The sequence below is a fragment of the Chryseobacterium sp. IHB B 17019 genome (genome assembly GCF_001456155.1).
Lineage (GTDB): Bacteria > Bacteroidota > Bacteroidia > Flavobacteriales > Weeksellaceae > Chryseobacterium.
The window spans coordinates 1,208,132-1,265,802 of sequence record NZ_CP013293.1 but is presented as its reverse complement, the minus strand read 5'-3'; the positions used below and the strand labels follow the sequence as shown (position 1 = coordinate 1,265,802).

The following is a 57,671-nucleotide window of genomic DNA, read 5'->3' as shown; positions in this document are numbered from 1 at the left end:
TCCAAAAAAGGTGGCGGAAAATTGGTTGTTCCCCGCGGAATGTGGTTAACAGGGCCAATCGAGTTGAAAAGCAACATCAATCTCCACGTAGAAGAGGGTGCATTTATCATATTCAGCAAAGACAAAAACGATTATCCTTTGGTTGATGTGAGTTTTGAAGGATTAAATACAATCCGATGTCAATCCCCTATTTCTGCAAAAAATGCAAGCAATATTGCTATTACGGGTAAAGGGGTAATCGACGGAAGCGGTGATGCCTGGAGAGCCATTAAAAAAGGAAAAGTATCTGAGTCTGAATGGAAAGAGATTGTAAAATCCGGCGGAATTTTATCTTCAGACGGTAAAACCTGGTATCCTTCGGAAAGCTATAAAAAAGGATTTGAGAGCAGTTCGAGTTTCAACGTTCCTGATAAAATTTCTAGGGAAGAGCTAAAATCGGTTAAAGATTTTCTTCGTCCCGTAATGGTAAGTTTGGTGGGTTGTGACAAAGTTCTGTTAGACGGTCCTACTTTTCAGAATTCTCCCGCGTGGAATCTTCACCCGTTGATGTGTTCTAATGTCATTTTAAGAAATCTTACCGTTAGAAATCCTTGGTTTTCTCAAAACGGTGACGGTGTAGATTTGGAATCCTGTAAAAATGTCTTGATCTACGATAACACGTTTGACGTTGGCGACGACGCGATTTGCATTAAATCAGGGAAAGATAAAGATGGTAGAAAAAGAAATATGCCGACAGAAAATGTCATCATTAAAAACAATGTTGTGTATCATGGTCACGGAGGTTTTGTTATAGGAAGCGAAATGTCCGGTGGAGCGAGAAATATCCACGTTTCCGACTGTACTTTTATCGGAACAGACATCGGTTTACGTTTCAAAACTACCCGTGGAAGAGGTGGAATCGTTGAAAATATTTTCATCAAAAACATCGATATGATTAATATTCCTACTCAGGTAATTGGCTTTAATATGTTTTATGAAGGTGCTTCACCGGTATTGGAAGACGGACAGAAAAAAGAAGGAAACAAAGCACCGGAAAAGGTGTATCCCGTAACAGAGGAAACTCCGATTTTTAGAAATATTTTCTTTAAAAATATCAATGCGGTTAATTCTTATGAAGCGATCACCTTGTTCGGTTTAGCAGAAATGAACCTTAAAAATATTGTGATTGAAGATTCTCAGTTTGACACAAAAAAGGCTTTAACAATCGTAGATGCAGACGGAATTCAATTAAAAAATGTTACATTAAAATATTCTGAAGGAACTGGAGCAACGGTTTACAACAGCAAAAACATCAATCTTTCAACGGTAAAATTTGAATCTCAAAACAAACCGTTTGTTAAGGTTTTAGGAAATAAATCGGGACCCATATTGTTACCGAAAGAAGTTGCAGGGGATAAAGATGCATTTTATCTTGCAACGGAAGCAGCGAAAAATTCAGTTAAATAAATGTATCAATTATTTAAACCATTAAGATACATTAAGTGGTTAAGAATATTAAGTTGCTTTGCTTTAAAGATAAAATCAGAATGTTTTTCTTAATTAAGCTTACATACTTAAATAATCTTAATGGTTCAAAATTTAAAAAACTTGACAACATGATTTTTAACAAAAAGCATACTTATATTTCTATTTTTTTAATGGGAGGAACAATAGCATTCGGCCAGATTCAAAGGCCGAATGCAACTCCTTACACCAACGAAGCAACTTACGAGAAACTAAAGAAAAAACATACTTTTATTACTCCGATTGATCGACCGGTTCCGCAAAATATCGGAATTGATAAAGATGTGGAATATGCAAACATCAACGGGATTTCTCTGAAAGCAGACGTCTATTATCCTCTTGACAAATCCAAAAAGCACCCCGGAATTGCAATGGTTCATGGTGGTGGCTGGATTTCAGGAAGCAAGGAAAATGAAAAATTCATGGCTATGGAATTGGCTTCCAAAGGTTATGTCGCCATCGCAGTTGGTTATCGGTTGGCTGATGTTGCAAAATATCCCGCCGGAGTTGAAGATATTGAGAAAGCTATTAATTGGTTAAAGAAAAACAGAAAAAAATATTCTTTAGATCAAAATAAAATGGTGGTTTTAGGAGAATCTGCGGGTGCTCAGATCGCCACTTTGGTTGGTGTAAGGTCAAAGAATAAAATAAAGGCAATCATCAATATTGATGGAATTGTTTCGTTTATTCATCCTGAAGCTGAAGAAAGTACTTACGCTTCCTATTGGCTGGGTGGGGACAGAGATCTCAATTTAAAAAACTGGACAGAAGCTTCCCCCTTGGAATATGTGGATAAAAACACGCCTCCTACTCTTTTCATCAACAGTTCTCAGCCCCGTTTCCATGCAGGTCGGGACGATATGATGAAGAAATTGAAAAGCTATAATATTCCGGCTGAGTTTCATGAAATTAAAGATTCTCCGCATTCATTCTGGAGTGCAGAACCCTGGTTTACAGAAACATTGAATTATACTGTTGACTTTTTAAATAAAGTTTTGAAGTAAATTAAGGTTAAGGTTGAGATTAAGGCTGAGACCAACTTAAAGTAAATTTATGAAAAAATTATTCTTAATTCTATTCGTTTCGATTGCTAATTTTCTTTTAGCAGGAAATGATCCGTACATAAAAATTACCGTTGCCAAAGATGGAAGCGGAGATTTTACATCGATTCAGAAAGCGATCAATTCTATAAGAGATTTAGGGCCTGCCGAAGCTTTGGTTTTTATTAGAGCCGGCACCTATAACGAGAAAATCACAATCCCTTCTTCGAAACATAAAATCACGTTAGAAGGCGAAAATAAAGACAATACAATTATCACCAACAATGACTTTTCACGAAAACCGGATTCATTTAATGAAAAAATGACAACATTCAATTCTTACACTTTACTGGTAATGGGTGATGATATAAAAGTCAGCAATGTAACCATTCAAAATAGCTCATGCAACGAAGGACAGGCAGTTTCTCTTCATGTGGAGGGTGACCGTTTTGTGATTAAAAATTCGAATATTCTGGGTTGTCAGGACACGATTTATTCCGCAACCAATCACAGCAGACAGTATTTTGAAAATTGTTATATTGAAGGTACAACGGATTTTATTTTCGGACAGGCAACCGTTGTTTTTAAGAATTGTACTATTAAAAGTTTAGCCGATTCTTACATTACCGCAGCCGCTACGGAAGCCGACAGACAATACGGTTTTGTCTTTTTCGACTGTAAATTAATCGCCAGAGAAGGTATCACAAAAGTCTATTTGGGAAGACCCTGGAGACCATACGCAAAAACAGTTTTCATCAATACCGAAATGGGAAAACACATTCTTCCGGAAGGCTGGAATCCGTGGAAAGGCGATAAAATGTTTCCTGATAAAGAAAAAACCGCTTATTATGCAGAATTCGGAAGTAAAGGGGAAGGCATAAACACTTCAAAACGTGTAAGTTGGTCGCATCAATTGACAAAAAAAGATTTGAAAAATTATACAATTGAGAAAATTTTTAATGACTGGAACCCTGAACATTAGCAATAATTAATGATAACTACAGTAAATCGACATAGGAAAATGGAGCGTTAAGAAAATTAATTCTGTGAACGTTAAGAAAATTCTACTGTTTGAAGCGCGGGATAACTATTGAAATAAAACAAAAATATTCAATCCGCGCGAGTTTTAGAATTTTTAGAGAACAGAAATAATTTTTAGCGGAAGTTTCCAAGTCTTGAACTTTTGGTTCTTTTGTTTCAAGACAAAAGAATTTTAATTAAAAATTTATTTACAATGAATAAAAAACTTACTCTACTATTTTTATTTTTATCAATAATAATATTCGCACAAAAACCAACATTATTCTTAATCGGCGATTCCACAATGGCCAACAAAGACAATCCCGATAAAAACCCTGAACACGGTTGGGGACAGGTTTTGCCACAATTTTTAACGACAGGAATTGAAGTTCAGAATCATGCGATGAACGGAAGAAGCTCAAAAAGTTTCAGAACAGAAGGAAGATGGGATAAAGTGGAGAAACAGCTTAAAAAGGGAGATTTTGTGGTTATTCAATTCGGTCATAATGATCAGAAATTGAAGGATTCTACAAAATTCACAAATCCTTACACTCAATACAGAGCCAATTTGGAAAGATACGTCAATGAAACCAGAGCAAAAGGAGCTACTCCGATTCTGATGACTTCTATTGTGAGAAGAAATTTCACTGAAAACGGTGTTTTGGTTGATACTCATAAAGAATATCCTTTGGTGGTAAGAATGGTTGCTAATGATCTGAAGGTTCCGTTTGTGGATATGCAATTGCTAACAGAACAGATGGAAATTTCTTACGGCCCGGAAAAGTCTAAAAAGCTGCATCTTCATTTTGCGGAGGGTGAAAATCCATATTATCCAAAAGGAAAAGCGGATGATACGCATTTATCAAAATTGGGTGCGGAAACTGTTGCAAAACTGGCTTTGAAGGATTTGAAGAGTCTGAGAATTGGATTGGAGAAATATATTAAATGATCATTTCCCATTGATTACACGGACTTTCACAGATTTAAGAAAAAGATCTGCGTAATCTGTGAAATCTGCGGGAGAAAAAAAGAATTCCATTCATTAAATGAAATAAAAGAACAGAAAATATGAAATTTAAAAAAGAACCATTCTTCGACGGTAATTCCGAGTGGGAAGATTTAGGAGGCGGAGTTTCCAGACAATTTGTTGGGTACAATTCTCAAGTGATGATGGTGATCGTGAAGTTTGAAAAAAATGCTGTCGGAGCTTTGCATCAGCATTTTCATTCGCAGATCACGTATGTTGCTTCGGGAAAATTTGAAGTAACTGTTGATGGTGAAGTGAAAATTTTACAGGAAGGTGACGGTTTTTTTGCCCAGCCTACTATTTTTCATGGGGTAAAATGTTTGGAAGAAGGGCAGCTGATTGATGTTTTTACACCGTTTAGAGAGGATTTTCTTAAAGATTAATTTCTTTCTACTATTAAACTTAGTATTCAAACCTAACAGGTTTTTGAAACCTGTTAGGTTTAGCAAAATATACGTTAAAGCAACTAAAAAAATTAAAAAGCCATGAAAAAATTTGTTTTCATCTTAATAATTTTCCTTTTCGCTCAATTATCCGCACAGGAAAAAATTAACATCTGGCCAAAAGGTAAGATGCCAAATTCCAAAGGATTATCATTAAAAACCGAAGAAAAAGACGGAAGAATTGTACAGATAAAAGAAACTGAGCTTTTTGCTTTTTTACCTCCCAAAGAAGACAGAAAACAGATGGCTGTCATCATCATTCCCGGCGGTGGATATTACAAACTTACCTACGATCTGAATGGTTTTCAAATTGCAAAATGGTTTAATACATTGGGAATTTCTGCTTTCGTTTTAAATTACAGATTACCGATTTCTCCCGATGTCAGGCAAAGAGAACTCGCTCCGCTGCAGGATATCCAGGAGGCTATAAAATATCTTAGAAAAAATGCTGAACAATATGGTATTTCGCCAGATCAGGTTGGAGTTATAGGAACTTCTGCGGGGGGACATTTGGCTGCGATGGCAAGTAATATTTCTACAGATTATACAGAATTAAAAGGCGATTGGGAGAATATTCCTACTACCCCGAATTTTGCAATCCTGGTTTCTCCCGTCATTGATCTGGGCGAATTTGCAAATTTAGGAAGTCGTAACAGTCTGCTTGGTGAAAATGCCTCTCCGGAAAAAATCAGTGAATATTCTATGCAAAACCGGGTAACGGAAAAAACACCGCCTACACTGTTGATTCATGCGCAAAATGATAAAACAGTTCCCGTAACGAACAGCATGCTGTATTACCAGGCAATGATAAAAAATAAAGTGAAAGGCGCGTTGTTCATTTTTCCTGAAGGTGAACATAAAATCGGAATTATGAATAAAACTGAACTGACCGATAATTGGAAAAAGTTATGCTCAGACTGGCTTAAAACTATAGCTAATAAGTAATTGGTAATGAGTAATAAATTCACCTAACAAATAAAAAATGTTAAAAATCCTTCAACATAAAATCTTTTTACTAGCTTTGGGAACTTTGATTTCTATTTCTGTTCAGTCACAGCAGAATTTAAAGTTAACCTATAGCAAACCTGCAGAAAACTGGAACGAAGCACTTCCCATCGGAAACGGAAAATTGGGAGCAATGGTTTTTGGCGGAGTTTCGCAGGAACATCTTCAGCTGAACGAAGAAACAATCTGGGCGGGAGAACCCGGAAATAACGTTCCGAAAAACACGTTTGACAGTATTCAAAAAATAAGGAAACTGTTGAATGAGGGTCAATTTGAAAAAGCACAAAATCTATCCAACAAAACCTATCCGAGAAGTGCTCCAAAAGATCTGAACTACGGAATGCCTTATCAAACAATGGGCGATTTGTTTCTGGATTTCAAAGATCATGAAAAATTTCAACATTACAACCGGACTTTAGATATTGAAAAAGCCTTAAGCACAGTTTCTTATGAAGTGAATGGCGTGACTTTTAAGCGTGAAATTTTCACTTCTTTTGCTGATAATGTGGTTGTGATCAAATTATCATCCAGTAAAAAAGGAGGCTTGAATTTCTCTATTAACGCTTCTACTCCACATTTGAAAAAATCAATTTTTACAGAAAAGAATCAATTGGTTATTAAAGGAACAAGCGGTTCGGCCGACAATAAAATCGGGAAAATTAATTTCAAAACGGTGGCTTTTCCTGTTTTAAAAGGTGGGAAACTGACGTCAACTGAAAACCAATTGCATGTTTCCGGAGCAGATGAAGTGGTTATTTATGTTTCAATCGCTACCAATTTCAAAAAATACAATGACCTTTCAGGAAATCCGGATCAGAGAGTTTCGGAATACTTAAAATCAGCTTTAAGCAAAAAATATGATACTGAATTACAAGCTCACATTCAAAAATATCAGAAATATTTTAATCGGGTAAGCCTAAATTTAGGAACAACAGATCAGGCAAAAAAAACAACGGATGTCAGAATTAAAGTATTCGCCCATTCAAGAGATCCTGATCTGGTGGCTTTATATTTCCAGTTTGGCCGTTATCTTTTGATTTCATCATCCCAACCGGGAACTCAGCCCGCGAATTTACAGGGAATCTGGAATTATCAGTTAAATCCAGCTTGGGACAGCAAATACACGGTTAATATCAATACTGAAATGAACTATTGGCCTGCTGAAAACACGAATTTAAGTGAAATGCACGAACCGTTGTTTGACATGATTCAGGATTTGTCGGTAACGGGACAGGAATCTGCCAAAGAAATGTACCACGCAAGAGGCTGGAATATGCATCACAACACAGATTTATGGAGAATCACAGGTATAGTGGACGGTGGTTTTTACGGAATGTGGCCGATGGGCGGAGCCTGGCTTACACAACATCTCTGGAATCATTATTTATACTCTGGAGACAAAGATTTCTTGAAAAAATATTATCCTGCATTGAAAGGTTCGGCTTTGTTTTATCTGGATGTTTTGCAACAGGATCCTTCCAAAAAATACTTGGTTGTTTCGCCTTCCATGTCGCCGGAAAATACCTATATGAAAAGTGTCGGAATTAGTGCGGGAACAACAATGGATAATCAGTTGGTCTTTGATGTTTTTAATAATTTCATTAATGCTTCAAAAGTTCTTAATGAAGATAAAAATCTTTCAGATGAAGTACAATCAGCTTTACAAAAACTTCCGCCCATGCAGATCGGGCAACATGCCCAGTTGCAGGAATGGTTGAAAGATACGGACCGAACCGATGATAAACACAGGCATATTTCGCATTTGTACGGACTATTTCCTTCGGGGCAGATTTCGCCTTTCAGAAATCCAGATTTAACGGAAGCTGCTAAAAATTCAATGGTTTATCGTGGTGATAGATCTACAGGTTGGTCGATGGGCTGGAAAGTGAACTGGTGGGCAAGATTGCTGGATGGAAACCGCGCTTTTAAATTAATTTCAGATCAATTGTCTCCTGTTTCTAATGACGCAAAAGATCAGTCAGGAGGAACTTATCCGAATCTTCTGGATGCACATCCGCCGTTTCAGATCGATGGAAATTTTGGCTGTACTTCAGGAATAGCAGAAATGTTGCTCCAAAGTTATGACGGCTATCTTTATATTTTGCCGGCACTGCCTGATGCTCTTCCAAACGGTTCTGTAAAAGGGCTGAAAGCAATAGGAGGTTTTGAAGTTGATATAGAATGGAAAAATTCTAAGCTGACGAAATTAGTTATAAAATCTACTTTAGGAGGAAATGCGAGAATTAGAATTGCTAAAAATATTAATCTGAAATCTAAAATTAAGTTAAAAAATTCAACAGGTGAAAATCCGAATGAATATTATCAAATTAATACCATTAAAACTCCTTTGGTTTCTGATAAAGCTGAATTGAAAGGTTTTGCAGTTCCTGAAACACAGGTTTTTGATTTTGAGACGGAGAAAGGTGGGGTTTATATTTTTAAAGTGAAGTGATTTTATTTTCCCGCAGATTTCAAAGATTTACACAAATCTTTTCACCAATTTGTCATCCTGAAAGGATCTAGACATAGTTTTAAAAATACGCTGTTGAGATCCTTTCAGGATGACAAACTGTACGTCGATAAATATTTTCATTACAAATAAAAATCCTGACATTTACTACAGGATTTTATTTTTAAAATATAAATTATTCCGTAAGTTTATTTTTCTCCAGCCATTTTGGGAATTCCTTATTGATCAGCTTTTCAGGGCTGTCCCCAAACCAACTGTAGCCGTTTCTTCTTTCTTCGGAAACTTCATTGTAGTTGTATTTTACACTTCCGTCACGGTCGCCGAAAAGAGGTTTATTGGTGTTAATATCATAAAACCTTGCCCAGATCACCGAGTTTTTATCTTCTGCTAAAATACGCACGGTTTTACCGTCCTGTTTGGTGACATTATAGCTGTAGCCTGCGATTTTATTTTGTTTAAACCATTTTACGGCCGATTTTATTGACTTTTCAATTTCGGATGTTACGGGTTGCATCATTAAAAATTTCACAATTCCGACTGATTCTCCGGTTGCCAGAGAAATAGGTTCAAAAGCTCTGGCTTTGTCGGGTTGAAGGGTAATTTCATTGTATTGGTCTGCCCAGATTGACGGAATTCCTTTTTGTAAAACCTGGGTTTTCAGGATGCATTCGATTCCTTTTTGTACGGCTATTTTTGATTTTTCTTTTAATTTTGAATCAACCACATCAAAATCATTTTTTCCTTCCGCCACATTGTATAAAACCGTCAAAGCGTTAATCATCGCATTATCGTTGTAAGTGATTTGCTTCCGATAGATCGCGGAATTGGGGTAATATTGAGGAAAACCGCCGTTTTTATACTGCATTACAAGAAGATATTGAATACCTTTTTCGGCAGACTTTAAATATTCCGGGTTTTTTGTCGTTTTGTAGGATTTTATTAAGATATTAATTTCCTTTGAAGTGGCATTGTTATCAATCGTTGCGTGATCGTCACCGGTTGATTTTATTTTTTTTAATAAATTCTTGTCAATAGGCGCATCATAATTCACTACGGATTTGTCACTGAGCTGTTTACTCCAACCTCCGATTGGAAGTTGATACATCAGCATTTTTTCGGCTAAAGTATCTTTAACCTGAGCAGAAAAAACGGCCGCTGTTAAGGAAAAAACGGCTATTGAAATTTTTAATTTCATCATTATTTAACTTTAATAATTAAAGGGTTTGCAACAATCTGAGATTGCTTTTGCAATACAGTTTCCCAATCTTTTTGTGTCTGGATCTGCCCGCTTTTCTGCCATGCAAACCCTGCGTAATACGTCAGTTTATTTTGAGGTTTTGTCACAATTAACAAATTACTCTGATCCGGAGTTTCAGATTTATAAGCAATAGATTTTTCAACAATTTTAGGGTCTACAACCACTCCTTCCCCTACAAAAGCATCATCAATTTTTTCCCAGTGAAGGTAATATCCGTTTTTGTCGTTCAGTTTTGCTTCGCCTTCATTTTTGTGTAAAGTAATTCCGATTGTATAGTTTGGAACTGGTTTTTCAGCCTGAAAATTGGATTCAAACTTTGAAAAATTGGAACCTAAATCTAAAGAAATTCGTTTTGTTTCTTTCACTCCAAAATCACTCCACGGATTGTAGGTTAGTTCAAAAACCGTTCTCAAAGGACCTTCCGCAATGGTTTTGGAACTTACAAAATTTTGCGAAACCTGAAGCTTTTCATTCACCCAAATTCCGATTCCGCCCGTTCCGCGGCTGTTTCCGACGTGATAAGGATCGTACCCCTCGCCTCTCGTGTCTTTGTGATAGTACAACGGATCGGTTAGATAACCTTTGTACCATTTGTTGATCACGGGTTTGTCGGTTCTTTTTAGCCAAATATCGACACCGCTGGAAAGTGTGCTTCCTTTTACTCCTTCCAGAGCTTCTTTCTGACCTTTTGGGCCATACATACGAAATGCTATTTTATCATTTTCCCAGGCATAGTCGTCTACTCTTTCGGGAACCAATCTTGAATAGGTTGAAATTTCAGTTTCGGGAACTGGAGCTTTTGAATCTGAAATAATGGTATAGCTATTTACTTTTTTTGCTTCAATATTTGCCTGAAAAAGAAGTTCATCATTTTTTCCATCTCCCTCATAGTCGATCCATTGAATTGGCAGGATATTATTACTGTTATCCTTTATTCTAAGGTCAGCTTCCTTATTTACCTTTAAAAATGAAGCTAATTGAGAAACGGGTATCGAAACGATTTCATTTCTTGAAAAATTCAATGTATTTTTTACCTGAATAGAATTTTGTGCTTTCAGAAAAGAATTAGTGCAAACGATTGCACAAGTAAATCCGGAAATTAAAAATTTTGCTCTAAACATATTTATTCAATTGAGTTGTAAAATCAAAAATAATAATAACTTTCTTATGAACATAAAAAATATTCAATTTTTAAATCTAAAAGGTTGATTTAGAAAAATATTTGAATTAATTCTTTAATGATTTTACAGGGTTTAAAAATAACCTTTAACAAATCAAAATCAATCGATATTCCCCATCATTTTCTTCAGGCGCCCGATGAATACATGGTAAAACTTTCTGCTCTGGATGATCTACCGCTAACCTCCACAGATTGCCCTTTCCTAGGTTTGTAGGCTGGGCGTTGGGTTTGGGCAGATAATGCAGATCAAAATAATTGTCTATCAAAAATGTTTCAAATTCGTCATCGGGACCGTTGTGCAATTCTTTGAGCTTTTCCCGGATTTCAGGAATCACGATTTTTTGCATAGCCTGATCATTAGGCAAAATATCACTTGCAGCACCATGATAAGTACATAAAAAAGTATCTGTCCCGACCGGTGAACGATCTACATGATAGGAATAAACATCTGTTGAAATAAAATCGAATTCTTCATCCTTTTCGTAATTTTTCAATAAATTAAGTGAGGGTGATGCTCCGAAATCAGTTAATAATTTGAAGTCATTGACGATAATTTCCCTTGCGACAGTTCCTTTTTCGGATAAATTCAGTGCGAGAAGGTCCTCAATGGAAACTTCCGTAATATTTTCTTTTAATTGAAGCTTTAATACAATTTCCTTATAATCTCCATCTAAGTTTCTGTGCCAGCAAATTGCATTCACATTACCATGAAAATCGGTATTGATTAACTCCGAAAAAGAAGAAACTATTCCTACTTGATGGTTGTCAGATAATGTATTACTCATAATTTTAAGGATGATCAAGCTCGCTATTCTTTGCAAAAGTAAAACATTTACAATAAAAAGTCCTTTCAAATAATTTGAAAGGACTCCCTTTGAATATGAATGAAATTAAACTTTGATAATTTTTATTTAATAATAATTTTAAAGTTACTATTCAGATTTTCTCCTGAAACATTGAGTATATAAGTTCCTGAGGCTTTTCTGTCTGCGATATTTAATTTAAAGATTCCGTTTCCATCAGCATTAATTTTTTCTTTAACAACAATTTTTCCTGTCAGGTCAATAACTGTCGCTGTTAAAGTGGATTTTTTATATTCCGGAAGCTTAATGGAAATCTGGTCTTTTGCGGGATTTGGATATACAGATCCCATATTTTTGCTGATACTGAATTCATCATTACTCAACACAGTCTGATTGTACAAAGCATATATTTCCGTTGGTGATAATGCGTAATTGTACATCTTAAGTTCATCGAATGCGCCTTTGTAAGGAGCCGGAGCATTGGCAGTTGATAAAAACTCAAGCTCACCGATATTCCCGATGATCAGATCACTGGCTTCACCAATACCTGTAACGGCCGTCTCGTCTCCTTCTGTGCTTAAAGCACCATTCGTATAAATTCTCATTTTATGTGCAGCAATATCTCTCTGAATGACAACATGCACCCAGTTATTGGTGAAATAATTGGCAATAGGTGATGTGATTTCCTTTTTCGTAACATCATCATCAATCGCGTAACGAAGCTGCCCACCTTTAATTTCTACATTAAAACGTTTACCCGTGGCTCCTGTTGTTATATTTTTAGTGAAAGAACCTTTGCACAGTACATACAAACTTGTAGATGAAGACGTTGGAATCATGGTTGTTGGAGCTTTCATCCAAAAAGAAACGGTAAAAGAATGATTATCAAATAAAATATGATTCTGATGAGGAATACTGGCGATGTACATATTACCCGAAGTTGCCAGATCGAGGGCATTGTTTTCTTTTCCGGGTACTCTTACATTGGCATTATCATAAGCTGTATCCAATATTCCATGATTGGCAAAAGATGTTGCGTCTGTAATTTGCGCACCTGAGGACGGAGCTTCTGCAAATGGCCAGTTCCCGACAAGGCTTGGCGTCAATGCACGGAAAGTCCATACGTCTCCCGCTGTAAAACCAAGAGCGTTAGAAGCATCAATTCTCCAATAGTAATTGGTTGCCGAATTTAAATTACTAAGCTGATACGATGGTGTGGCAGAATAAGGTACGGTGGCAACATTACTTAAATTTAAAGGATCTGTTCCAAAATAAACGGAATATGTTGTTGTATTTGAGCTGCCACTCCATTTTAAGACCAGGTTTCCACTGTTCAAATCAACGTTATTATTGCCGGTTGCGGGAATTGGGTTGATTGCTTTTGTGGGAGCTGACGGAATCGGCGGTGTGGTTACTGACGTATTTGATGTGTAAACCGAAGATTCTGAAGCATTTGTTGCTTTAATTCTATAATAATATTGAGTATTTGGTGTTAAACCGACTTCATTGTAACTTGTTGCATTCGCGCCCAAAGTTGCAATAACTGTAAAATTAGTTCCGTCGGTAGAACGTTCTACTACATAATTGGTTTCATTTGTAGCATTATCATTCCAATTAACCGTTAGAGAACTTGAAGGTGAAGTTCCTGTTGTTGTGACTGCGTTGGTGAAGTTCACATTTGTTGGCGGAATAACGAAATCCGGAGGAGTTGTATTGGGTAAACTGTTAATATAAACCTCAATATTCAAATATGGAGCATGTGTTGTGCTCACCGTCAAAGCATCAAAAACATTAGGATTCAATCCATTAGCCGTTTCCCATGCATTCGGCATACCGTCATTGTCAGTATCCAAAGGAGCCGGAGCACCATAAACGTGTCCTGCTCCGCCATTTGTGAATCCAAATTGAGTCGTTAAATCAGTTTGTACATATACATAGGTAGCCGTTGTTCCTTTTGACATTAAATCTGAAATCATTAAACCATCTACCTGATCACGTCTTGGATATGATGCTCCTACACTTGTCACTATTTTATCATAAGCTTCCTGAGCGGTTAATGTCGGGTTTTTCATCGGATAATCGTACGGACTAGCCATTATTGCTGCCGGATCTCCGACAGGATATCCCGTTAAGTTTTGAGGAACTGCAGTTCCATCCAATACTCCGTTTTTATTATTGTCAAAATAATTTCCGGAACCATATAAATTGAAATTGGAATTTCCTACACTGAAAGGGGTGGTAACAGTAGTGCTTGTATTTGGACCTCCGATAAAATAATTGTTGATGATATTGGCAAAAGAGCTTCCCGCCGAATCTCCTCCCATAATGTATGCCTCGCCGGATTGGGTGTGACCGTAAATATTTCCATAATTCCCCCAATTGTAAACCACATTATTGACAAACTCGTTGATTCCTTTTATCTTATTATTACGGGTCTTATTACAGATATATAAATTTCCTATTAAACTGATCTTGCCTCCTGGCGGCGGTTGCATTAATCCTCCCGCGGAGTGATTGTGACGGTGCATTCCCTGCCCTATAATAGAATTCTGAATCGTTATATTATCGGGACTTGTTCCGTTATTATCCCAATTAACAGAGAAAACTTCGTCTGTACCCCACGTAAAAGTCATGTGATCCAAAATGATATTGGCCCCGTTCGCGATTCCAGATGCATCCTGATTTTGAGATGTCCCGCCATAACGGATACGAAGATATCGGGCAATCGTATTATTGGCTCCGGTAAATGAAACTCTGGGTCCCAAAAATACGATCCCTTCTCCAGGAGCAGTCTGCCCGGCAATCGTAGTATTGGCTGCCACAGCGACAACCGACTGTAAATTAACAATCCCCCCACTTTAAATATCACGAACCGCCCCGGCTGGCTCACCGCATCACGAAATGAACCCGGGCCGCTGTCATTTAAATTGGTAACCAGATAAATCTGAGGGTTTGCAGCACCTCTTGCTCCTGTAGTATATCGTCCAAAACCGGTAGCTTCCGGAAATGCTAATGTCTGAGCACTAAAATCCATAGTGGATAATGCTAATCCGCAAAAAAGTAAAGATTTAAGGGTTGGCTTAAACAGTAAAGATTTATTTTTCATAAATATTAATTTTGTGTTAACTAATCTATCCACAAAACCAATAATGAGCATCCTGTCCCGTCCTGTTTATTACCTATCTATCAACCCATTACAATGAACATTAATCACAGTTGATTAACCAAACAGTAATTTATAAATCTTCTAAGTTTTTAACCCGTTTTACTTTAACCGTTTACATTGCCGAGCTTTTCACTAATATAATCCGAAAAATTTCTTTTGGGAGGGATTCGCTGCAATGAATCATTTCTGTGACGGTATTCTTTATCTTTTCTATCAAAATGTTTTCTTATCGGTCTAATAATTCGAGTTCGGTTTTGAGCAATTTTTCTTTCAAATTCTTCTTTGTTCAGTGGTGATATCGTCTAATATTTCTAGCAACCAAGATCTACCACTGAAAACAGTTTCAGTCTCAATTCCCAATTAAGATTATCTTTCATATCCTAATATTTTATAGGTTATGAAAGATTGGATAAAATTTTATTTTATTTAATTAATCAAAATTTTTGTCGGGAAAATATTTGTCAGTTACAAAAAACGTATTATCTTTGCACCACTGAAAACGACGGTAATGTCGAAGTTCAGGAGAGTTGGCAGAGTGGTCGATTGCGGCAGTCTTGAAAACTGTTGACTGTAACAGGTCCGGGGGTTCGAATCCCTCACTCTCCGCTGGTTGAGAAACAAATAAAATTAAAAGCCTTTAATCTAATTTAAAGGCTTTTTTGTTGTTTTAGATTATATCAATAAATACAAATCGAAAGGGAATAATTAAGTAATCTGTACATTAATTTCAACCTTTCAAAAAAAGTCAAGATTTATTAAAAGGCATTAAAGTAAAAAGTAAAATAGTATGCAAAACTTTATTAATTTTTCTTAAGTTTTCACAACCACTATAATTTTTAGTATATAATTATTATCTTTACTGAATAAATCAGCAAAAAAAACAATTAAAATGCTGAAAATCATAGTTTAAATGACAAGTAAAATCATCGGCGTAGGTAATTATATCCCCTCAGAAACAATTACCAATTTATTTTTCGACAAACACATCTTTTTTAATGAACAGGGAGTTTTACTGACAGAAGATAATGCAGCAATTACCAGTAAATTACAAAAAATCACAGGCATTGAGGAAAGAAGATACGCCAGCAATAATCAAGTAACATCAGATTTAGGATTAATAGCTGCTCAGGCTGCTATTGAAGACTCAGGAATAGATCCTGAAACATTGGATTATATCATTTTCGCACATAATTTTGGTGACGTACGGTTCGGTACGGTTCAGTCTGATATGGTTCCAAGCCTCGCCGCAAGAGTGAAGCACTTATTAAAAATAAAAAATAATTTTTGCGTCGCCTATGACGTTCTGTTCGGATGTCCGGGGTGGATTGAAGGGGTGATACAGGCTAACGCTTTCATCAGATCCGGGATTGCAAAAAAATGTCTGGTTATTGGTGCAGAAACACTTTCCCGCGTTGTTGATATTCACGACAGGGATAGTATGATCTATGCTGATGGCTCTGGAGCGGTAATTTTAGAGGCTTCCGATGATGAATCAGGAATACAATCACACCTATCGGCATCTTTTACTTTTAAGGAAAAAGATTATCTGTACTTCGGAAAATCCTATAATAATGAAAGCTGTCCAGATACGAAGTATATCAAAATGGACGGAAGAAAAATCTACGAATTTGCCCTTGTGAACGTTCCCGAAGCGATGAAGCAATGTCTCGACAACAGTGGATATTCCATCAACGAATTAAATAAAATCATTATTCACCAGGCAAACGAAAAAATGGATGAAGCCATTATCAGCAGATTTTATCAATTGTATGATACTCCCGTTCCTGATAATATAATGCCAATGGTGATCGACAAATTAGGCAATAGCAGTGTAGCTACAATACCTTCTTTATTAGCCATGATTCTAAAAGGCGAACTGAACACCCATTCTATTGAAAAAGGCGATGTCGTTTTATTTGCATCAGTAGGTGCAGGAATGAATATCAACGCTTTTACCTATAAATTTTAAATAGTATTAAATAATATAAAATTTCCGGCAAATCTTCGATTTGCCGGAAATTTATTTTTAAACTTTATCCGATTTTCCTTTGAGCAACATATAAGCGAAGCCTAATCCCACCCCTGCCAATATTGCCATTTTTGTTTTTCTGGAAGGAATTGGAAACATCGTTTCACCATAAATCCGGTGAGGTTCTGCTGAAGGCCCTAAGATATTTCCGGAATCAGAAGGTGCTTTTTTCACTTTCATTACGGTTCGCATTGCTGCAGAAGCCGTATTAATAATGCTTTTTGGAAACAATCGGTATGCACTCGTAAGAAATTTTGACGTGATATCAGGAAACATGTCCTTTTTAGGATTTTTTGCGAGCTCTACGATTGCTGCAGCAGTATCTCTAGGGTCTGCGGCAAAAGGAGGAATTTTAAAATCCAGCCCTGAATATTTTGCAGAATGCATATTTCCGGTTGACCTTTGAATTTGCGGATAAAGATTACAGATATGAACATTCGGAAAATCGGAAACTTCGCCATGAAGACATTCCATCATTCCGCGAATCCCAAATTTTGTTGATGAATACACCGCACTATATGGCGCCGGCATAAAACCGCCAATCGAAACATTATTAATTAAAATACCCTCATTTTGTTTTTTAAAAACAGGTAAAACGCTGTAAGCTCCGTGCATATAGCCGAAAAGATTAGTCTTGATTACCTGCTCATTAAGATCCATAGGGATTTCCTCAAATTTTCCGCTCGCCATTACCCCGGCATTATTCACCCAAATATCAATTCTTCCATTGAACTGGAGGGCTTTGTTAGCAAGGTTCTGAACATCTGCGGCTATTGATACATCCGTGGGAATACCTATTGCTGCAACCTCAAGATCCCGGCACAAAGCTACTGTCTCATCCAGCGCTTCCTTCCCTCTTGCTGCCACAACAATATTACATCCTTCCAGCGCGAACGCTTCTGCGGCCGCCCTTCCTACTCCACTGCTGCCTCCTGTAATGACAACGGTTTTCCCTCTCAGGCTTTTTTGTAATGTTTCATTTGATTTCATTTTGTGAATGATTTGGTTTATAGTCAAAAACAACCTATTATTATGCCATATAGGTTGTTTTTTTTATTTAAAATCAAAAAATTTAATTAATGAAATTCGTCGAACAAGACTCTTCCGTCGAATGGCTCACTCCAGCAAACAAAAATACGGTCGTCATGTCTCTTGATTTCGGCTTGCAGTATTTCATACTCCTCTTTTTCATTTTTTCGTTCAACAATAAGATCTGATCCTTCCCCGATATTGCCCTTGCGGAATTCTACCTGATATTGCCCGGATGATTCTTTTACAAAATCTTCTTTTCTAAAATTTTTGTGTGCCATGATATTATATTTTTTAATTATACAATAGAAAAGAATAAATTATGCCAACCTGAGTTTTTATTATTTTTTCTTAAATATTCATAAAATATCGTTAATAAATTTCTTTATCTAATTTCATGGCACAATATTTTAATATGATATATTAACTCATGTTTAATTTGAGTTTTCATGGTTATTAGTTTTTTATCCTCGGAAGAATCTGAGGATTTTTTTTGTTTTATAATCAAAAATTATATTGTTAACCCATGAATGTTTTTCACCTGGGCCATTACAAAAGTACTGTGTGTACTGCCGATGGACGGTACCGCTCCCAGTATATTAAAAACAAAATTCTGATATTGTTTCATATCCCGGACATGAACTTTAAGCAGAAAATCAAAGTCGCCGGAAATGCTATAGCACTCTGCAACTTCTTCAATTTCCAGGATTTCCCGCTCAAATTCTACGGCAAGGTAGCTGTCGTTACTTTTTAATTTTAACTGACAATACACTGTAAATCCCAAATTGAGCTTTTCAGCATCTAGAATAGCGGCGTATTTCTTCACATACCCTTCCTGTTCAAGACGTTTTACCCTCTCAAAAACCGGCGACGGAGATAGGTTTACTTCTTTGGCCAATTCTTTTACGGTCAGTTTTGCGTCTTTTTGAAGCAGTCTGAGCAATTGCAGATCTTTTGTATCAAGATGTTCCATAGAATATTATTCTTTTTTATGATCAATTTTTCAAAGATACAGAATTATATTCTTCTTAATATTTGTTTTAAAGATTAATTTGCTTAATTTTCATTAAATCATCGTTCGTTTATTCTTTATTTATATTTTTACTTCAGTCAGATACACAGACATACCAGTTTTCGCAAGAGAACATGAAATAAATAAAGTAAAAGGGAATATTTTATGTCGAGATCACTCTGATTGTGGAGTGGTCTCTTTTTTTAAAATTTTTAATATCAGATTTAGAAAGTTTTTACTTATTAAATAATCTTAGGGAGAGCAGCTATACATTGTACAGCTGCTTTTTTATTGAATTTAATTTGACCAATCAAGATCTGAAACATCAATACTTATTTGGTTTGCTTACATATTTATTACCTTTCACGAAAAACCTCCACGGCAAAAGTGCGTGTTCCTGAGCATAGCCTACTCCTACCCGCGGTACTTCGGCGATCTGATCCTGTGTGTAACGAATGCCGTGATCTTCAACCCAGATTTCATCTTCGCTAAAGCTTTTTTTATTGAAAGAACCATCAATTCCCAAAGCTCGGGCTACAGAACCGGGTCCGGACGAAACAGCAGGTTTTGTAAAAGGCATGTTTCTTCTTTTTTCTATTATTTCATGGCCGATTAGCGGCTCAACGGCTCTTATTAAAATACCGTGTGGCTCATCTTCAACCGAGGTCACAATATTAAAAAGGTGATGAATCCCGTAGCAGAGGTACACGTAAGAAACACCTCCTTTATTGTACAGGGTTTCGGTGCGGTTGGTCCGCCGTCCTCCGTAGGCGTGCGATGCTTTGTCCTGTATTCCGGAATAGGCTTCTGTTTCTACTATTATTCCGGCAGTTATTTCGTCATTTATTTTAGTAAAAAGTACTTTTCCCAATAGGTCTTTTGCAAGGAAAACAGCATCTTGATTGAGATAATATGATAATGGAAGTTTCAAATCTGGTTATTTAAATTGAGGAGATAGTTGCTTTAAAATTACAAAATAAAGACGATCTATAATAAAAATAGTAAGCTTGAAATTTCCGGATTAGGACCCTTTATTTTTAAATATTTTTTCACCTATTGCTTTTATTTATAGTAAATATTAGAATTTTCCCACCAAAAAGTGATTTAACAGCAGATATAATGGCTTTTTTTTGTAAATTTCAACACTAATAATTATACCATTTCACAAATAAAAATAACATGGACATTGACACCATCTACCAAGCTGTCAAAAGCTGGAAAACTCTAATAGATTCTTATAAAAACGGGAATACGCAAAGCGGAAAAGAAATCATAAAATACCTCAGTCAGGGTACTCATTTTTCTGTTGACGCCAGCGAAATAAAAGAATGGAAAAACCTACTTGGAAGTGAAGCTGTCAAAAACATTCATGCGTATGTAGGTATTGATAATGAATCTCTTAAATTCTTTCTTATTGATTCTAAAAGTGATGCACAGGGGAATTTTAATTATATCTCAGTAAAGGATTTCACCCGTTTACCTCCAGGAGATATAGCGAATACAGAGTTAGATTCGGAACTGCCAATTACCTCTGAATCTGCTATTTACCGTAACTTCAGGTTTAATATGTATTGCAGTGCGTGGCTTGAAGCGCAAAAATCAGAGCTTTTTCAGGTGATCTCTATTCCTTTTGATGATTATGAAAGGATGGATCTGGATATTGACCAGTCGTGCACCTGCTTTTTCGGGCTTACGAACGAATTGCAAGAGAATACCTCCATAAATGATTATCATATAGAAATTATCACCGTAAAAGATATCGATATCAACAGCATCAGCCAAAGTGCAGAAAATTATTCTACTCCGCGTCCCCCGTTTACAGCCAGCGACCCTGTCGGAAACTATCAATTATTGCTGAAAAGTGATGCTTACGTATAACGACCTTTCATTTTACCTACAGTTTACCATTAATTTTACACTGCTTGCCGGACTTGGATTGTTCTTGAAACGCGGAAAACAAACCAAAACGCTGCTGGTGTTATTTCTTTTGGGTGAGCTTGTTTTAGAATTGTCAGATCTTACATTCCGTCTTCTGGAAGTGAATACTGTGAATGTTTATATATACCCGTTGAGTCAATGTTTTGGTTTATTGATGATTACCTGGATTTACAATCAATATTTCTTTATCATTTCAAAGCCTTTAAAATGGATCATCTATTGCTTTGCCGGTATATCATTAGCTTTTAATTTTATTTATAAACAGGATATCGGATCAGTTACTTTTTATTCAAATATTCTGACCAATATTCTGATATGCAGTTTTGCGGCGTTTTATTTCCTTAAAATAATCAGGGATTCAAGAATTGACAGAACATTATTTATTCTAAACATTTTCATCTTTTTATTTTTCTCTATTGAAAGTATTATTTCAACCACTTTCAATTTTTTAATTAATAATCATCTGGAATGGGTAGCGCCCGTCTGGCTTTTTAGAGGCGTATTGTTGTGGTTTTTTTATATTGCTTTTATTAACCTGGGATGTCGCGTGGGGAGAATGAAGGCGTTGTAATCTTATGGATATGGATAGGCATAGGAATATTATTCCTGACTACCCTATTTGTAACACTATTAGTGATCAATTATATGAAAAGTGTCAGAAAAAACAAGCAGAAAGCCAGACAGTTGGTTCGTAATACACAGGCAGAATACCGGGAAAATACCATCTATCTGCAGGAAAAAGACAGAGAAAGACTGGCGGAGGAACTTCATGACAACATTATCTCGCGCCTGAACCTCATCCGCCTGAATGCGCATCAAAAAAATAGAGATGAACTTACTTCAGATTTAAAAAATTCCATGCAGCTCATCCGTGAATTTACTCATAACCTGACACCTCCGGATCTTAATGACATTGAACTGACAGATCTGATGGCGGATTATCTGGAACAGGTAAACGTGAATATTGATGTACATTTTTATGAAATTAAATTAAATAAAATCAACTTAAACAATTCAATTAAGCTAAATATTTTCAGAATACTTCAAGAGCTTGTCAACAATACATTAAAACATGCCGAAGCTTCACAAATAAAGGTACTTTTAAGAATTTCGGAGCATTATCTTATCCTGATTGTTGAAGACAACGGCATTGGCTTTACAACGGGAAATCATTCCGGAATAGGCCTGCGAAGCATTCATTTAAGAACAAAACAAATTAACGCCTTTTATAAACTGAAAACCAAACCAAAAAGAGGAACAAAATGGATCATCTTTGTCAATAACCAACAATAAAATGGAAAACTTAAAAATTAAAATCGGCATCGTGGATGATGACCTGTTGTTTGTACAACTGCTAGAGAATTATATTAATAGCCATGAGGGTTACGAGGTGGTATCTACCTCCACCGGCGGCTATCATTTTCTGAATGAAACAGATACTGATCTGCCGGATGTACTCCTGCTGGATCTCAGAATGTCGAACGGCGACGGGCTCGAAGTGATGTCTGCTTTATCCCAAAAGAGCGCCGGAACTAAAATCATTGTACTGTCCAGCTTTTACCGACGGTCTTTTATGGGACAAATGCTGAAAATGGGTGCCCATGCCTTTTTACCAAAAGAAATTGAGATGGAAGAGCTTTTAAGGGTTATCAATGCAGTGTATCACACGGGACATTATTTTTCCGGTGAACAGATTGAAGTCATGCGAAGCCAGCTTTCTAATAAGCTTCCGGAGTTTCATGCTTTTTCTAAAGATGCTCTCACGGAAAGGGAAATTGATGTTTTGAAATTGGTTTGCCAGCAATTAAGCACCAAAGAAATTGCAGATACACTCTTCATCTCACCCAAAACAGTGGAAACCCATAAAACCAACCTAATGATCAAAACCTGTGTGAAAAATATGGCAGGACTGGTAATTTATGCAGTACAAAATAATATTGTGGATGCTGATGAAATTGTTTTATTTGATAAATAGCTTATTCTTTTAAATACTCCTGTTGCTTGGGTCTTTTAGCTATCAGTTTTTTGTATTCTGCAATATTGGAATTTATCACATTCTGAAACAATCTTTTCCCGAACCATTTATTAAACCCTGCAAAATTATTAGTTCCGTATCCTTTTACCTTAATATATATTTTATCATTTTTTTCAAAAACTTTAATCTTTACATATCCTCCGGCAAAGAAATGAGTACCTCCGGCAAAATTTATCATTTCCAAAGTCTCATCATTATGAGTTGTTTGAACTGGACCTCCCATTCCTGCGGTAGTCCAGCCGCCATTTTCTCTCTCTGCAAAAACTATATTATCTTTGCCTATTACAGAAAATGGTACGGTTTTATTAATACCAGATTTCAAATAATCATAAAGCTCCTGCGCTGTAAAATCGTAAGCACTTCCCGCTTCTTCTATAATTTTATATTCGTGATACTCTTTATCATATTCCCAATCTAAATAGTGCCATGCAGAACGCAATCCTCTCATGGGCGGAAATCCCCTATTACCTGATGTATAAATAAGACTGTTAAGCTGACGAAATCGAGTAGCAAAATTTGGTAATTTTAAGAATAATCTATACCATCTCATATTATATAAATTTAATTTTAATTAATACTGTGATTATAAAATCAGGGAGAACGATAAACCTCCTCCCTGATAAAAAAATCTAAAAAACACACATCTTTTAAGAAGGGTTCAGCATCTGTGCAATAGAAATTGCATCTGCTACCGTATCCATGCTATAGATCTGCATTACGCCCTGTGTAGTGGCTGCCTGACCTAAAATATTCTGTTGATTCTGATTGTTTACCGCATTTTCAAACATGATTCCTGTTGAGTGTGCTGCCGTTTGGTACACGTTTCCAAGAGCGATTGCCGGAGCTTCTGCCACCACTTTTACGTTCGTCTGTGTAACCGCGTCTGTAATTTGTTCATTAACTACTGTTGCCATATTGTAATTGTTTATTAAAGTTTATAATTTTTGATTTTGATTTAAAAAACAACCGGAAATACTCCGGCTGTCTTGTCTGGTTAAGCAAATGCTTTATTAAGCAGTAGGATTCAGCATTTTAGCAATAGAAATTGCGTCTGCTACGGTATCCAGGCTATAGATCTGCATTACGCCCTGCGTTGTTGCAGCCTGACCTAAGATGTTCTGTTGGTTTTGTGTATTCACTGCATTCTCAAACATGATTCCTGTTGAGTGTGCTGCCGTCTGGTACACGTTTCCAAGGGCGATTGCCGGAGCTTCTGCCACTACTTTTACGTTCGACTGCGTTACTGCGTCTGTGATTTGTTCGTTTACTACTGTTGCCATAATTATTATTGTTTATTTGGTTTTAAGCAACCGGATTTTCCGGCCGAAAGATTATTTTTATTTAAAAAAATTAAGCACTAAGGATTTTCGCGATAGAAAGTGCATCCGAAACGGTATCTACACTGTAGATCTGCATAGTTCCCTGTGTGGTAGCTGCCTGAGCCAGGATGTTTTGCTGATTCTGAACGTTTACTGCATTTTCAAACATAATTCCTGTTGAGTGAGCTGCTGTCTGGTACACATTTCCTAAAGCCATTGCAGGAGCTTCTGCCACTACTTTTACATTGGATTGAGTTACCGCGTCTGTAATTTGTTCATTAACTACTGTTGCCATAAATGATTATTGTTTATTAGGTTTAAAAAGCAACCGGACTTTCCGGCTGATTATTCTCTGTTTGACCAGAAATTAAGAAGTAGGATTCAACATTTTAGCGATAGAAATAGCATCGGATACCGTATCTATGCTGTAGATCTGCATTACACCCTGTGTAGTGGCAGCCTGTCCTAAAATGTTTTGCTGGTTTTGCGTGTTCACTGCATTTTCGAACATAATTCCCGTAGAATGCGCTGCTGTCTGGTACACATTGCCCAAAGCCATTGCAGGAGCTTCTCCTACTACTTTTACGTTGGACTGAGTTACTGCGTCTGTGATTTGTGGATTAACTACTGTTGCCATAATTGTAATTGGTTTTTTTTTGAGATTTTAATCTCGGTTAATAAATTATTTGATTGTAAACTAGTTTTAAGATTGATTGTTTTAAACTTCTCGCAGATAATACAAGACCAGATTTAAAAGCAATGTTTCAGGCTATATAAATTTGGATGAATATTTGAAAGTGTGGTCCTTGGTACAATGGTTGAAAATCGATCAGTAAGATCTGCGGGAGTTTAAAAGCATTTATTTTGAAGTTTCATCATGTATGCAGGAAAAAAAGGATGCGGCTGAGATTTTTAAATTTAATTTAAAATCAATTTTTGCTGTAAAATATGCTGTGATGACTAACTACCATGAGGCCGAAGATGATTCCCTAAAAAAATTACATCAAAAGCAAAGGCAGTGCAAAAAATTGACCTGATTGAATATGCTGAGGGCACTGTCTTTTTTACAGAAAAACGCGCCGCATCCGTGAGCTGAATTTTAAAAATTAAAGCGACTTTTTCTTAACGTCATCAATTCTTTTTTTAATCTTTTGGAGCCCATTTTTTTTATTCCCATTACAGAATTACTTAGTCCGATCAACGAATCTCTGTGCTGATTCAATACGGATTGCTCGTACATTATTCCTGTGGAGTGTGCATTTACCTGCATCGAAATTGCGGTAGGTACAGCGGTGGCCATTCCCACAACTTCCGTGTTGATTTGGTTTTGATTGTGTAACATAACTATTAATTTTTTTTTGGTTGATGTTTATTTTCGCATATTGGCAAATCTCATCTGCAGTTTGTTCATTCTTTCTGTGATCTTCAGTTCTTTTTCCCTTATTTTTACTTTGGAAGTTTCCTGAAGCTTTTTCAATTGTTCTTCATAGCTCATGGGAACAGGGCTGGCTGTTGCTGCCGGCTGTTGTTGATAAGCCTGGTGCTGCTTCACGGCTTCTTCCAGTTTTTCAAGTAAAGGAGCTAAAGATTTGAGGGTCTCCTTGGTTGCTTTGTCTTTGATGTAATTTATAATCTCGTCTTCATTGCTGATCACAAAAGGCATCATATCTTTTACCACTTCAGACTCCACTGCTTCCGCTTCCACCACTATCGGTTCGGGATCCGGCACAGGAACAGGAGATTTCGGTCTATGGTTTATTCTTCTGCGCATAGATTTTTGTTTTAATGATTAATAACTGAAGAATGGGGCTGCTCTTCAAAATGATAATAGGCCTATAATATATAGCCGATAAAAGAACCCGCGGCAGTCCAGTCCCTGTTGAGATCCTGAATCACATTACTTCCTATGATTTCTATGGCAATACATCCTGAAATAGCATTGGCAGAGATCATTTCCTTTAATTGATCATTGGGAAGATTGAGAATATATTCATCCGGGATTACAGGTAATTTTCCTGTATTGGCCGGACTTTCATTGACGATGATATCAAGGATTTCCTGGAAATAATGGGCAATTAACTTAGCGCCCTGGAATTCCAGCTCTCTTTTTAATTCTACAATTTCGCCTTGCGTTACGAGGTCAGAAATCGCGTTTACATCAACATCATGCACAGAATACAACGCCTCTCCCGTATTGGAAGCCGTGATCGTGACGTCTGTTTTCAGGACACATTTTGATTTTTCAAGATTTACAGTAAGAAGCTTGGAGTCGATCTCCGGTTCTGCAATATCGCTTAATGTATTGAGCGGGAGGATCCTTACATTACAGTAAAAAGTCTGATGCTCTTCCAGCTTGATCATGATAATTGCAATACCTGTAGATTTATCCTTAGGTTCAATCACAAATGACTGGTAGTTGTTGTATCTCTTCCCTTTATTGGTACAGATCACCTGCCTTACAATGGGCTGAATGTTTATATTTGACGTTGTCAGGCTAAAGGCCACACGGTCACTGTTGTTCTCAGGTTTTTTCGTGCTGAAATAGGCATTATCACTATTTCTGACTAGGTAAAGGCTTTCATTAATTTCCTTTAAAGAACTTAAGTTTAAAATTTTTGCTGGTTTTGTTTCGCTTGAATAACTCATATTTTAATTTTTTTTAGTTGATCTATTAATTTTTTAAATATCGATTTCTTAGAAGATCCGCTTGTATGCACTTCTGCAGGGATTACGGCTTCTTTTATTTCTGGTTTTACCAACGGTTCTGTAAGCTTGACTGATTTTAGAACCAATTTTCCTTCATTATCAGGCGAGATAAAGTTTTTTTTCATGGTATCCTTCCTTTCTGAAGTCTCTTCTGTACCCGGTTCCGCTATTCCTTTTTTTTTTCGGGATCTTCAGCGTGAGCGGAAACATCGGTGAAAAGGGAAGAATTTTGTATTCCGCCCGGAATAGGATGTAGAGGAGTTGCATTATAAATCGTATTGGAAATTTTTGCCTTCACCTCAGCATAATCACTTACCATTTTAAATAAATCCTTCATCATATCATTATTTCCATTGCCTGTATCCTGAACCTGAGCTTCATCTTCTACCGCCGCACTGCTACTGCTACTGCTGCTACTTTTGCTTTTGGGGCCGCTCGGTGTTCCGTAGGTCAGAAAATTGTTCGCCAGTCTGCTTAATGCGATCAGTCCCACCTGCTCAAAACCTTTTAAAAAGGACTGTAAATCCTGAACCATCATTCCGGCTGACTGCTCGATCATTACCTTTGCAACTCCGCCCATCGGAGAGGCTGTTGGCGGTGATAATACTTCAGCATTTACAAATTGTACAGACTTTTCTGCCGAATTGCTGGCTGTTGGTGCCGTGGTCTCTGTTTTTTCATTGCTGTTCTCATCCATTTTGGTAAAGTTTTAAATTATCCTTTTAAAATTTTAATGGCGTCTGCAACAATCGCGGGGTTGAGCTGATTCAGGTTCTGCTGATTGGTCACCGAATTCTGAATAGAAATTCCGCTGGCGTGTGTAGCCATCTGGTAGAGCATACTCATGGCCTGTGCCGGAGATTCGCCAAGCACGGTAACATTGGTCTGCGTAACTGCATCTGTAGTCTGATTGTTTACTGTTTCTGCCATATTTTTTGTTTAATTGGTTATTATTTTTGTGATTATCTTTTTTCAAAGATTTTGTTTCGTCGTAAGCCGGTCTTTATTATATTGCGGATATTCTACCGTATCAGAGACTGCCTTACCTCTTTTGTCTGATACAAATTTCCTAAATCAAAACAAATCAACGTTAAGGGAAAAAACTGAATTTTAGAAAATAAGGGAATTCTCTCAAAAGTGAATTGCTGTGTCTTTTTTGAATATTTTAAAATACTATTTAATTGAAAATCAAAATTTTATTCAGTAATAATAAAATTGAAAACGAGATTAATATAATTAAGTAAAATGCCTCTTCTTCTATAATCATATTAAGAATTAAAACTTGCGTCCTAGTTTTTCCTTTTCATTTCCATTAAATTCAAAATAAGGGTAAACACTTAATTTATATAAATGGGGATTTTCCCTCTGCTCCATCAGGATCTTTAAATAGAAATTTGTGATACACTCTATTATCATTCAGAAAGGTATTCTGTCTGTGGAGAAATCATTAATTAATTATACTATGAAAAAATACTTATTGCTATTAGCAAGTTCAAGAACTGCGATGACTGTGGGTGGTTTTGGTACTGTCGGTACAGTCTGGATGGGAAGAAATTATTATCAGCAGCTCATGGCACTGGCTTACCCAGAAACCATTGATCCAAACGGAAGGCGCGGCGCCATATTGGCCACAAGATATTTTAAACGTGATCAGGTGGGCTTTGGAGTTTATCCTTCAATAAGATTAATCCATCTGATCTTTGGAAACATTGGAGAACAGGAAATTGGTAAGCTGTTCAATTCTCCTGCAGCACAGGCCATTATGAGAAAACCAAGAACCCATAAAAATCATAAAAAGCTCGGTGCTCAGGAAGTGAAATATTGGATAAGCCAGCGAGGACTTGGGAAAACTATTCCTGATAATATGATGATCTGGTTTTTTGGAGCCGTGATGCAAGCGAGTGCCCGTGCCTACATACAGGAAAGCAATGCCAGAATACGCTCCTTTATAACAAAAAACGAATAAATAACTATAAACCATCATGCTATACTACAAAAAACTTATAGAATCAGCCGAAGCAAGAGAAAAACTTGTGAAAAAGGCGCTTCAATACGGAACAGATGTTCTGGAACTTCCTCCTGAAGAGCTCATTATTGAAAATCTAAGGCAGACTATTGATGATTGGGTGGCTTCCAAACCTTTCCAGGTGACAAGAACGATCAGTTTAGGATCCATAAAACCGTCCCTTGGACTGGAAGATAATCAGCCAAAAGCTTACTGGAAAAAATTCCCTGATAAATATTCTCTTTATAAACAATTGATTTATGATTCTCATCCTGTTTTAAAACGAAATCAGCAAGAAGAAGTAAGACTGGCGACTGAAGTTTTGCACAATTATACAATAACAGCAATTTTAAATCAATTAAGAAGAGATATTGCAGTAAAATTGTGGAGCAACGAAAGTTTTGCCGGGAAACTCAGTTATTATGTGACAACCAATCCTCTTGCCAGTCTGCTGCCCAATATGAGTGGAAGCTACAATCTGGCTAACTCCTACCCGAAACGCAGAATATATGAGAAAAGGGACAGAATCAGTCTGGCTTTTTCAGAGGACAATTTTAGTGTAAGTGAAAATATTGCGATTTTGCACGATGTAAAAGAACTTTTCAGTCCTATAAACAACAGCAGAGCATTGCCCACCGCACATCCCGAGCTCATCCCTCATCCTTATCAGGGAAAAAATAGCCCGCCCAAACCAACGAGATGGGAAACGGATATAGAAGCTTTACATGTAAGAGTGGATGTTGCAAGGCTGGGAATGAAATCATCAACGGAAATCAAATGGGATCAGGGAAGATTAGGAGCCGGTACAAGAAATGAAGAATCACCAGATACGCTGACTGCCAGAAGAACCAAAATGCCTATTGAAACAGGCCGTTCCCATACCGCAGCAAGACTTTTTGAAATGGTTTCTTTATTAAAACCTGGTGAAAATGCATCAATTGAAGAGGAAGAATTATTCGAAAACAGAATCCGGGCCGTTGCTTACGCAATATTTGCCTACTGGAACGCTCCTACGCAATACGGCGGTTACCCGAAAAGCTTAACGCCAATTCATACCTATCATGAAGTGATGGATCCGGCAGAAGATTATGCACCTGGCATATACGCTCATCCGTTTTCTTATCGGGATTTAATTGATTATCTGCAAAAGAATAACTAAGAAAAGTTCGCATTTAAAAATAAAAAAAGAGGCTCAAGAGCCTCCTTTTTTCTGTACTAACCTAAAAAAGACCAGTTTATACTTCTTTATAATTAATTTGTGTTTTTATAAATAAGCTTTAAGAAGTCGGTTTAGGTAAAATACATACACCAAATCATCACTTATATTATGAAACTATAACACTAGCTTATAGTTTTGCCTTTCTTTTAAATAAAATCAAATGCTTAATTTTATTGATACAAAGTAACAACTTTACAGCATAAAATTCTTTACAACAGACATAGATATAAATCGATTACGGTATAGATATTTATCGACATTTATTGGAATAAAACATGAAAAACCGGCTCCGGAATTTCTATATTTTATGATGAGTCTTGATAAGGTCTATAAGCTCTACAAGATTCTCAATTTTCAACTTATTAAATATATTTTTTTTAATTGTACTTACTGTATTTTGCTTGATATCAAGATCATTGGCAATTTCCAGATTTCCGTATCCTTCGGCGTATAGTATTGCTATCTGCAATTCCCTGTTGGTCAAAACATTAAGAGGATTAACCATCCCCGGATTGTTGGCAAACTGAGCCAATAAATCCTGTGAAACGGCAGAAATATATTTACCGTCATTGATAATATCCGAAATGGCCTGTCGAAGATCTTCTTCTTCACCCAATTTGCTTAAATAGCCATTAGCACCGGCATTAATGAATTTGAGGGCATGCACATTTTCTTCCAGACCTGAAAAAATCAAAATTTTGATGTCCGGATTCGCATTTCTCATCTGCGATAAGATATGCAGGCTGTTTCCATCCGGAAAATGGGCGTCAATGATGGCTATTTCTATTCCCTTTGAGGCTACCAGCCCCACTATCTGCTGTAAAGATGAGGTATGATACACTTCAGCATTGGGTACAATATCATTGATTACGATCTCAACGCCCTGTCTTACAATACTATGATCATCTGCTAAAAGGAATTTTATCTCTTTATCTGCTTTCATCATTATTACTATTTAAATTTATCCTGAATGTTACTTTTGTCCCTTTATTCAACTCGCTTGAGATCGATATGTCACCATTGAAAAGCCCTACAATTTCCTTACACAAATTAAGACCCAATCCCGCGCCGAGATTATCAATTTCATCAGATACCATTCCCTGATAATAGGGCTCAAAAATTTTCCCGAGGTCGGACTTTGATATTCCGGCACCGGTGTCCGCTATCGTTGTGATCAGGGAAACTGTATTTTCATTTACTTTTTCGGTAGTCATGGTAAGGTCAATCTGCCCGTTTTCCGTGAACTTGTTGGCGTTCCCCAGAATGTTCATCAACAATTGGTTGATTTTTATATTATCTGAATTTACCACCAGATTTTCAGGGATTTGGTTGGCTACCACAAACTTATTATTCCTTGTTTCTATATATGGCGTAATGGCCGTAACGATAGAATTGATCTCATCTTTAAGGTTGAAAACCGTATTGGCAAGCTTTTGATCTGCATCCTGATTTTTTGTATATTCTAAAATCTGGTTGGATTGTATCAGCAAGGTGCTGTTGGTAAACTTGATTGATTTTAGGTAGTCTTTTATGGTCTCATCCTTTGTTGTCCTGTTGATTTTATCGATAAAAATATTGATAATTTTCAGTGGGGATCTCAGTTCGTGGCTCAGCATTCCGAGTATCCTGTTTTTGAAGTTAAGATTATTCTTAATCTGCTTGTTCGCCTCATTAAGCTTAAACTCATATATGAATGCAACCCTTGTGAAATACATGATAATAATAGATACGATAAACATTAAAATCATTAATCCGAGTACAAGATAAGTCCTGATTTTATTATTAATGGAATTTTGCTTGCTGTATTCCTTTTCTAATTCTGATTTGAAGTCTTTGATAGCCGTTTCATACACATCAATCAGGCCTCTGCTGTAAACCAATAATTTACTGAAATTACTGTAAAAATGGATGTTATCCTTTTGGTTCTGAGCTGCATGTACGCGTACTTTTTTTATCTGAGACAGATAATGCTTGTCCATAGATTTTATTACGCTATCCATCTGAGATTTCAAATTGGAAGGGTCTATGGTTTTATTATTGGTCATTGTAATGACGGTACTTTCCTTTCTCACATCCACTTTTCCGGCTATTGCATCTTTCAGCCTTCCCATAAAGCCTTTCTTTTTGATGGTGTCGGTATAGGTGTGGGTTTGTATCTTCAGGTTTTCAAAATTATTTTTAAACTTTTTAAGCTCAAACTGGCTGTCTTCAAGTTTTGCGGGCGGTTTCAGGGAATACTGATACACAGAATCTATCAATGTATTGAACCTCGTAACTTCCATAGTATCTTTTTCCTGCAGCGTAAGATTGCGCTTCAGCCTGGGACTGATCTCTCCGTATTGACCTATTTTATCAAAATTAGCTTTAAGCTTTCGGAGGGACTCAAAGTAAGCTTTCAGATCGTCTTCATCCTGGCTTACCATGTATCTCTGAAGATAATTCTGGGCATCCATGAAGTCTTTTCTCGAATTGTCGGTGAGCCCTGTCAAAGCTTTACTTTCTTCCAGCTGGTTTTTGATAAATTCCAGCTTTTTTCCGTTTACGAATTCGTTATAAAAAAATATAGCTATTATAATCTGTATCAGTAAAATACATAGTATCAAAGAATAATGAACAATTTTCCTCAATTTGAAATCCAAGAATTTATTTTTCATATCTGTTTCTCAGGCGAATTAACTTTCTGATTATTTTAATCTGTTTACTATTAGTTTTTTAAATGATATAAAATTTTATTACAAAATTCAGTAATTGGTTTATATCATTCAACCGGCAAAGTTAAATTAATTTTTGTCTCAGCAATTAATACTTTTAGCCAAAATTACAATCCGCCAAAATCCGTCAATATCAAATCGTTAGCGTTAATATATATATTTTATTAAAAATTTCGAATTAAATAAAAAGAATCACTATATATTGAATAAAAATGTTTTATTGATTAAAATCATATTAAATAAAAATTAATTTAAAATAACAAAAAAGCCTTCAAATACTTAGATTTAAAGACTTTGGATATTTCTGGCTTAAAGATACACTTAGCAACTGCCCGGATTTTCCCGATAAGTGCATTGGTTTTATCTTTTAAGTCTTTAAAAACAATAAAAAATCCCCAAAATGGGGATTTTAGTTTCTTCATTAAAAATCTTCTCCTGAATTGAATAGTAATTAGCAGATTGATAACACCAAAGGTGGATGTATTACCGCGAAACAGAATATTCCTTCTTATTGGAAAGAACTTCTATCATTACTTTTGCAATTCTTTCTTTTTCGTCTTCAGACAGGTTTGATCCTGACGGTAGACACAGGCTGTTCCCGAACAGCTCTTCTGCTACTTTTCCTCCGTAATATGGAGCATCTTCAAAAACCGGCTGCATGTGCATTGGCTTCCAGATAGGTCGGGATTCTATATCATCTTCCAAAAATGCAAGACGAAGGTCTTCACGGGTTTTTAATGATTTTGACTCGTCAATTGTAATAACAGACAACCAATGGTTGCTGTAAAAATCCGGACCCGGCTCTGAAAACAACTCTACTCCATCAATATTTTTACAGATTTCAGCGTAAAATTCGTGTATTTTTCTGCGGCCTTCTACCCTTTCGTTCAAAACTTCCATCTGCCCGCGCCCGATTCCTGCACTGATATTGCTCATTCTGTAATTGTACCCGATATGAGAGTGCTGATAATGCGGTGCTTCATCCCTCGCCTGTGTAGAGAGAAATACTGCTTTGTCTTTGTCTTCCTGGGAATGGCAAACCAGCGCACCTCCTCCGGAAGTGGTAATGATTTTGTTACCGTTGAAAGACAAAATCCCGAAACGCCCGAAAGTACCACAGGCTTTTCCTTTATATTTGGAGCCTAATGATTCGGCGGCGTCTTCAATGACAGGGATGTTATATTCTGCAGCGATTGTTAAGATTTCATCCATTTTCGCCGGCATCCCGTAAAGATGAACAACGATAATGGCTTTCGGTTTTTTACCTTTTTCTATTCTGTCTTCTATAGCTTCCTGGAGGGCAACCGGACACATGTTCCAGGTATCTTTTTCGGAATCTATAAAAACAGGGATTGCTCCCAGATACGCAATAGGATTTGCAGATGCGGAAAATGTCATAGACTGGCATATAACCTCATCGCCGGGGTTCACATCACATTCAATCAACGCAAGGTGCAGCGCGGCAGTTCCCGCGGAAAGAGCAGCTACTTTTACTCCTTCATTTAAGAATATTTCCAAATCTTGTTCAAAACCATCAACATTCGGTCCTAAAGGCGCTATCCAATTTGCGTTAAATGCTTCTTTAATGTACTTTAATTCGTTTCCTCCCATATGGGGAGAGGACAACCATACTTTTGATTTCATATTTTACTATTCTAAATTTTGCTACTAAATTTTTAAACTTTTACTTTTTATGACCTTCCCTGGATTGCCTACTACCGTACAACCATCCGGAACATCACTGATAATAACGGCTCCGGCACCAATAGTGCACCATTTGCCGATTGTTATCCCCTGTATTACATTGGCTCCTATTCCTACATGGGATCCTTCGCCTACGTGTACATTTCCGCCGAGGGCAGCGTTTGGGGATATGTGTACAAAGTCATCCAGGATGCAGTCGTGATCTATAGAAGCGTTGGTGTTTACAATGCAGTGTTTTCCTATTTTCACTACTGTATTTATGGTAACACCGGCCATCACAATGGTTCCTTCACCGATCTTTACCCTTTTGGATATGACCGCTTTCGGATGTACCAGTGTAACGTACTTGAACAGCTCATTCTGATCTACTATTCTTTTCCTGATCCTGTTGTTGCCTATAGAAATAAGTACTTCTATATCATGCGGTGGAACATCGTGAAGAACAGGATAACTTAATACTTTTTCTTTCGATAGATTTTCATCAATGTATGCTTCAATGTTATAGCCACTTTCTTCAGCGACTTCAGCCACTACTTTTCCATGACCGCTTGCTCCGTATAAGTACATATTCTATCTACATTTTAATTAATTATTTCCCTTAAAAGCTTCTACCGTTGCCTGATGTGCCTGGTTGATTCCTTCCTTTTTCAATACTTTTTTTAAGGTCAGAATGATTACCCTGCAATCTGTTGCAAAAGACAAATGATCAACATACCAGATGTCTAGTTCAAATTTCTTCGTCCAGGAGATGGCATTTCGCCCATTTACCTGTGCCCAGCCCGTAATTCCAGGGCGTATACTGTGTCGTCTTCTCTGAGTTTCATTATATAATTCCAGGTATTGCGGCAGCAAAGGTCTGGGACCGATGATTGCCATATCACCTTTCAATACATTTATCAATTGTGGAAGCTCATCCAGGGAAGTCTGCCGTATGAAACTTCCGATAGGTGTCAAGCGTTCCGAGTCAGGGAGGTAATTGCCCTGTGCATCCTTTTTATCATTCATTGTCTTAAACTTGATGATATGGAATATCTTCTCGTTTAAGCCCGGCCGTGCCTGAACAAAGAATGGCTTACCCTGATTTGCGAAATACAATAAGACCATGACTACAATAAAAACAGGCGACAACAAGATCAGCCCCGTCAATGCAATCATAAAATCTATAAGCCTTTTAAAAAAAAATTTATACACGATAATCTCTTTCTTTAATTAGTTTTTTATACTCACACAATAAGGCGTCCCAAATTACTGACTGCTGATAGCGGGACTCAATCATTTCCCGGGCATTCATTCTCAACTGATGGTAAAAATCTTTGTCCGCTATCATTCTTTCCATTGCTTCGTTAAGCTTTTCACTGTTTTTCACCGGAACTATTACTCCATTTTGGCCTTCTCTGATAATTTCGTTGCATCCGTTGATATCGGAAACTATACTTGGCAATTCCATGGCTCCTGCCTGCATCACAACATTCGGGAAGCCTTCTCGATAGCTTGGGAAAGCCAGTGCATCCGAAATCGCAAAATACGGCCGCACATCCTTCTGAAAGCCTACGGACAGGATATCCGGATTATTTTTAATTTCATTTAATGTTTCCGGAGCCAAAGGATCCAGTTCTTGTTCCAGCGGGCCAACAAGCAGTAATTTTGAGCGTTTTCCATCTTTATTTAAAAGAGAAAAAGCTTTCACCAACTCATTAATCCCTTTATCTCCCACCAAACGTCCTACAAACACAAAAACAAAATCCCCTTCTTCTATTTTTAATTCTTTCCTTAACTGTTCTTTCTGCGTTTCGGAAACCTGCTTGGGTGAAAAATGTTCCAGATCAATCCCGTTCACATTTCCGTTTCCGATCACCCTTAATGCTTTTGAAGTGATATTGTAATTAATCAAATCCTTTTTAACACCTTCACCTTCCGGGTAAATGTGTGTGGCAGCCGAACACAATAGTTTATCCATACTGATAAGCAGCTTCTGCACGACCCCTTTCCTTGTGGGGAAAATAAGCCCCGTAAAAGTGTGTATCCTGATAGGAACACCTGCCATTTTACCGGAAAGCATCGTCAAAAGCCCGGCTTTAGGGGTGATGGAGTGAACAATGATCGGCTTCTCTGTTTTTAAAACTTTATATAATTTATAAAGAGAATTCAGGTCTTTCAAAGGACTGATCCCTCTTTCCATATTCACGCTGATCGTTTTGATACCTTCCCTTTGTTTTACCTCATCAAGCAACTGCCCTTCAGAAGATATTCCCACGACTTCGTAAGATTCATTTAAGAACTTCAATTGCCCTTTTAATAAAACATTTAAGGACAATGGTATTGTTGATGTCCGAACTATTTTCATATTTAATACAAGGATTGAATGTCTTTTATTAATCTGTTTCTGCTGTCTGTAACCAGACTCATTGATTTGTTCAGTTGTGTTTTTATGTGATCGTATTCCGAAATAGCTTTGTCAAACATATTGATCAGTATATCCGGTTTTACATCCTGGATCTGAACAACATAATCATCCAGACTAAAATCTCCCATGATACCCAGAGCCTTGTTTCCGCCATATCCGATGGCGATGGAAGGAACCAGGGAAGTCAGTGAAAAGATGATAGAATGAAAACGCGTGCCTATGAAAAAATAAAAATTGGAGTAAACGGCTTTCAATATATCGCAGGACAAATTTTCATTGATCCAGATTATATTAGGATCCTGAACTTTTTCCAGCAAATCTCTGATGGCGTTACGGTCATCTTCATGGGAATTCGGGCCTAATGACTGATTGCATAAAGCTACTTTGTAACCTTTGCTCAACAAATGTTTTGTAAGCTCCGCCACTGAATCTATATACTTTTTGTACAATCCTTCCGGATTCGATAAGCCCGGAAAACGCCACGGCCGAATCGTAACCCCTACAATTTTGTCTTCCGGTGTTAAATTATATTTTTCCAATATTTTCAGGGCTTCTTCCTGACTTCCTTTTTCAAGGAAAAAACCAAGATCCATCTCTACCGGAATATTTTTTTCCAATAACTCACCTAAACTTTTAGATGAAACATTTTCACGTGCATACACCAAATCCAATTGATTGAAAACTGTGCGCACCTGCTTCTTCACCGTCAATCCTATAAAAGGTCCGTAAGAATTGGGTAAGAAAACAACCTTTTTACCCAAAGCTTTAGCCAGCCTCACATAAAATAAGAAATACCACATGAGATAAGGCGCCGTTTTTTCACCGTAAGCATGAATAAAGCCTCCGCCCTTTACAAAAATTGTTTTTGCATCATGAAACTGTTTTACCGTGCGATAGGTTTTATCATCAAAATTTTTCTTTACTTTCTCAAGATCGTTGCATATTTTTATTAGATATCTGGTGTTTTTAAAATCCATTCCTGCATTTTTGATCTGCTTCAACAACTCAAGCTTGGATTCTTTTATGTGTTCTCCTGATTTATGCTGCCCTCTTCTGGGATGCTTCAAAATATTTTCTAATAACTTAAAGCCGTGCTCTTCAGACTGTCTGCACAACAAGGCTCTTTCCTCTTCATTATCACCGGCATCCAGTATGTACACCTCATCATAAAGCCCGGTATCTTTGGCCAGCCTCCAGCTTTCCCAGACCAAAGCCTGATCACCTTTATTCAAATCTGTTACTCCAGGTACTATTATCGCATTCATTCTATTTCAATTTTCCTTGTTTAATCCTTTGCGTGCTTTGCTTTATCTTATAGTTTATGTATACATTCAGCAGTATTCCGAAGGGAATTGCCATGAGAGTGTATAGCTTATTCGGGGAGTCTTTAAAAAAATTCCATTTTCCGGCAAAAAGGCATGAGCTTACGTAGTGTACTGAGTTTTTCAGCACCACTTTTTTGTTTATCCCATACTTCATTTTCATTTTTCTATATTCTATGAAGGACTTGGGGCTCGTTTTATATCTTTTATATAATCCGTTGGACAATCCGTCCTGCTGGTATTCTATAATACAGTATATTTCATTGGAAATAAGAAACTTATAATCCTGATCAATCAATGTAAATATCCAGCTGACCTCATGAAAAATTTCATTTTCAAAATAAGGGTAAGGCAGGTATTTCTTATACTTCGCCGTATCAAAAATATATTTCTTGTCTCCTTTAATTTTATAATAATCCACTAATTCTGAATACGTTGATTCCTCTACGTTCGGTAAGTATTCCCCTGCCACAGAGCCGTCTTCATAAGCATCCAGCCCGATAATTCCGGCAGAATTGCTTTTCCTGTTGTCTTTCCAGAATTTTAATATTTTCCGAATCCCGTCATCAGGCAGATAATCATCTGAATCGATACAAGTAAACAATTCAGTATCAATATAATCGAGGGCTAAAATCTGGGCGGCCAGCTTGCCTTTATTTTTCTGATAATAATATTGGATTTCGATCTTATTTTCTTCGATCCATTTTTCCACCTGAGCTGAAGTATTATCAGTGGAACCGTCATCAATAATGATCCATTTAAAATCCGGACTGGTTTGACTGCACAGAGAATTATAGAGCCTTACAAGGGTCTTTTCTCTGTTGAAAGTTGGGGTAAAAACGGTGATTGACTTCATGATTTCTCTAATTTTTTAAAGATTTTATCAAACTCTTCCACCTGATTCTTTTTACCGTAATTATTGACGATCAGCGATTTTCCGTTGCGTGCAATAAATTGGTATAACTCCCTGTCTTTATAAAGCTTAGATATATATTCATAATAATCGTCCACATTATTGTGCGTAGCAATATATCCTGTAAAATTGTGTAAAATATAATCCGTAACACCTCCTACAGGATTTGCGATCACCGGAATTTCAAAAGCAAGAGCTTCCATGATTACACGGGGCAAACCTTCAGTATCAGACGGATGTATTACGATATCAGTGTTTTGAAAAATGCTGTACGGATCCTTTTGATTAAGCAGAATTTCTACATTTTCATCAAGCTTAAGCTGAGTAATCTCATTGCGGATTTTCTTTAAGAAATTCTCTGAAACAGGAGTGTCATAGACGGCTCCCATTAAGATCAACTTAAAATTAATATTATTATCCTTTAATCTCTTTGCCAAAGAAACAGACATTCCCTGCCCTTTTGCCGGCAGAAATCCACCACAATGTAAAATGACCATTGGATCATTGTCCTTACGTTCTTTTCTTGCGCTTCTGTATTGCTCAACCTTTGCAAGATCAATGGCATTTGGTACTACAAAAATCTTTTCCAGCGGCGCCAGACCTCCTGTAAAGATCGCCTGTCTGGTAGATTGTGATACTCCGATGAAATAATCAGAGTTGTACTTAAACATCAGTTTTTTCAGGAAGCTTATAGAATTATAAGCGAACCATCCTCTTGCAAAATAAGCTATTTTATAGTCCTTCCCTTTCTTTAAGATTGAGTTGGTTTTAATGTTGTTAACAATAACTACATCGGATTTGAAGGTCTTCTGAAAACTTTTGAATTCTTTTTTCAGCCTGAACCAATCCGACAAAAACAAAATGATATTTACAAAAATCTTAACCGGATTTTTCGTACCAAAAATCGCAATAGGGGTATCATTCTTTTTTAATATCCTGATGGGGATATTATTAGCTTTTACATCATCAACAAAGTCGCTGCAATTACCCCAGAAATCTACGATAACCGAATTATGCCCCTCTTCATTTAGTCTTTTAGCCAATTCTATCGTACTCTTACGGGCACCACCATGAATTTGAACGGCTTCAAGGAAAATTATATTCATTTTTATATTATATCACTCATTAATAATGTAATTCAGATAAAATTGGTTATAGTTTTTTTTAAAGCTGATGGGAAAGAATAATCACCATATTATCAGTTGGAAGTCCTGAGAATGCTGGAATTATTTTATTAATACAAAAGATTTTTTTTCAGATCTGTGTGTGTGTTCAGATATCAATGGTAGATGGAGCAAAAATTTCCTTTTTGCGGCCATACAATTTTTTAAACGATTTGTTATAAAACTGTATTTAAACTATTATTTTACTACTAATAAACAAATATACGAAAAAATATATCACAATAAATGGAATAAACACTCAAAATTAATAACTTGTTAATACACGAATAATTATTAGCAAAAAATTATTGTATTAATGAAATTTCATTTAAAAAATTATTGATAATTTCATATTCCAGATTTACCTGAGTCTCAGTCCAATGCAGGTTCTGATCATAAAATCCAAGGCATCGGTCATAGACATAAGGTTGAAATCCGTAACTTATTTCGACAACCAGAGGCTGGTCGTTAGCATCAAATATAAAATCATACGCTACACATAACATATTGAGTTTTTTGGCGGCCTTAAATGCTATATTTACCGCTTCCAGATTAAATTTTCCCGGCGCAAACTCAAGCATTCCGCTGCCGGAAGCCCGGAAATCGTTATCCCTTGTATTTCTTTTCAGAAAATAGCATTTATTGCCGATAACGATGAGCCTTATATCATATTTCAGATCAGGAATAAACTCCTGAAAGTAGATGTAGTTTTTTTGTTTTGGGAAAACTTTGTATTGCTGATCCACAAAAATCCCTTTGAAGCCCCATTTTATAATCCTTAAAAAATTGTGAAGGCTTTTCTGTCTCGAGAATCTTTCAATCGTATCTTTAAAGATAGCCTTGGAATCAAATGCATTGAAGCCTCCTCCGAATGCCTGGTTGACTATTCTTCTTGCCTGTTCTTTTGTTTTTACAAGCTTTACATTGATGGATCCTGCACCTCCTTTTAATTTAAAAACTTTAGGAAACGACGCATTTTCTATATATTTTTCTGCCTCATTACGGTGATAAAAGACATCTGCTTTTACCAATGGTATGTCAAGTGCTTCCAAAAGGTACTTTTGGGCCACTTTATCATCAAAATGCCAGTAAGAATCTTCATTAGGAAATGTCTTTATACCAACCTGGCTGATAGCTCTGAACAAGGTTCTTGCGTGCAGCATGTCCTCAAAATAATTCTGATTGAAGTGCCACATGAAATGCGTAACCTTATTCTCTTTTATCTGCTTAATAATATCATTATCAAAAGCATTCAATATCACATACGGTATGTTTTTCTGCTCCAGAAATTCTATCCAGCGGTCAGAAAAGCTGCCTTTACGGTGATGTATTCCTATCTTCATTCTTTCAATATTGTTTAATTACTTTAAACGAATCCGTTCCATATATGCTTTTCGGAGGAACTTCTCCTTTTACCACACTACCGGCCATTATCACAGAGCCTTCCCTGATAATGGTGCCTGCCAGAATGATCACATTGGATCCTATCCAGACATTATCTTCTATGATCACAGGTCTTCCTTCGTCAGCTATCGTGAGCCTGTCAATGGGGTTTTCCATAGCGAGGATATGCCCATTTGAATCTATAATATTTGTATTGGCTGCAATTAAGCAGTTGCTACCTATCGTAATCTTTTTTACAGCATGAATACAAGTACCGTGTATCCTGCAGTTTTCACCAATGATAATCTCAGCTTCCGGCCTGTCTGCCAATAGTTTACAGGAGGAATGCATGTTGATATGATATTTTTTCTTTGATGAATTTATTAATGTATTTTTTCCTATTGTGATCCTGGCTTCTTTATGCCTGAAAATCACAGGAATACCTTTAAAATAAACCTTTCCTAAAAAATTAATGCCTTTTAACTTTTTATAATAGCTGCTTAGAAAGACATTGAGAATCTTATTATAAATTTTTTGTAGCATCATTTTTTAACCATTTTAAATATAAACTGGACCCTATTAAACATCTCACCAAACTCAAACTTATGGCAGAACCAAAAATTGTCGAATATCTGATCAACGGAATTGTAATAAAGAAACCTAACAATGAAAACAGTAAGGTATTTTTCATGACTAATTTATCCTGACGATGCACAATAAAATAATTAAGTCCGAAAATATTATACAACGTATATCCGAAGAGTCCTACTGATAGTATTAACAGTATCCAAAAGGCATTATCGTAGCTCACATTCAGATACCAGAATATTAATTTATTAAAAATCAGAACCCCGGCAATCATTACAGTTATCATGATCAGCATCATTTTTTTATACCACTGGAAAGCATTTTTTTTGCGGTTTAAAAATGGGAAAAACACTCTGGAAAGAATCTCAACTAGGGCTACAATCAGGTTTATTACTGTTAAAATTGCCTGATAAATCCCGACTAATTGCGCCGTTCCGAAAATCCCCAGCACGAAAGTACTGGTGTTGTTGTATAGGGTTGGCACAAACTGGTTGATGAAAATCGGTGAATTAACTTTTATAGTTTTAATAATCGTTTTATAAGGCAGAAAAATGAACTTCAGCTTATACTTTTTCACCAATACATATTGTCCAACTATACCGGCTCCGATATACCCCGCACTTTGCAAAAGCGGATAAATCCAGAAATCACTTTCTTTTTTAATGAAAATAAACACACATAACGTGAAAAAAAGCTTAATTCCTAAATTCAAATAAGTGATATAACGCATTTTTTCAATCCCTTGAAAAAACCATTCAGGAAATAATACATAGCCCAATAAAAGTAAGCTTGTATAGAAATAAATCTCCTTGTTTTCGTAAAACGGCGGATAGAAATAGACCGCTATCAAAATGATAAGCCAAGAAATCAACAAAAACAATGTTTTGATTGTCAGAACTTTACTGTAAATGATATTCAGCTTTTTAGGACTGTCCCTGTAGATAGCCACATCACGTGTAGCCGTAATCCTGAAACTGTAATCCGTAAGTGCTGTAAAATAAGCGATCAACGAGGCTGCAAAGACAACCACTCCATATTTTTCGAATCCTATTACTCTTAAAATATAAGGCAGCGTGACCAGCGGCAACAACATTCCCACCAACTGCAAGGCAGACAGTGACACGAAGTTTTCCAGCAGTGCCTTCTTATCCTTAGTATTAAAAATATTTTTTATTCTATTGATCATTATTTTAAAGTAATTGTTTCGTCATTAATCTTAAACTTTTGATCATAGCCATTTGCACTTTTTGAAGCTGTTCCTATTTTCTGCAGGTCAATATTCACATTTACCTGATGCGGGGCACCTTTGAACGATCTGAATTTTGCCGTTGAATTATTTTGTGAAGAAAAATTAGCCACACTAATGTTTCCGTTCAGCTGGGGAAGGCCTTTATCAAGCTTATCCCTGGTAACAGCCATCCCGAAGCCGATTTTAGAACCGTTATCTTTAAAATTATTGATCGCAATTGAGATTACCTTTTGCTGTTTACCCACCATGTTTCCGGGCGAAATAATAATTCCATAATTCCCGTTATTTCTGGTTTCTATGTTGTTGAGCCTTACATTTTTTATGTCGTAATAATTGCTGTCGGGCTCAATATCTATTCCCGCCTGAGGATTGGTGCCTATCGTATTGGCGATGTAGGCATTTTCCACCAGAAGATTGGTAACTCCACCGATGGTCATTCCGTTTCTGCGGTTGTCTTTTAATATCGTATTTTTAATTGTGATGCCTGAAGAATTGATCTTATTTCTTCCCCCTATACAAATCCCGTCTCCCCACGCGCTTTCGATGGAAGAGCCGATGATATTGACATTGCTGGCTGATAGAATATAAATTCCCATTCCCCATTCTCCTTTAGTTGACAAGTGCTTGTGCCTGTCACCGATCAAAGTGGGATAATAGATGTCTACATTTTGAATATTAAACAAATTAAGGATTCCATTACGGTCTTTAGCATTTGGTTTCATAATCAACTTAGAATTCTTTTGAAAAAGAATCTTTTGATTTGATTTTAAACTCAATCCGTTTTCATTAACAAGAACAGGAAAATCCGGCATGATAAGCGTTGAATTTTCATTAATCCCTTTTTGAATATAAGAAGTATAATCCTTGTCTCCATTTTTGGAATATCCTTTCGGCAAATAAACGGTAAGATCCTTTGCTTTTGCAAAATATTTGGTTTTTACAGTTGAATATCCTGAAAAACGGTCTTTCACAAACTCCTGGCAATTTCCAAAAAAGCCCAATAACACAAAAAATAAGAAGATCACCTTTTTCATTTTGTTAAATTTAATTTGTTAATCATCGTAAAGAATGGTATAAACACCACCAGATTGATAAATAGTGTAGCTGAAATGGAACCAATATTAATCATCATTGAAGTGGAGCAGCCAAAGGCTAAAATGACATACAGAAAAAATAAAACCGGCGAATTTGTAGTATAAGCTTTGGTTTCAAATGTAAAAGCCAGAATGCTCAAAATAAATATATAGATGTAAAAAAAATAAATCGAAAAATGATACAATCCTGCAACTGACACCGGTACAATCTGATCCCTGGAACGTCCGGCCCCGTAAATCTGATCGTTGAATTTGATATTTGTCTTGTAATTGTCATTCGAAAATTTAGACAACACAGGAATATTCTGAGTAATATCAGAAACAAAATAATAATATTTGTCGAAAGGATTCACAACATTCTTTTTATAAGAATCATATCCTATCGCATAATTGGCTACTCCCCCAAAATACGCATTCAATTGATGGAGGGTGAAAAATCCGTCCACATCAGCTTTTTTCGTGTTTCCGGAAAACTTCGCCACGGAAGCTAATATTAATATAAAACCAAAGAAAACAGACGTATAGGTGACAATTTTTCTTTTGTACGATGGATAAAAATAAATTAACAAAAGAATTAAAGGAAAAGTAGCATACACAATACTGAAACGGCTGATCCCGATAATGATAGTCGCGTTTATGAGCACAACTAATATTGACAGGGCAAGCTTTGTCCCTTGTTTCAGCTTAAATGAATGTATTACCGAAAATATAAAAAGAACAATATAAGCCCTCATAACAGGGAACATAATACTCACCAGCGGCGAAATACTTTCTAAATCTCCGGAAAGCTTAAGCTTCAAATAAGTGGAAATATCCCATACGAAACTTAATTTCTGCAAAAAGCTTCTGTTTGATACAATAATCAATATGAAAAGCAAAAATAGCCCTGTATTAATGGTATTCAGCTTTAAAAAATGCAGTTCTGCAGCCTTCTCTTTTTTCTGTTTCGAGAACGTACAGATATGGTAAGCTACCAGGATGAAAAACAGCTCAATAAGCATCATCGCAACAGCGTAAGGCTCATTAACAGTTGTAGCCCCGAATCTTAATGCATCACCGGTGATAAAAAGAACCGGAATAACCAGGTACCGTACAATCTGCTGAATGCTAATGATCCAGAAGATAAAATAAGACTTTAGCCTATCAAAAATATTAGAAACAAATAACGTAAAAAATCCTAAGCCTACAGGCAGAAAATAAACGTCTGGATAAGAGGTATTATTCACCTTTCCATAGATAATAAAACCTATGAAAAAAAACAAAAAGCTTAAACAGAATAAAGCTAATTTTGATGATTTATTTACCTCCATGCCCAAATTAGGATGCGTTGTTATTTGTTAAAATATTATTTGATGCTAAGTATTACAGCCTGGAATCACATTCTTCCAAAACTCCCTTCACATCGTAAATAACCCCTCCTTCCTTTAAATAATCATTAAAATTCACGTTCATGAATTCTTTGTGAGCGACAGTAAGGATGATAGCATCAAACTTCTCGTCCGGAATCTCATTCACTACATTGAGGTCATACTCATGTTTCACTTCGTCCAGATTCGCCCACGGATCGAAAGTTGTTACATGCAAAGCATAATCTTCAAGCCCGTGGATCACATCTACCGCCTTGGTATTACGTACATCCGGACAATTTTCCTTAAAAGTGATTCCTAAGTTCAAAACTCTGGCTCCATTGATGGTAATCTTCCTTTTAATCATGGTTTTCACCAACTGGGAAGCCACATACTGCCCCATCGAATCGTTAAGACGGCGCCCTGCCAATATGATTTCCGGATGATAGCCGTTTTCCTGCGCTTTTTGTGCCAGATAATACGGATCTACCCCGATACAGTGACCGCCTACCAACCCTGGTTTGAAGGGTAAAAAGTTCCATTTTGTTCCTGCAGCTTTTAATACCGCATGAGTATCAATTTCCAAAAGATTGAAAATTTTTGCCAGTTCATTCACAAAAGCGATATTAATATCCCTCTGTGAGTTTTCAATCACTTTTGCAGCTTCTGCGACCTTAATTGTCGGAGCCAAATGAGTTCCTGCGATAATCACAGATTTATATAAACGATCTACTATCTCACCGATTTCCGGTGTAGATCCTGAAGTTACTTTTAAGATTTTCTCTACGGTATGTTCCTTATCTCCGGGATTGATACGTTCCGGGGAATATCCTGCAAAGAAATCCTGATTAAATTTCATCCCTGAAACCTTTTCCAGAACGGGAATACACTCTTCCTCGGTGGCGCCGGGATAAACGGTAGATTCGTAGATTACAATATCATCTTTTGACAACACTTTTCCTACCGTTTCCGAGGCTTTATACAACGGGGTGAGATCAGGGCGGTTATGCTTATCAACCGGGGTCGGAACTGTAATGATGTAGATATTTGCATCCTTAATATCATTGAGATCATAAGAGCAATACAACCCATTTTCAGAAGACTGAAAAGGACTTTCCTGCATTAAAACAGCCTTTAATACTTCATTTTCAACTTCAAGGGTACTGTCTTCCCCTGTATTTAGTTCCTCAATCCTTTTCTGATTGATATCAAAACCTACAACCGGATATTGGGTTGCAAATAACCGTGCTAAAGGCAGCCCTACATATCCTAATCCGATAACGGCAATTTTATATTTTTTTTCCACAAAGACTCGATTTTAAAAAAGTTTATTTTAAATTTTCCCAATACCAGCTGATGGCTTCTTTCAGCCCTTGTTCAATGGTATGAGATGGTTTGTATCCTAATAGTTTTTCTGCTTTTTCTACGGAAGCCAGGGAGTGCGGGATGTCACCGACACGATTCGGGCCGTGAACAGCATCGATATTGGCAATTTCCTGATCGAATTCACTTAAATATTGTTTAAGATATTTAATTAAATCATTTAATGTTGTACGATCTCCCACAGCCGTGTTGTACACTGTATTCACCGCTTCAGGATTGTCAGTAAGCATGGCTAATTCATTCATCTGGATAACATTATCAATGTAAGTGAAATCACGTGAGTAATCTCCCGTACCATTAATTTTAGGGGATTCATGATTGATTAATTGCTTGATAAATAAAGGAATTACAGCCGCATAAGCTCCGTTGGGATCCTGTCTGCGCCCGAATACATTGAAATATCTTAAACCAATACATTCCATGCCGTAAGTTTTCCCGAATACATCAGCGTATAGCTCATTTACATATTTCGTAATGGCATACGGTGACAATGGTTTCCCGATTACGTCTTCCACTTTCGGCAACGATGCAGAATCACCGTACGTTGATGATGAAGCGGCATAAATGAAACGTTTAACATTCGCGTCACGAGCGGCAACCAGCATATTCAAAAAGCCTGAAACATTCACTCCATTGCTTGTGATAGGATCTTTAATGGACCTCGGAACAGAACCTAATGCTGCCTGATGCAGGACATAGTCTACATTTTCCACCGCTTTCCTGCAAGTTTCCAAATCACAGATATCGCCTTCAATTAATTTATAATTGGGATTTTCAAGGAAAGGCTCGATATTATGACGGTGTCCTGTGGCAAAATTATCCAGACAGACAACATCATAGCCTTTATTCAAAAAATACTCTGTCAGGTTGGAACCGATAAAACCTGCTCCTCCTGTAATTAAAATTTTATGCATTTCTATGATTTAAAGATTTTCTTCCACCAACTTTTATTGTCTTTATTACTGTAGCCATAGCCGTAGCTATAGTTATATCCGTAACCTCCTGCACGTTTTGAAACATCGTTAATGATAAAAGATACATTAGTAAGTTTGGACTCCCTTACCAAATCATTGGCAAAGTCGATCAGTATATTTCTTGATACTCCGGATCTTACCACGTATAATGTCGCATCGGCAGTATCGGCAATGCTTAAAGTATCTGATACCAACATGAGCGGCGCGGAGTCAATAATAATATAAGCGTACTGAGAAGACATCTGATCAATAAGCTTTTGATATCTTCCGTTGGAAAGTAATTCCTGAGGATTCGGAGGAATTGTTCCGGCGTAAATAATGTCGCATGAAGGGTTTGTAGCTGATGTATGAATAAGCTCCTCAACATTTACCGAATCATCATAAAGGTATTCCGTAAGTCCTTTTCTTTTGGTCGGTTCGCTGTCATATCGCTGGATCTGAGGATTACGAATATCAGAACCAATCAGAAGCGCTCTTCCGTTTTTATTGGCTAAAGTAAGCGCAAGATTTACGGATACAAGGGTTTTCCCCTCTCCTTTTACCGAAGAAGTTACCATAATTACTTTGGCTGAATCTTTTACCGGTAGAACGAATTTAAGATTGGAGACAAGCACCCTGAAAGCTTCCGCCAGCTCCGAAAAGTCGTTTTTCTGAACCAGGTGGTTTTCGCTGTCTTTAAGTGACGGTATGTCGACCAATATACCGAGCCCGGAACGTTCTTTAATATCGTCTCTGCTATAGATTTTGTCGTCCAGCATGAAAAGTAAATAGAAAATCGCAAAAGGAATTAATATTCCCAGGAAAAAAGCTCCCGGAAGAATAATATCTTTTTTAGGCGACACTGGTGTATCTACTGTAAACGCAGGGTTTACAATTTTAGCTTTCGGTACATCCACCGACAGGTTGATTGCGTTTTCTTCTCTTTTTTGAAGTAAAAATAAAAAGAGCTGTTCTTTAAGGTTTTGCTGACGTTCGATTCCCCTGTAGACTTTGGACTGTCCGGGAACCTTTTGTATAATATTATTACTGGAATTGATTTGATTTTGAAGCTGCGCAATACCCGACTGCACGGTTTCTTTCTGCTCACGGATATTGTCCCTGATAATGTCCTTCAAGGCAGTAATTTCCCTGTTCATTTCTACAACAGCAGGGTTTTCGTTGGTAGCCTGCTTCAGGGTTTTGTTTCTGGTGATAAGAAGCAAATTATACTGAGAAATAGATTGTTCCAAAGAAGGATTAAGGCCCAGGTTTGATGGCATAAGCTGGTTGGTCCCCTTTGAAGCCTCTGCTGTAAGGGAATTAAGGAGATCAAGCTGTGCCTGCTGCTGAAGAAGGGCTTTGGTATTTTCACTTGTATTTTGAAGCGCTAGCTCTGCCTGCGCCTGCAAATCAACAATACGGTTGCGATTCTGGAAATCTTCCTTCTGGTTTTCTACCCCGGAAAGGTCTCTGGTAATAACTTCAAGTCTTTTATCAATAAATTCCTGGGTATTCTGTGCCTGTAGGTTTTTATCTCTCTGCCCGTCAATATTATACTGTCTCGTCACCTCATTAAGAATGGCTTCCGATTTTTCAGGAAGCGATCCTATCAGGCTTATATCCATCAACATAGCCTTTTCGTCCGGTAAATTTACCTGGATAGTTTTTTCGAGTTTTTTTACTTTCTCGATAGGATTCGAAAAGATAATTTTATATTCTGATTTATCTGATTTGAAAGCAACTGCAGGATTTTTCTGCAATACCACTGTCCCGAAATCAAGCTGTAAAGGCGTATTGAATTTACCTTTATAGCTTTTCTTTTTCTCGTCCTGAAGGGTAAACTCGTCTTCTTTTACCTTCGTAAGAGTATATTGTGAAGATTTAAATTTTTCATCTTTAAAATTTAATACTTTAGCAGTGATCGGAACTTTTAAAAAGAGCTGGGAATCTTTAATTTCTCCTGCATTAAAATATTCTACATTCAGATTAAGATTTTTCACTACCTGCATGAGTATCGGCCGCGAGTTTACCACTGCCGCCTCACTTTTCAGCTCGTCGGCGTTGCCCAGACCTATGCCCAGATTATCAAGATCTGCCAGTGCTGAGGAAAGATCGTTTGTTTTTTTATCGAATTTAAGGGTAGTTTTCGTCTGGAATTGAGGCACACTGTACCTTAGATAAATATAAGCACCCGTCACAAATACCAGAATAGAGGCTATAAACCACGGCCATTTATACAGGTATTGAGATACAGTTTTCCTTAGATTTAATTTTTCTTCCTTAGCTTGAAGTTCTATCTGCTGCATATTTTTATCGTCGTGTTAAAGCAATAATAAGAGTACCTGCCGTTAGTAGCGCACCAATGATCTGGAATGTAAGCGCTCTGTTCGGGTTAGAATTTGCCTGAACCTGCTTATTTTTATCCGGCTGCACATACAAGATGTCGTTCTGCTTCATGTAATAATAAGGCGAGTTTACAATATCAGCTCTGGTAAGGTCAATATTGACAATCTGATCAGTGCCGTCGTCTCCCGTACGGATAAGCTTTACATTCGTGCGGTCTCCAAAGTCCGTCATATCACCCGCAAGGCCCAATGCTTGAAATACATTGATTTTTTGAGAGACACTTTCTTTCTGCCCCGGATCTTTCACCTCACCTAAAATGCTCACATTGAAGTTTTTAAGACTGATTGATACCATAGGATCCGTAAGATATTTTTTAAGACGCGCTTCCAGATCTTGTTTCAGCTGTACCTGAGACATTCCTTTGCAGTATATATTTCCTAATACAGGGAAATAGATATAACCTTCTTCATTTACCAAATATTCGCTTGGCTGTACATACTGATTGATTCCGGTAGTTGTTTCGCTTCCTACTTTATTAGCCGTATTAAGGTTGAAAGGTTTTACGGCAATTTCATCCAAGGCCGAAACAAGAATCAAAAGGACATCCCCTTCCTGAATATGCAAGCCCTCAAACTTTGCCCTTGAAACCTCCTCTTCCATATTATGATTTGACATATATACCATATTCTGCTTTGGTTTACATGATAGTAAAGAAACCGATAACAGTATTAGATATGTAATAATAATAGTGTTCTTCATATGTTATTTAAGTATACTCGAATTGAATGCTCAGTTTAATTAATATATTTTATTATATATGAGCTAATTACGTATCTTTTCCGCATTATTTGAAAAATTCACATACAAGTGAAACGCAATTAAATGTGGTATATTGTTTTTTGAATTAAGTCTTTTGTATCAATTTTCATTCCGATTAAGGATAAAATACTAATAAAATATTATTTTAACATTTCTTTCAAACATAATTGATTACGCTAAATAAAAATTTTAACTGCCTTTTTTTATTCCTAAATTATTGATATACTTCCTCTTCCGATACCTCATCAAGGATTTCAAATTGCGAATTATTGCTTTTAAATTCCGGCACAATAGTTTTTAAAATTTTTACCACCTGTAATTTATCTTTTTTAATAGCTGCCCGCATAATCTGCTTGCATAGAATATCTACTTCTTCAAATTCCATCACGGGATCTTTCGATATCATAATTTTTTCATGATGTGTAGGTATTGTTGTAGAATTGTCGGTCAGAAGCTCTTCATACAGCTTTTCACCAGGCCTTAACCCAATAAAATCAATTTTAATATCAACATCCGGCGTATATCCGGACAATTTTATCATTCTTTTTGCAAGATCCAGAATTTTGATAGGTCTTCCCATATCAAAAACATAAATTTCGCCTCCCTTTCCCATTGTTCCGGCCTGAAGCACCAGTTCGCAGGCTTCGGGAATTGTCATAAAATAGCGGATGATTTCGGGGTGAGTAATCGTAACCGGACCACCTTTTTCAATTTGTCTTTTGAAATGCGGAATTACAGAACCGTTGGAACCCAATACATTACCAAAACGTGTCGTAATAAATTTCGTAGTATTGTCAGGTGAGTTTTGTAGGGACTGTACAAAAAGTTCGGCAGCCCTTTTGGATGCTCCCATGACATTGGTTGGGTTCACAGCTTTGTCTGTCGACACCATCACAAAACGGTTGACATTATATTGTCTGGATAAAAGTGCTAAGTTTTTAGTTCCTCCAATATTTACAAAAATAGCCTCACGTGGATTGTCCTCTATCAAAGGGACATGCTTGTACGCTGCAGCATGATAAACAATTGAGAATCTGTAATTTTCAAACACTTTTTCCAATCGGTGAAGGTTTGAAATATCGGCCAGCACAAATTTGAAATTTTGGTTTGGAAATCTTTCTAACAGCTCAAGTTTCAGCTCGTGTAAAGGAGATTCAGCCTGATCAACAATCACAATAATCGACGGGTTCAGCTGAGCAACCTGTCTCACAATTTCGCTCCCTATGGATCCTGCCCCACCTGTTACCAGGATACTTTTATTAAAATGGCGGCTTCTTACCTCTTCGCTTTCTATTTTAATCGGTGCGCGGTTCAGTAAATCTTCAATTTGAAGCGGACGAATGCTTCCTACTATACCACCTTCCGTCATTTTGTTGCCCGATGGCGCTTTCAGGACTTTCAATCCTTTATCCAATGCAACAGCCATCCATTCTTCCATTTCCGGCTTTGGCATAATTTCTTTAATTAAAACTGCATCAAAGTGCTTCTTCAAATTATCACTTTTAATGAATTCTCTTTTATTGTAAATCTTATGACCCAGCAGCATTGCTTTTTTAGAATCTGATCTCGCGCTGAGAAAACCTGCTAATTGGTAAGACTGTCCGGGATTATGAATGATGGCATTTGCCAGTGATACAGATTCATCTTCTATTCCCACCACGGCAATTCTTATTTTGGGTGAACTCTCTTTAGAATCCATCAATATGCTGAAAAGCTCTTTGGTAGCCATTCTGAAGAAAAACATCAGAAAAATGGAGATAAAAAAGAATAAAAAAAGAGCAGGATATAAATATATTGGTTTGTCCAATACCTGTTCTGAAACAAAATTCAGCACAAGCAAAACAAGAAGGGCACTGCCTGAAGACCAGATAATTTTGAAAAAATCAAAAAAAGTAGAATATCTTATAATTCCTGCATACGTCTTGAACAGAAACATAAATAAAATATTGACAGCAATCATCACAAATATTTTTTGGGTAAAATATTCGCGGAAATTCATTTCTACCTTAAGATTTTTTAAGAAAAGATAGGAGATTAAGATAGAAAAAGAAATAATTGAAATATCGATAAAAAAAACTAACCATCTAGGTATATACCTTAACTCTTTGATTTTAAAAACATTTCCCATACTACAAATAACCTAAAAAATAACATATTTGCTTTATTTCATCATTTGGTGGGTTTTTATGTTAAACAAAGGTAATGATTATTATTAATAATTTTATGTATTATGTATGAATTTTATGAAATGATGTTGCTAATATTATGGTATAAAATCAACTCATTTTTTTGTTGATCGTTTAAGTCATTGTACCACAATATTTTTGAAATTATTTTAAATAAAACTTATGGATAAAAAAATTATAACTAAAAATTTCAACCCTCTGGATTTTGGCAAAACCGACCAGAGGGTTGTAAAATATAGTTAATAATTATCCAAGCTAATTGATGATTTGTCCCTTGCTGTCCGCTAATTTCTCACGGAATTTCTCTAGATCTTCAGGATTTGGTTTTACCCAGTCTGTTGCTTCTCCAGTGATTTTCAGAGGTGAATCAGAACGGTAAGAACGAGTCGGGTTGCCTGGGAATTTTTTATCTGTAAGGTTCGGATCATTTTCGTAACTGCCCATTGGCTCAACAATATATACGCGGTCCGGTCCGTCACCTTTTGCCAGTGCCGCAGCAAGTCCTGCCCCATTTACCAACCCAGTAAAATAAATATGATTCATTTTGAAATCCGACTTATAATTAGAATTTCCGCCCGCCGTCAATAGATCCCCGACTTGCAAATCCGCCTTTGTACCATGATAGAAAGGGCCTCTGTCTGAAGGATTATCCTTAAACAATTTTGCCAGTTCATAATTTTCTTTTGCCTTTTCTGTGTCAGATAAATCTTCGTAGCACTTGGCGATATTAGAATAAAGAGCAGGAAAAGCACTTTTTACCGTGTCATCATTGATTTTTAAAGCATTTTCTAAAGCTGTTTCAAGCCATTTTAATTTGTCAGAGGCCGTTTTCTGATTTCGGGAAATATAATGAGCGGCAAGAAATTTTTCGAGGTCGTTTGTTGCTTCCTCCCACCCTCGCAGAAATAGTTTGTTTGCTTCTTCATGATTTCCTTTATCTTCAATGTCCATCCCCTGAAGACATAGTTTAACAACGTGATTGAATGGTGAAAATTCCATATTATTTTTTTGTTCTGTTATTTTTCTAAAAGTAAAATATTTCACGAAAAGTTTAATTCTTTAATTTCATTAAAACTTTTAACCAAAATTACCAAATCATCATGAAAACTTGCTTATCTTAAGGCAAGATTTAGTTCAATACTTATCCTTGAACAGTATTTCCACGTTGTTTACGACTTAGATCATATTTATGAAACTGGTGAAATATCTATCTTTGGTATACATTCGTCGCATAAAAGGCGATTTTTTTCCTGTACTTACAAAAATTACCAAATTAGTACTGCTGATACCGGAGATCGAAACTTCTTGGATATAAGTAAGCAGGAAGCCAAACCATAAATTATTATGTTTATAAAAACTTCTGCATTGAGTAGGAGTTGCAGAAGATATTTCGCGAAGATAATATGCCACGGTTATAAAGTATTAAGATTCACATCACTTACCACCAAATCAAAATATTATGGAAATCACAGAATTAAAAATTCACAATTACGTCAGGTACGAAAACGAGATGTATTCACTTATTGAGGTATTTCAGCATGAAAATGAAGAATATTACGTCAAAATAAGAAATTCTAAAAATTGTTTATGTATTCCCGCCAAATTAATCAAGCCCGTAAAAATGGACGAATCCTGGCTCCTGAGATTTGGCTTCACTAAAACCTATGATTCTAAGCACATTATAAGATTTGAAAGAAGGAAAGAATCTTTAAAATACGATATTGATCTTCACAACACACCTACTATGACCGGCCTGAAACTTTATGGGAATCATGTCAACTGCAGATATGTACATCAGTTTCAAAACCTTTTTTGCTTTTTATTTGGGAAAGAGCCTGTATGATTTAGATATTAAAACAACTTACAAAGATTAGATAATGCTTGTTGATGTTGATTTACTGTTCTCGTATAATGGATTTATTAAAACTTACAGCCGGTCTGAGGTCATTTTTAAAGAAGGTGATATTCCGAGGTTTTATTATCAGGTAATTACCGGCTCCGTGAAGCTCAACCATATAGGTGAAGACAATAAAGAGCTTATACAAAGTATTTTACGTGAGGGACAAAGTGTTTGTGAGCTACTATCCTTCATCGATGACCCATTTCCTGTCAATGCAATAGCCATGTCGGAATGTACCATCTTAAAAGTTCCTAAACCTGAGTTTTTACAGCTTCTTGACGAACATCATGAGGCAGCAATAGCTGTCCGGAAATTTATTGCACAACGGTTGTATCATAAATTTATCATGATGCAAAATAATGCTTCTAAGTATTCTCATGTAAGAATTAAAGGTATTCTAGAGTATTTTAAGAGTTTCACCGATGATGAGACTCCATATTCTTATGAAGTTCCTCTTACAAGGAAGCAGCTGGCATCAATAACTGATTTGCGCATTGAAACCGTGATAAGAACAGTAAAGAAAATGGAAAGCGAAAAGCTGTTGAAAATTAAAAAAGGGAAGATTTATTTTTAAACTTAATTTTAATATTTAGATATAAGGTTTAAACAAAGAGATTATTAATTATTAATAAAATATTTTACCATCCTTTATATCCAGAATTTCGTTTTTTTCCATCCTTTTTATAGCTCTGATGGCAGTTTCTAAAGAAAGTCCTGCAAGGGAAGCCAATTGTTGTCTGGTGTGGGGAATCTCAAAGGAGAACTTCTCTTTATTTTCCCTTGAATCTTTCATTTGATTCATTAATTCCATTAATCGTTCTTCTGCATTTTTACCCGTAATCTTCTGCATTAACACCATTTTTTCAGATGTTTTCTCTGATAAAGTCTTGTACATATCCAGAAAAATATGAGGATGACCCTGCAGTAATTGAAAGAACTGATCTCTGCCTATTTTAAGAATAGTACTTTTTGTAATGGCAACTGCATTTACCGGATACGGTTTTCCAAGAATAAGCATAGATTCCCCGAAACAGGCATTACCTGAAAGAATATTTTGTATAAATTCTTTGCCATCTTCACTATAACTATTAAGCTTTACCTCGCCGTCCACAATTTGATAATAAAACTGCGGAGTCCCATCTTCACGAAATATATAATCGCCAGCGTTGTAATGCTCTTCAATTGCTTCTACTGAATGCAAAAGTCTCTCTTGGATAGACATAATGTAATTTTTAAGGTTCGCTTCATTCTATGTTACTGAGGTAGAAAATTATGTGGCACTTCTGAACGTCTTGAATTTATTTACTAATGTACCATAATACTAGCGCATTACAGTATATTATAAACAAAACTTTGTCTACGCCTCAAAACAGAAAATTTTCACTACTATTGATGATAGTTGGGGATATATTTGAAATGCTTAGTCTATTAAAAAATCTCATATATATAAAATTGCTGATTTCAAAACTTGATTCAAAATTGTATTCATATTTTTATACAGTTCAGGTTCAAAGGTAGCCCATCAGCAAGGTAATAATTATGACATAGATCATATTTTGAATCTTTTATAAACAGAAGACAGCCAGTATACACAGGCTATAATTTATACTGATTTTCAATGTTTTATGCGAAATATTTTAATTTTCCCGAAAAATTTCATTAAAATAATGACTTTAAAAATGATAAATGTGGTAATAGTAAGGTATCCTTTATTTCACAAAATTTACGATATGATAAAATGTTTAATAGTTGAAAAAAATAAAATCTTTTGGCTAAATCATATCCTAAAAATTATTAAATTAATATATTTGTGATAAGTATGCACAATCAAGCTAGGTGATATTTGTTTTAATTAGGAGTTATGGCCATACAAGAAGACTTGCTCATTACTTACGGAGCGGACATTATAAAACTAAAAAAATCCGAATTGCTCTTTGAGGAACATCATTCACCGGAATATTATTTCCAAATCAAAACAGGTAAAATAAAGCTTACAAATT

The 57,671-nt window shown here is 36.4% G+C and carries 58 protein-coding genes and 1 tRNA gene (2 of these 59 running past the window's edge); 18 read left to right on the top strand and 41 right to left on the bottom strand.

All coding sequences use genetic code 11. The features are described 5' to 3' along the window. The 7 genes from ATE47_RS05805 to ATE47_RS05775 form a co-directional block, all read left to right on the top strand. Positions 1-1,446, top strand: partial view of a glycoside hydrolase family 28 protein gene (locus ATE47_RS05805; protein ID WP_062161070.1) — the 3' portion only. 222 nt of this gene lie to the left of the window's left edge; only the last 1,446 of its 1,668 coding nucleotides appear in the window; its start codon lies off the left edge, out of view; the stop codon is at positions 1,444-1,446. A gap of 149 nt (positions 1,447-1,595) precedes the next feature. Further along, on the top strand, positions 1,596-2,507 hold the full coding sequence (locus ATE47_RS05800) for an alpha/beta hydrolase (RefSeq protein ID WP_082632647.1): 912 nt from the start codon (positions 1,596-1,598) through the stop codon (positions 2,505-2,507). A 49-nt stretch (positions 2,508-2,556) separates the two neighbouring features. Then, a complete protein-coding gene (locus ATE47_RS05795; RefSeq protein ID WP_062161069.1) occupies positions 2,557-3,525 on the top strand; it encodes a pectinesterase family protein in 969 nt (322 codons plus the stop codon). 252 nt (positions 3,526-3,777) lie between these two features. Next, positions 3,778-4,512, top strand: a complete 735-nt coding sequence (locus tag ATE47_RS05790) for a rhamnogalacturonan acetylesterase (protein ID WP_062163463.1) — start codon at positions 3,778-3,780, stop codon at positions 4,510-4,512. 119 nt (positions 4,513-4,631) lie between these two features. Beyond that, a complete protein-coding gene (locus tag ATE47_RS05785; RefSeq protein ID WP_062161068.1) occupies positions 4,632-4,973 on the top strand; it encodes a cupin domain-containing protein in 342 nt (113 codons plus the stop codon). A gap of 102 nt (positions 4,974-5,075) precedes the next feature. Next, positions 5,076-5,978: an alpha/beta hydrolase gene (locus ATE47_RS05780; RefSeq protein ID WP_062161067.1), complete on the top strand. Its 903-nt coding sequence runs from the start codon at positions 5,076-5,078 to the stop codon at positions 5,976-5,978. 37 nt (positions 5,979-6,015) lie between these two features. After that, entirely contained in the window at positions 6,016-8,490 is a 2,475-nt protein-coding gene (locus ATE47_RS05775) for a glycoside hydrolase family 95 protein (protein WP_062161066.1), read from the top strand. 27 nt (positions 8,491-8,517) lie between these two features. Here ATE47_RS05775 and ATE47_RS19445 read toward each other — a convergent pair whose 3' ends face one another. From ATE47_RS19445 to ATE47_RS05755, 5 genes are all read right to left on the bottom strand, one after another. Further along, positions 8,518-8,652 carry a hypothetical protein gene (locus ATE47_RS19445; protein ID WP_257721524.1) on the bottom strand — a complete coding sequence of 45 codons (135 nt, stop codon included), beginning with the start codon at positions 8,650-8,652 and terminating at the stop codon, positions 8,518-8,520. A 31-nt stretch (positions 8,653-8,683) separates the two neighbouring features. After that, the gene (gene pelA, locus ATE47_RS05770) at positions 8,684-9,706 is read right to left on the bottom strand and encodes a pectate lyase (RefSeq protein ID WP_228376326.1); all 1,023 of its coding nucleotides are present in this window, start codon (positions 9,704-9,706) and stop codon (positions 8,684-8,686) included. Next, on the bottom strand, positions 9,706-10,887 hold the full coding sequence (locus ATE47_RS05765) for a DUF4861 domain-containing protein (RefSeq protein WP_062161065.1): 1,182 nt from the start codon (positions 10,885-10,887) through the stop codon (positions 9,706-9,708). The genes pelA and ATE47_RS05765 overlap by 1 nt, the downstream gene beginning before the upstream one ends. A 145-nt stretch (positions 10,888-11,032) precedes the next feature. Further along, positions 11,033-11,731 (bottom strand): hypothetical protein, encoded by a 699-nt coding sequence (locus ATE47_RS05760; protein ID WP_062161064.1) that lies wholly within the window; start codon positions 11,729-11,731, stop codon positions 11,033-11,035. A 122-nt stretch (positions 11,732-11,853) separates the two neighbouring features. After that, positions 11,854-14,571 carry a LamG-like jellyroll fold domain-containing protein gene (locus ATE47_RS05755; RefSeq protein ID WP_228376325.1) on the bottom strand — a complete coding sequence of 906 codons (2,718 nt, stop codon included), beginning with the start codon at positions 14,569-14,571 and terminating at the stop codon, positions 11,854-11,856. An 865-nt stretch (positions 14,572-15,436) separates the two neighbouring features. On the opposite strand from ATE47_RS05755, the gene ATE47_RS05750 reads away from it, so the two are divergent. After that, a tRNA-Ser gene (locus tag ATE47_RS05750) sits at positions 15,437-15,521 on the top strand. 304 nt (positions 15,522-15,825) lie between these two features. Continuing rightward, the gene (locus tag ATE47_RS05745; RefSeq protein ID WP_062161063.1) at positions 15,826-16,884 is read left to right on the top strand and encodes a 3-oxoacyl-ACP synthase III family protein; all 1,059 of its coding nucleotides are present in this window, start codon (positions 15,826-15,828) and stop codon (positions 16,882-16,884) included. 57 nt (positions 16,885-16,941) lie between these two features. Here ATE47_RS05745 and ATE47_RS05740 read toward each other — a convergent pair whose 3' ends face one another. The 4 genes from ATE47_RS05740 to ATE47_RS05725 all read right to left on the bottom strand — a co-directional run bounded on the left by ATE47_RS05740 (position 16,942) and on the right by ATE47_RS05725 (position 19,916). After that, positions 16,942-17,934 carry an SDR family oxidoreductase gene (locus ATE47_RS05740; RefSeq protein WP_062161062.1) on the bottom strand — a complete coding sequence of 331 codons (993 nt, stop codon included), beginning with the start codon at positions 17,932-17,934 and terminating at the stop codon, positions 16,942-16,944. An 86-nt stretch (positions 17,935-18,020) separates the two neighbouring features. Then, complete coding sequence (locus ATE47_RS05735) at positions 18,021-18,254, bottom strand: hypothetical protein (RefSeq protein ID WP_062161061.1); 234 nt, start codon at positions 18,252-18,254, stop codon at positions 18,021-18,023. 230 nt (positions 18,255-18,484) lie between these two features. Beyond that, positions 18,485-18,946, bottom strand: a complete 462-nt coding sequence (locus ATE47_RS05730) for an Lrp/AsnC family transcriptional regulator (RefSeq protein ID WP_062161060.1) — start codon at positions 18,944-18,946, stop codon at positions 18,485-18,487. 364 nt (positions 18,947-19,310) lie between these two features. Next, positions 19,311-19,916 (bottom strand): DNA-3-methyladenine glycosylase, encoded by a 606-nt coding sequence (locus tag ATE47_RS05725; RefSeq protein ID WP_062161059.1) that lies wholly within the window; start codon positions 19,914-19,916, stop codon positions 19,311-19,313. A gap of 248 nt (positions 19,917-20,164) precedes the next feature. Here ATE47_RS05725 and ATE47_RS05720 point away from each other — a divergent pair, with 248 nt between their 5' ends. The 4 genes from ATE47_RS05720 (at position 20,165) to ATE47_RS05705 (ending at position 22,898) form a co-directional block, all read left to right on the top strand. Further along, complete coding sequence (locus ATE47_RS05720; RefSeq protein ID WP_062161058.1) at positions 20,165-20,863, top strand: hypothetical protein; 699 nt, start codon at positions 20,165-20,167, stop codon at positions 20,861-20,863. Beyond that, positions 20,847-21,494: a hypothetical protein gene (locus tag ATE47_RS05715; RefSeq protein WP_147297006.1), complete on the top strand. Its 648-nt coding sequence runs from the start codon at positions 20,847-20,849 to the stop codon at positions 21,492-21,494. The genes ATE47_RS05720 and ATE47_RS05715 overlap by 17 nt, the downstream gene beginning before the upstream one ends. 74 nt (positions 21,495-21,568) lie before the next feature. Continuing rightward, positions 21,569-22,216, top strand: coding sequence for a sensor histidine kinase (locus ATE47_RS05710; protein WP_062161056.1), 648 nt, complete (start codon positions 21,569-21,571; stop codon positions 22,214-22,216). 1 nt (position 22,217) lies between these two features. Continuing rightward, the gene (locus ATE47_RS05705; RefSeq protein ID WP_062161055.1) at positions 22,218-22,898 is read left to right on the top strand and encodes a response regulator transcription factor; all 681 of its coding nucleotides are present in this window, start codon (positions 22,218-22,220) and stop codon (positions 22,896-22,898) included. 1 nt (position 22,899) lies between these two features. On the opposite strand, the gene ATE47_RS05700 is transcribed toward ATE47_RS05705, so the two are convergent. The 11 genes from ATE47_RS05700 to ATE47_RS05650 form a co-directional block, all read right to left on the bottom strand. Next, complete coding sequence (locus ATE47_RS05700) at positions 22,900-23,508, bottom strand: hypothetical protein (RefSeq protein WP_147297007.1); 609 nt, start codon at positions 23,506-23,508, stop codon at positions 22,900-22,902. Positions 23,509-23,605: 97 nt separating this feature from the next. Continuing rightward, on the bottom strand, positions 23,606-23,872 hold the full coding sequence (locus ATE47_RS05695; protein ID WP_062161053.1) for a RebB family R body protein: 267 nt from the start codon (positions 23,870-23,872) through the stop codon (positions 23,606-23,608). Between the two features lie 96 nt (positions 23,873-23,968). Beyond that, complete coding sequence (locus ATE47_RS05690; RefSeq protein WP_062161052.1) at positions 23,969-24,238, bottom strand: RebB family R body protein; 270 nt, start codon at positions 24,236-24,238, stop codon at positions 23,969-23,971. A gap of 70 nt (positions 24,239-24,308) precedes the next feature. Beyond that, entirely contained in the window at positions 24,309-24,572 is a 264-nt protein-coding gene (locus tag ATE47_RS05685; protein WP_062161051.1) for a RebB family R body protein, read from the bottom strand. A gap of 72 nt (positions 24,573-24,644) precedes the next feature. Further along, on the bottom strand, positions 24,645-24,914 hold the full coding sequence (locus tag ATE47_RS05680) for a RebB family R body protein (RefSeq protein WP_062161050.1): 270 nt from the start codon (positions 24,912-24,914) through the stop codon (positions 24,645-24,647). A 462-nt stretch (positions 24,915-25,376) separates the two neighbouring features. Next, positions 25,377-25,619, bottom strand: a complete 243-nt coding sequence (locus ATE47_RS05675) for a RebB family R body protein (RefSeq protein ID WP_062161049.1) — start codon at positions 25,617-25,619, stop codon at positions 25,377-25,379. Positions 25,620-25,646: 27 nt separating this feature from the next. Beyond that, positions 25,647-26,048: a hypothetical protein gene (locus ATE47_RS05670; protein WP_062161048.1), complete on the bottom strand. Its 402-nt coding sequence runs from the start codon at positions 26,046-26,048 to the stop codon at positions 25,647-25,649. A gap of 62 nt (positions 26,049-26,110) precedes the next feature. After that, positions 26,111-26,923 (bottom strand): hypothetical protein, encoded by an 813-nt coding sequence (locus tag ATE47_RS05665; protein ID WP_062161047.1) that lies wholly within the window; start codon positions 26,921-26,923, stop codon positions 26,111-26,113. After that, positions 26,920-27,108, bottom strand: a complete 189-nt coding sequence (locus tag ATE47_RS05660) for a hypothetical protein (RefSeq protein ID WP_062161046.1) — start codon at positions 27,106-27,108, stop codon at positions 26,920-26,922. The genes ATE47_RS05665 and ATE47_RS05660 overlap by 4 nt, the downstream gene beginning before the upstream one ends. A 41-nt stretch (positions 27,109-27,149) precedes the next feature. Then, positions 27,150-27,680 carry a hypothetical protein gene (locus ATE47_RS05655; protein WP_062161045.1) on the bottom strand — a complete coding sequence of 177 codons (531 nt, stop codon included), beginning with the start codon at positions 27,678-27,680 and terminating at the stop codon, positions 27,150-27,152. A 17-nt stretch (positions 27,681-27,697) separates the two neighbouring features. Beyond that, a complete protein-coding gene (locus ATE47_RS05650; protein ID WP_027381237.1) occupies positions 27,698-27,913 on the bottom strand; it encodes a RebB family R body protein in 216 nt (71 codons plus the stop codon). A gap of 532 nt (positions 27,914-28,445) precedes the next feature. On the opposite strand from ATE47_RS05650, the gene ATE47_RS05645 reads away from it, so the two are divergent. Next, entirely contained in the window at positions 28,446-28,949 is a 504-nt protein-coding gene (locus ATE47_RS05645) for an SPASM domain-containing protein (protein ID WP_150114790.1), read from the top strand. Positions 28,950-28,965: 16 nt separating this feature from the next. Then, on the top strand, positions 28,966-30,147 hold the full coding sequence (locus tag ATE47_RS05640) for a hypothetical protein (RefSeq protein WP_062161043.1): 1,182 nt from the start codon (positions 28,966-28,968) through the stop codon (positions 30,145-30,147). 358 nt (positions 30,148-30,505) lie between these two features. On the opposite strand, the gene ATE47_RS05635 is transcribed toward ATE47_RS05640, so the two are convergent. From ATE47_RS05635 to arr, 20 genes are all read right to left on the bottom strand, one after another. Beyond that, positions 30,506-31,153: a response regulator transcription factor gene (locus ATE47_RS05635; RefSeq protein WP_228376324.1), complete on the bottom strand. Its 648-nt coding sequence runs from the start codon at positions 31,151-31,153 to the stop codon at positions 30,506-30,508. After that, a complete protein-coding gene (locus ATE47_RS05630) occupies positions 31,137-32,861 on the bottom strand; it encodes a sensor histidine kinase (protein ID WP_062161041.1) in 1,725 nt (574 codons plus the stop codon). The genes ATE47_RS05635 and ATE47_RS05630 overlap by 17 nt, the downstream gene beginning before the upstream one ends. A gap of 540 nt (positions 32,862-33,401) precedes the next feature. Then, the gene (locus ATE47_RS05625; protein WP_062161040.1) at positions 33,402-34,562 is read right to left on the bottom strand and encodes an aminotransferase class I/II-fold pyridoxal phosphate-dependent enzyme; all 1,161 of its coding nucleotides are present in this window, start codon (positions 34,560-34,562) and stop codon (positions 33,402-33,404) included. A gap of 24 nt (positions 34,563-34,586) precedes the next feature. After that, on the bottom strand, positions 34,587-35,189 hold the full coding sequence (locus ATE47_RS05620; RefSeq protein ID WP_062161039.1) for an acetyltransferase: 603 nt from the start codon (positions 35,187-35,189) through the stop codon (positions 34,587-34,589). A gap of 18 nt (positions 35,190-35,207) precedes the next feature. Then, complete coding sequence (locus ATE47_RS05615) at positions 35,208-35,813, bottom strand: sugar transferase (RefSeq protein WP_062161038.1); 606 nt, start codon at positions 35,811-35,813, stop codon at positions 35,208-35,210. Then, complete coding sequence (locus ATE47_RS05610) at positions 35,806-36,966, bottom strand: glycosyltransferase family 4 protein (protein ID WP_062161037.1); 1,161 nt, start codon at positions 36,964-36,966, stop codon at positions 35,806-35,808. The genes ATE47_RS05615 and ATE47_RS05610 overlap by 8 nt, the downstream gene beginning before the upstream one ends. 2 nt (positions 36,967-36,968) lie before the next feature. Further along, on the bottom strand, positions 36,969-38,291 hold the full coding sequence (locus ATE47_RS05605; protein ID WP_062161036.1) for a polysaccharide pyruvyl transferase family protein: 1,323 nt from the start codon (positions 38,289-38,291) through the stop codon (positions 36,969-36,971). A gap of 1 nt (position 38,292) precedes the next feature. Beyond that, positions 38,293-39,204, bottom strand: coding sequence for a glycosyltransferase family 2 protein (locus ATE47_RS05600; RefSeq protein ID WP_062161035.1), 912 nt, complete (start codon positions 39,202-39,204; stop codon positions 38,293-38,295). Beyond that, entirely contained in the window at positions 39,201-40,367 is a 1,167-nt protein-coding gene (locus ATE47_RS05595) for a glycosyltransferase family 4 protein (RefSeq protein WP_062161034.1), read from the bottom strand. Before ATE47_RS05595 ends, ATE47_RS05600 begins: the two co-directional genes overlap by 4 nt. Positions 40,368-40,729: 362 nt before the next feature. After that, positions 40,730-41,767, bottom strand: coding sequence for an ATP-grasp domain-containing protein (locus ATE47_RS05590; RefSeq protein WP_062161033.1), 1,038 nt, complete (start codon positions 41,765-41,767; stop codon positions 40,730-40,732). Positions 41,768-41,771: 4 nt separating this feature from the next. Next, the gene (locus tag ATE47_RS05585; protein WP_062161032.1) at positions 41,772-42,353 is read right to left on the bottom strand and encodes an acyltransferase; all 582 of its coding nucleotides are present in this window, start codon (positions 42,351-42,353) and stop codon (positions 41,772-41,774) included. Next, a complete protein-coding gene (locus tag ATE47_RS05580) occupies positions 42,331-43,581 on the bottom strand; it encodes an oligosaccharide flippase family protein (RefSeq protein ID WP_062161031.1) in 1,251 nt (416 codons plus the stop codon). The genes ATE47_RS05585 and ATE47_RS05580 overlap by 23 nt, the downstream gene beginning before the upstream one ends. Next, positions 43,581-44,678: a right-handed parallel beta-helix repeat-containing protein gene (locus tag ATE47_RS05575; RefSeq protein WP_062161030.1), complete on the bottom strand. Its 1,098-nt coding sequence runs from the start codon at positions 44,676-44,678 to the stop codon at positions 43,581-43,583. The genes ATE47_RS05580 and ATE47_RS05575 overlap by 1 nt, the downstream gene beginning before the upstream one ends. After that, positions 44,675-46,048 carry an oligosaccharide repeat unit polymerase gene (locus ATE47_RS05570; RefSeq protein WP_062161029.1) on the bottom strand — a complete coding sequence of 458 codons (1,374 nt, stop codon included), beginning with the start codon at positions 46,046-46,048 and terminating at the stop codon, positions 44,675-44,677. Before ATE47_RS05570 ends, ATE47_RS05575 begins: the two co-directional genes overlap by 4 nt. 52 nt (positions 46,049-46,100) lie before the next feature. Then, the gene (locus ATE47_RS05565; protein ID WP_062161028.1) at positions 46,101-47,390 is read right to left on the bottom strand and encodes a nucleotide sugar dehydrogenase; all 1,290 of its coding nucleotides are present in this window, start codon (positions 47,388-47,390) and stop codon (positions 46,101-46,103) included. A 22-nt stretch (positions 47,391-47,412) separates the two neighbouring features. Continuing rightward, positions 47,413-48,381: an SDR family oxidoreductase gene (locus tag ATE47_RS05560; RefSeq protein WP_062161027.1), complete on the bottom strand. Its 969-nt coding sequence runs from the start codon at positions 48,379-48,381 to the stop codon at positions 47,413-47,415. 2 nt (positions 48,382-48,383) lie between these two features. Further along, positions 48,384-50,726 (bottom strand): GumC family protein, encoded by a 2,343-nt coding sequence (locus tag ATE47_RS05555; RefSeq protein WP_062161026.1) that lies wholly within the window; start codon positions 50,724-50,726, stop codon positions 48,384-48,386. A 4-nt stretch (positions 50,727-50,730) separates the two neighbouring features. Next, on the bottom strand, positions 50,731-51,441 hold the full coding sequence (locus ATE47_RS05550) for a polysaccharide biosynthesis/export family protein (protein ID WP_228376323.1): 711 nt from the start codon (positions 51,439-51,441) through the stop codon (positions 50,731-50,733). Positions 51,442-51,799: 358 nt separating this feature from the next. Next, positions 51,800-53,713 (bottom strand): polysaccharide biosynthesis protein, encoded by a 1,914-nt coding sequence (locus ATE47_RS05545; protein WP_062161024.1) that lies wholly within the window; start codon positions 53,711-53,713, stop codon positions 51,800-51,802. Between the two features lie 313 nt (positions 53,714-54,026). Next, entirely contained in the window at positions 54,027-54,440 is a 414-nt protein-coding gene (gene arr / locus ATE47_RS19525) for an NAD(+)--rifampin ADP-ribosyltransferase (protein WP_442857090.1), read from the bottom strand. Positions 54,441-55,230: 790 nt separating this feature from the next. Here arr and ATE47_RS05535 point away from each other — a divergent pair. Together ATE47_RS05535 and ATE47_RS05530 are read left to right on the top strand one after the other, a co-directional pair. Further along, positions 55,231-55,614 carry a hypothetical protein gene (locus tag ATE47_RS05535; protein ID WP_062161023.1) on the top strand — a complete coding sequence of 128 codons (384 nt, stop codon included), beginning with the start codon at positions 55,231-55,233 and terminating at the stop codon, positions 55,612-55,614. A 34-nt stretch (positions 55,615-55,648) separates the two neighbouring features. Next, positions 55,649-56,245, top strand: a complete 597-nt coding sequence (locus ATE47_RS05530) for a Crp/Fnr family transcriptional regulator (protein WP_062161022.1) — start codon at positions 55,649-55,651, stop codon at positions 56,243-56,245. A 51-nt stretch (positions 56,246-56,296) separates the two neighbouring features. Here ATE47_RS05530 and ATE47_RS05525 read toward each other — a convergent pair whose 3' ends face one another. Continuing rightward, positions 56,297-56,893 carry a Crp/Fnr family transcriptional regulator gene (locus tag ATE47_RS05525; RefSeq protein WP_062161021.1) on the bottom strand — a complete coding sequence of 199 codons (597 nt, stop codon included), beginning with the start codon at positions 56,891-56,893 and terminating at the stop codon, positions 56,297-56,299. Positions 56,894-57,532: 639 nt separating this feature from the next. Here ATE47_RS05525 and ATE47_RS05515 point away from each other — a divergent pair. Next, positions 57,533-57,671 carry the start of a Crp/Fnr family transcriptional regulator gene (locus ATE47_RS05515; protein WP_062161019.1) on the top strand. 458 nt of this gene lie beyond the right edge of the window, so the window shows 139 of its 597 coding nt (coding positions 1-139); it begins with the start codon at positions 57,533-57,535; its stop codon lies beyond the right edge, outside the window.

Excerpts from the sequence above, each read along its gene's own strand:
- ATE47_RS05800 (WP_082632647.1), top strand. The coding sequence starts at position 1,596 with ATGATTTTTAACAAAAAGCATACTTATATTTCTATTTTTTTAATGGGA.
- ATE47_RS05795 (WP_062161069.1), top strand. The coding sequence starts at position 2,557 with ATGAAAAAATTATTCTTAATTCTATTCGTTTCGATTGCTAATTTTCTT.
- ATE47_RS05790 (WP_062163463.1), top strand. The coding sequence starts at position 3,778 with ATGAATAAAAAACTTACTCTACTATTTTTATTTTTATCAATAATAATA.
- ATE47_RS05785 (WP_062161068.1), top strand. The coding sequence starts at position 4,632 with ATGAAATTTAAAAAAGAACCATTCTTCGACGGTAATTCCGAGTGGGAA.
- ATE47_RS05780 (WP_062161067.1), top strand. The coding sequence starts at position 5,076 with ATGAAAAAATTTGTTTTCATCTTAATAATTTTCCTTTTCGCTCAATTA.
- ATE47_RS05775 (WP_062161066.1), top strand. The coding sequence starts at position 6,016 with ATGTTAAAAATCCTTCAACATAAAATCTTTTTACTAGCTTTGGGAACT.
- ATE47_RS19445 (WP_257721524.1), bottom strand. The coding sequence starts at position 8,652 with ATGTCAGGATTTTTATTTGTAATGAAAATATTTATCGACGTACAGTTT.
- pelA (WP_228376326.1), bottom strand. The coding sequence starts at position 9,706 with ATGATGAAATTAAAAATTTCAATAGCCGTTTTTTCCTTAACAGCGGCC.
- ATE47_RS05765 (WP_062161065.1), bottom strand. The coding sequence starts at position 10,887 with ATGTTTAGAGCAAAATTTTTAATTTCCGGATTTACTTGTGCAATCGTT.
- ATE47_RS05760 (WP_062161064.1), bottom strand. The coding sequence starts at position 11,731 with ATGAGTAATACATTATCTGACAACCATCAAGTAGGAATAGTTTCTTCT.
- ATE47_RS05745 (WP_062161063.1), top strand. The coding sequence starts at position 15,826 with ATGACAAGTAAAATCATCGGCGTAGGTAATTATATCCCCTCAGAAACA.
- ATE47_RS05740 (WP_062161062.1), bottom strand. The coding sequence starts at position 17,934 with ATGAAATCAAATGAAACATTACAAAAAAGCCTGAGAGGGAAAACCGTT.
- ATE47_RS05735 (WP_062161061.1), bottom strand. The coding sequence starts at position 18,254 with ATGGCACACAAAAATTTTAGAAAAGAAGATTTTGTAAAAGAATCATCC.
- ATE47_RS05730 (WP_062161060.1), bottom strand. The coding sequence starts at position 18,946 with ATGGAACATCTTGATACAAAAGATCTGCAATTGCTCAGACTGCTTCAA.
- ATE47_RS05720 (WP_062161058.1), top strand. The coding sequence starts at position 20,165 with ATGGACATTGACACCATCTACCAAGCTGTCAAAAGCTGGAAAACTCTA.
- ATE47_RS05710 (WP_062161056.1), top strand. The coding sequence starts at position 21,569 with ATGAAAAGTGTCAGAAAAAACAAGCAGAAAGCCAGACAGTTGGTTCGT.
- ATE47_RS05705 (WP_062161055.1), top strand. The coding sequence starts at position 22,218 with ATGGAAAACTTAAAAATTAAAATCGGCATCGTGGATGATGACCTGTTG.
- ATE47_RS05700 (WP_147297007.1), bottom strand. The coding sequence starts at position 23,508 with ATGAGATGGTATAGATTATTCTTAAAATTACCAAATTTTGCTACTCGA.
- ATE47_RS05695 (WP_062161053.1), bottom strand. The coding sequence starts at position 23,872 with ATGGCAACAGTAGTTAATGAACAAATTACAGACGCGGTTACACAGACG.
- ATE47_RS05690 (WP_062161052.1), bottom strand. The coding sequence starts at position 24,238 with ATGGCAACAGTAGTAAACGAACAAATCACAGACGCAGTAACGCAGTCG.
- ATE47_RS05685 (WP_062161051.1), bottom strand. The coding sequence starts at position 24,572 with ATGGCAACAGTAGTTAATGAACAAATTACAGACGCGGTAACTCAATCC.
- ATE47_RS05680 (WP_062161050.1), bottom strand. The coding sequence starts at position 24,914 with ATGGCAACAGTAGTTAATCCACAAATCACAGACGCAGTAACTCAGTCC.
- ATE47_RS05675 (WP_062161049.1), bottom strand. The coding sequence starts at position 25,619 with ATGTTACACAATCAAAACCAAATCAACACGGAAGTTGTGGGAATGGCC.
- ATE47_RS05670 (WP_062161048.1), bottom strand. The coding sequence starts at position 26,048 with ATGCGCAGAAGAATAAACCATAGACCGAAATCTCCTGTTCCTGTGCCG.
- ATE47_RS05665 (WP_062161047.1), bottom strand. The coding sequence starts at position 26,923 with ATGAGTTATTCAAGCGAAACAAAACCAGCAAAAATTTTAAACTTAAGT.
- ATE47_RS05660 (WP_062161046.1), bottom strand. The coding sequence starts at position 27,108 with ATGAAAAAAAACTTTATCTCGCCTGATAATGAAGGAAAATTGGTTCTA.
- ATE47_RS05655 (WP_062161045.1), bottom strand. The coding sequence starts at position 27,680 with ATGGATGAGAACAGCAATGAAAAAACAGAGACCACGGCACCAACAGCC.
- ATE47_RS05650 (WP_027381237.1), bottom strand. The coding sequence starts at position 27,913 with ATGGCAGAAACAGTAAACAATCAGACTACAGATGCAGTTACGCAGACC.
- ATE47_RS05645 (WP_150114790.1), top strand. The coding sequence starts at position 28,446 with ATGAAAAAATACTTATTGCTATTAGCAAGTTCAAGAACTGCGATGACT.
- ATE47_RS05640 (WP_062161043.1), top strand. The coding sequence starts at position 28,966 with ATGCTATACTACAAAAAACTTATAGAATCAGCCGAAGCAAGAGAAAAA.
- ATE47_RS05635 (WP_228376324.1), bottom strand. The coding sequence starts at position 31,153 with ATGATGAAAGCAGATAAAGAGATAAAATTCCTTTTAGCAGATGATCAT.
- ATE47_RS05630 (WP_062161041.1), bottom strand. The coding sequence starts at position 32,861 with ATGAAAAATAAATTCTTGGATTTCAAATTGAGGAAAATTGTTCATTAT.
- ATE47_RS05625 (WP_062161040.1), bottom strand. The coding sequence starts at position 34,562 with ATGAAATCAAAAGTATGGTTGTCCTCTCCCCATATGGGAGGAAACGAA.
- ATE47_RS05620 (WP_062161039.1), bottom strand. The coding sequence starts at position 35,189 with ATGTACTTATACGGAGCAAGCGGTCATGGAAAAGTAGTGGCTGAAGTC.
- ATE47_RS05610 (WP_062161037.1), bottom strand. The coding sequence starts at position 36,966 with ATGAAAATAGTTCGGACATCAACAATACCATTGTCCTTAAATGTTTTA.
- ATE47_RS05605 (WP_062161036.1), bottom strand. The coding sequence starts at position 38,291 with ATGAATGCGATAATAGTACCTGGAGTAACAGATTTGAATAAAGGTGAT.
- ATE47_RS05600 (WP_062161035.1), bottom strand. The coding sequence starts at position 39,204 with ATGAAGTCAATCACCGTTTTTACCCCAACTTTCAACAGAGAAAAGACC.
- ATE47_RS05595 (WP_062161034.1), bottom strand. The coding sequence starts at position 40,367 with ATGAATATAATTTTCCTTGAAGCCGTTCAAATTCATGGTGGTGCCCGT.
- ATE47_RS05590 (WP_062161033.1), bottom strand. The coding sequence starts at position 41,767 with ATGAAGATAGGAATACATCACCGTAAAGGCAGCTTTTCTGACCGCTGG.
- ATE47_RS05585 (WP_062161032.1), bottom strand. The coding sequence starts at position 42,353 with ATGATGCTACAAAAAATTTATAATAAGATTCTCAATGTCTTTCTAAGC.
- ATE47_RS05580 (WP_062161031.1), bottom strand. The coding sequence starts at position 43,581 with ATGATCAATAGAATAAAAAATATTTTTAATACTAAGGATAAGAAGGCA.
- ATE47_RS05575 (WP_062161030.1), bottom strand. The coding sequence starts at position 44,678 with ATGAAAAAGGTGATCTTCTTATTTTTTGTGTTATTGGGCTTTTTTGGA.
- ATE47_RS05570 (WP_062161029.1), bottom strand. The coding sequence starts at position 46,048 with ATGGAGGTAAATAAATCATCAAAATTAGCTTTATTCTGTTTAAGCTTT.
- ATE47_RS05560 (WP_062161027.1), bottom strand. The coding sequence starts at position 48,381 with ATGCATAAAATTTTAATTACAGGAGGAGCAGGTTTTATCGGTTCCAAC.
- ATE47_RS05555 (WP_062161026.1), bottom strand. The coding sequence starts at position 50,726 with ATGCAGCAGATAGAACTTCAAGCTAAGGAAGAAAAATTAAATCTAAGG.
- ATE47_RS05550 (WP_228376323.1), bottom strand. The coding sequence starts at position 51,441 with ATGTCAAATCATAATATGGAAGAGGAGGTTTCAAGGGCAAAGTTTGAG.
- ATE47_RS05545 (WP_062161024.1), bottom strand. The coding sequence starts at position 53,713 with ATGGGAAATGTTTTTAAAATCAAAGAGTTAAGGTATATACCTAGATGG.
- ATE47_RS05535 (WP_062161023.1), top strand. The coding sequence starts at position 55,231 with ATGGAAATCACAGAATTAAAAATTCACAATTACGTCAGGTACGAAAAC.
- ATE47_RS05530 (WP_062161022.1), top strand. The coding sequence starts at position 55,649 with ATGCTTGTTGATGTTGATTTACTGTTCTCGTATAATGGATTTATTAAA.
- ATE47_RS05525 (WP_062161021.1), bottom strand. The coding sequence starts at position 56,893 with ATGTCTATCCAAGAGAGACTTTTGCATTCAGTAGAAGCAATTGAAGAG.